The sequence below is a fragment of the Mycobacterium neumannii genome, from assembly GCF_002245615.1.
Classification (GTDB): Bacteria; Actinomycetota; Actinomycetes; order Mycobacteriales; family Mycobacteriaceae; genus Mycobacterium; species Mycobacterium neumannii_A.
The window spans coordinates 57,672-111,876 of sequence record NZ_NKCO01000005.1; the positions used below are offsets into that span (position 1 = coordinate 57,672).

A 54,205-nucleotide genomic window follows, 5' to 3' on the forward strand; every position below is an offset into this window, starting at 1 on the left:
CGTCCCCGCGGAGCGGGTGGTTCAGCGCCTGGCCGACAACGGCATCCTGGCGATATCGAATGCGAGTTCGCGCGTGCTGGACGTGATCGGCGTCAACGACATCGGCGGCGCGGTGACGGTGGGACTGGCGCACTACACCACCACCGCCGAGGTCGATCAGCTGGTGCGCGCGCTCGCTTCGCTGGGCTGACGGCAGCGCTAATCCGTTACGCGCAGAAGCACTTTCCCCGACACCTCGCCCGACTGCAGCAGCTCATGCGCCGCCCCGGCTTCCTGCACCGGGTACTCGGCACCGATGATCGGACCAACCTCACCGCGCTCGATCATCGGCCACACGTTGGCCACCACCTCGGCGACGACGTCGCTCTTGCTCCCCTTGCCGCTCACCGGGCGCGCGCGAAGAGCGGTGGCGATGACGCCCGCGCGCTTGCCGAGCAGCTTGCCGATGTTGAGTTCGGCCTTCACACCGCCCTGCATCCCGATGATCACCACTCGCCCGTCGTTGGCGAGCGCATCGATGTTGCGGTCGAGGTAGGCCGCGCCCATGATGTCGAGGATCACGTCGGCGCCGCCCTCGGCCCTGACGCGTTCGACGAAGTCCTCGTCGCGGTAGTTGATCGTCACCTCGGCCCCGAGTTCGGCGCACAGGTCCAGCTTGTGGGCCGACCCGGCGGTCACCGCCACGCGGCAGCCGAGCGCGCGGGCCACCTGGATCGCGTGGGTGCCGATGCCGCTGGCACCCCCGTGGATGAGGACGAGCTGGCCCGCCGTCAAGCCCACGGTCATCACCAGGTTCGACCACACGGTGCAGGCCACCTCGGGTAAACCGGCTGCTTCGTGCAGCGACACGGAGTCCGGAACCGCCATCACCTGCCCGGCCGGCACGGCCACATACTCGGCGTAGCCCCCGCCCGCCAGCAACGCGCAGACCTGTTGTCCGACCGCCCAATCGGAAGTCTTTTCGCCGACCGCCGCGACCGTTCCCGAGACTTCGAGGCCGAGGATTTCACTGGCGCCCGGCGGCGGCGGGTATTTGCCCACGGCCTGCAAAAGGTCGGCCCGATTGATGCCGGCAGAGGCGACCTTGATCAGAATTTCGCCCTCGTCCGGCGTGATGTCGGGAACCTCTTGCCAGGTCAATCGACCCTCCGGGCCGGCGACGATTGCATGCATCCGGATAACGCTACTAGCCTGCGTCGACAGTCTCACGAATTAGTCGCCAGCAATGTGATGGCCGTTTACTATGACCGCATGGAGGGGATTATTGCGGGTCGTACCGCGGGGGATATGCCGGGGCTGGACATCGCGGAGCAGCGGTCCTGGCAAAATTTTTTGGATGCCGCGCTCCGGCTGTATGCGACCTTGAATCGGTCGCTGGTGGATAAGCATCATCTGACGCTCAACGACGTCAGGTTGCTCGACATCCTGGATAAGTCACCGACGGGATCGGCCCGCATGGGCGATCTCGCCGAGGGCTTGATGTCGTTGCCGAGCCGGGTCACCCGGCAGATCCGTCGCCTGGAGATGCAGGGCCTGGTGCGCCGGGGGGCCAGCCCCGACGACGGCCGTGGTGTGCTCGCCAGCATCACCGACGACGGGCGGACTGCGGTACGCGACGCGATGGTCACCTACGGCGAGAGCGTGCGGGCGCACTTTCTCGACCGGCTGTCGCGGCCCCAGGTCGCGGCGATCGGTGAGAACTGCAGGCGGATCAGCGTCGGACTCAAGAACGGGTCGATGAACGCCAAGCTCGGCCGCGTCTGAGGGGATTCCCCGTCGCGACGGTGTGAGCCGCCCCGTACTCTTGTCGGCGGTGGCGTGGCAGAGCGGCCTAATGCACTCGCCTTGAAAGCGAGAGACGGCTAACACCGTCCGGGGGTTCAAATCCCTCCGCCACCGCTCATGACATGCGGTGCGCGATGCGCGCCAACACCCGCACGCCCGAATCGATCTGGGACTCAGTGAGGTTGGCGTAGCCGAGGAGCAGGCCCGGTGGCGCCGATGCCGGGTCGGCGTAGCACGGTGCGAGCGGTTCGACCCGCACGCGCCGTTCGGCGGCCAGCCGTACGAGGTCGTCGATCGGGAATCGGTCGGGGAAGCGCACCGTCAGGTGGACACCGGCCGCGGCGCCGAGGACGGTCGCTTGCGGTAGGTGTCGGCCCAGGGCCCCCAGCAGAGCATTGCGGCGGGTCAGGTATCGGCGACGCATCTGGCGCAGATGCCTGTCGTATCCGCCCGATCCCAGCAACTGCGCGAACGCCAACTGGTCCATCACCGAACTTCCGGTGTCCGCAAGACCTTTGGCCACTTTGACCGGGCCGACGAGATGTGCGGGCAGCACCATCCAGCCGATGCGAAGACCGGGCGCCAGGGTCTTGCTGGTCGAGCCGACGTAGACGACGCGGTCGGGTGCGATTCCCTGCAACGCGCCGACGGGTGCCCGGTCGTAGCGGTATTCGGCGTCGTAGTCGTCCTCGATCACCAGATGGCCGGCTCGGACCCAGTCCGTCAGCTCAGTGCGCCGCAGGGCCGAAAGGACGACCCCGGTCGGGGACTGGTGCGCGGGGGTGGCCAGCACTGCGTCGGCACCGCTGGCCGCCAGCGCGCCGACATCGAGCCCGTCTTCGTCGACCGGAACAGGAACCGGTTCGATACCGTTGTTACGCAGCACCATTCGGTGCAGCCAGAATCCGGGGTCCTCCATGGCCAGTGAGGATGTCGGCAATGACCGCGCGAGCAACGCGATGGCCTGTGTCGCTCCGGAGCACAGCACGATGTGTTGCGGTTCGGCGAGCACACCGCGGACGCGTCGCAGATAGTCGGCCACCGCAACCCGCGTGGTGAACAGCCCCTGAGGCGCCACGTAACCGAATGCATCCGCGCCGATCTCGGCCAGGCCCTGCTTCAGCGCCCGCAGCCAAGCGTCGCGAGGGAAGCTGTGCAGATCCGGCGACCCCGGCAGGAAGTCGATGTCGTAGCGAGCCGTCGGCCCGGCCTCACCGCGGGAAGGCCGGTCGACGGTGTCCACCGTGGCGACCACGGTGCCCGACCCGTGCCTGCTGTGCAGGAACCCTTCGGCGACGAGTTGACTGTAGGCATCGACCACGAGCCGACGGGACACTCCCAGGTCGGTGGCGAGCAGGCGACTGGACGGCAGGCGGGTGCCCGGCGTGAGGCGGCCCGTCCGGATGGCCGTCCGCAACCCGTCAGCCAGTTGGCGGTGCAGCGGACCGTTGGCGTCGCGGTCGAGTTCCAGCAGCAGCTCCGGACCCGAAGTGGTACCCGATCTCGCTGTCAAAGTGGTGCCTATCTTGAGGCCAGTGGCGAACTAGCGTGACCGTATGACATCGACACCGACGCGCACAAGGGCGGGGTTTGTCGAGGTGACGCTCATCGTCTTCGGGCTCTACGCCTTGTCCGTGGGGCTGTTCATGATGTTCGCCCCCGGCGCGTTCTTCGACACGCTCGGCAACTTCGGTACGCGCAACGACCACTTCATCTTCGACGTCGCCACGTTCGAAGTGCCGCAGGGGCTCATGCTGCTCGCCGCGGTACGGTGGACGCGGTGGCGCACTCCGGCCCTGGCATTCGCGACGCTGCACTGGGCGCTGCACTCGCTCAGCCACATCATCGACCCGCACCACGGTGCGGGTGACTGGATCGGGTGGCTGGAGGCCGGCGGTCTGGTGTTCACCACCGTGATCCTGGCGATCGCGTTGCGCGCCAGCGTCATCGCCGATAGGAGGCCGTGATGCGAGTACTTGTTGCCGGCGCGACGAGCGTGCCCGGTGTCCCGCTGCTGCGTGAACTCCGCGCCCGAGGCCACGAGGTCGTCGGGCTGACGCGGTCGCCGAACAGGACGGGCGCGATCACGGCTGCGGGGGCCAGGCCCGTGGTCGCCGACGTGTTCGACGGCGACGATATCGACAAAGCGGTCGCCGATATCGGTCCGGAGGTGGTGGTTTCGCTGTTGACCACGCTGCCGAAGCGGGGACCGATGCGGGTCAGCGACTTTGAGCCCGCAAGAAAACTGTGGGGGACCGGTGCGGCGAACCTGCTGGCCGCGGCGCAGCGGGCCGGCGTCCGACGCGTCGTCGCCGAATCCGTGATGTTTGCCTACGGCTATCCGACGACCGGTCCGGCGTTGCTGGACGAGAGCGATCCCTACCCCGGACCGGCCCCGCGTGGCGGAGAGGCGATGCTGGCCGCGCTGCGCGGGATGGAGCAGAAGGTCCTGGCTTCACGTAGACACAGTGACACCGAGGGAATCGTGTTGCGCTACGGCGCTTTCTACGGCCCGGGTGTGCCGCACGACGAGTTGTTCGCGCGGATGGCGCGATTCCGCCTGGCGCTGGACATGGGTGGTAACGGCATCGTGTCCTGGATCCACATCGACGACGTCGCGAGGGCCACTGCGGCCGCGCTCGACCACGGACGGGGCGGCGAGATCTACAACATCGTCGACGACCGGCCGCAGTCGTTCAACGGCTACATCCGGGAGCTGGGCGAGAAGCTCGGGCGGCCTCGACAGCTGCGAATCCCGCGTGCGGCGGTCAAACTCGCCGCGCCCTACGGCGTCACCGCGTTCGGGGATACCTGGCTTCCGCTGTCGAACGCCAAGGCCAGGACCGAACTCGGTTGGACCCCGGTTCCCCGCCGCTGACTCCTCGGCCCTGACTCACCCGTACCCGAGCGCGGCGTTCTCGGCCCGGATGCGGACGTTGAGCACCAGGGCGTTGGCGGCGGTGAAGACGACCGCGGTCAGCCACGCCGAGTGGACCAGCGGCAGGGCCGCGACCTCGACCACCACCGCGGTGTAGTTCGGGTGGTGCAGCCACCGATACGGGCCGCGGTGCACGAGCGGCGTTCCCGGGATCACGATGAGCCGGGGGTTCCACCGTCTGCCCAACACCGCGACGCACCACCACCGCAGCGCGGTGCTCGCGCATACGATGGCCACCATCGGCCATCCCAGCAGGGGGATGAACGGTCTGTGCAGGACCGCCACCTCGGTGACACACGACGCGAGCAGCAGCGTGTGCATGCCGACCATCACCGGATAGTGGCCCTGGCCGAATTCCTTGCCGCCGTTGGCAAGAGACCACCGCGTGTTGCGCCGTGACACCACCAACTCGACCAGTCGTTCCAGTCCGATCGCGAGGATGAACAGGTAGTACACCATGTCGGTTCCTCACCACTTCAGCAGGAGCAGCTCGAAGCTGAAGCCCGGACCCATCGCCAGCAACACACCGAACGATCCTGGGGCGGGTGGCGATGCGAGCGTGCGGTGCAGTACATCGAGCACCGACGCCGACGAGAAGTTCCCGTTCTCCCGCATCGAGTTTCGGCTGTGAATGTTGGCTTCCGGCGGCAGGCCGATCGCGTTGTCGATCGCATCCAGCACCTTCGGACCGCCGGGATGGCAGATCCACGCGGCGATGTCGCCCACCTCAAGGCCGTGGTCACCGAGGAACCCAGTGACCTCTTCCTCGAGGTAGTTCGCCGCCATGTGCGGGACTTCACGAGACATCACCAGCCCGAAGCCATTTGAGCTGACATTCCACCCCATGACGTCGACCGTGTCCGGAAACAGCCGGCTCCTGGTCGCAAGCAGCGCGGGCGCGTGCGCGATCGTCGGAGGAATGCGGTCTGCGCCCGAGACCACGACCGCCGCCGCGCCGTCGCCGAACAGGCAGGCACCTATCAGCGCGGGGATCGACGTGTCGTTGCGTTGCAACGTGAGCGAGCACAGTTCGACGGACAGCAGGACCGCGATGTCGGAGGGAAAGCCCCTCAGGTAGTCGTGCACGCGTGACATGCCGGCTGCGCCTGCGACACAACCCAATCCGAACAACGGAATCCGCTTGACGTCTGGTCGCAACCCGATCCGGGATGCCACCCGAGCGTCGACGGTGGGCACAGCGACGCCGGTGCTCGACACGAACACGATGGCGTCGACTTCATCCGGTGCGACGTGTGCCGCCTCGAGCGCGGACCGCACGGCCCGCTCCCCGAGGTCGACAGCCACCTCGATGTAGACGTTGTTCGCCTCGGTGAAGCCCGACAACTTCGGGTAGCGAGACAGCGAAAGCGAGAGACTGCGGCTCTGCACACCACTGCTCTGCGCGAACCGGAGGAACTCCGGGCCGCCGATGCCGGTGAGCATCGAAGCGACGTCACTTTGTTCGTAGCGATTCGAGGTGAACGCCACCGCGGTGCCCTCGATTCGGGGTGCACTGATTCGTTGGATCGCGCCGCGATCGAGCGACGCGAAATCTGTTGTATCTGTCATGTCGTGCAGAACGCCGCTGCAGCCAGAAATGGTGCCCATGGTGACGCATCGCACAGCAATGTCGCTGAAATCTATTGCGCTAGAAGGGATTCGGTACTACCGATTCCTGAAAGTGAGCCGGGAACGCGGTGGGAATGTGCTGGGAATCAACGCTATTCGCCGGTGAACTTCGGCGGGCGCTTCTCGAACATCGCGGTCACCGCCTCACCCAGATCCTTCGATGGCAGGAACGCCGAATTCCACGCGGCCACATAGCGCAAGCTCTCCGACACCCGGGCGATGCGCTGCTGATCGAGCACGTCCTTGATGCCGTGAACCGTCAGCGGCGGGTTGGCGGCGATCTCGGCGGCCGTGGCGTGCGCCGCTGCAAGCGAGGCATCGGCGTCGTCGTAGACGTCGTTGACCAAACCGATCTTTTCGGCGCGGGCGGCGTCGATGTCCTTGCCCGTCAGCGTCAGTTCGCGAAGGTGCCCGTCGGACAGGATCAGAGGCAGCCGCGCCAGCGAGCCCACGTCGGCGACGATCGCCAGCTTCACCTCGCGGACGGAGAACTTTGCGTCGGCGCTGGCGTAGCGGATGTCCACGGCGCTGATCAGGTCCACGCCGCCGCCGATGCACCAGCCGTGCACCGAGGCGATGGTGGGGGTGCGGCAGTCGGCGACCGCGTTGATCGCGCCCTGCATCTTCGTCAGCGTGGTGTGGAATCCAAGGCGGCCCTTGGCGCCGGCATCGCGGCCGGGCATGGTCGCTCCCATCGCGGCCAGGTCGAGCCCGTAGCTGAAGTTGCGGCCCGAGCCGGTCAGCACGATCGCGCGCACCTCCGGATCGGCGTCGAGCGTCCCGAACACCTCGGGCAACTCGGCCCAGAACGCCGGGCCCATGGCGTTGCCCTTGCCTGGCCCGATCAGCGTCACCCGCGCGACGTGATCGGAGATGTCAACGGTGACGGATTCGTAGGTCTCGCCCATGGGGCAACACGCTAGTTCGTCACGGCGCAGGTCACGGCGGCGGCTTGCCCAGGAGCACCTCGTTCACGGTGGCGCTGGGCAGGAACTGGCAGGCGGCGTCGACCAGCATCTGGCCTATGCCCTCCCCGTCGGGACCGAGCGGGTTGCCCTCCTGGTTGAGGATCTCGCGGATCACCGCGACCTGGGTCGCCTCGTCGAGCCCGTTGTACTCCGAGCACTGCATGGACAAGGCGTTCGGCGGCGCGGGGACGACCGGGACGTCGGTGTTGCGTGTGGGCAGGGGAATGTCGGGAAGCCCGATGTCGGGCAGCCCCGGAATCGACGGCGACGTCGGCCGCGCCGGGGAGGTCAACGGCGGCCCCGGCTCGGTGGTCATCGCGACGGAGCCCTCCGTGGTGCGCTGGCATCCCGTCGCGACCCCCACGAGAACCAGCGCCACTGCCGCCACTCGCACGTGCGTTTTCATCACGGCAACGATATGCCCATCGGCGACGTAGCGTGGCGTCATGCCCGACGACTTGCGTGCCGGACCCGAATCGCCGCCGACCGACGAACTGCGCAGCGCGGAGAAGTCGTTCGCCGTGTTGCAGCACGTGCTGCACGGCGTCGCCGACGGCGATCTGCACAAGCAGACGCCGTGCCGGGAGTTCGACGTCGCAGCGTTGACGGACCACCTGCTGAATTCCATCACCACGATCGGCGCCATGGCGGGTGCGGAGTTCACCGAACGCGACCGCGACGCGCCGATCGAGCAGCAGGTGGTGTTCGCGGCGCGCTCAGCGCTGGACGCCTGGCGACGGCGGGGGCTGGACGGCACCGTGGACTTCGGCGGGAACGACGTGCCGGCTCGGATGATGGTCGGCGTGCTGTCGATCGAGTTTCTGGTGCACGCGTGGGATTACGCGGCGGCGGTCGGGCGCGACGTCAACGCCCCCGAGTCGTTGTCAGATTACGTGCTGGGGCTGGCGCGCAGGATCATCACGCCGGAGGGCCGGGTCAACGCCGGTTTCGACGATCCGATCGACGTGCCCGCCGACGCCGGGGCGCTGACCCGGTTGCTTGCCTACACCGGTCGGCAGGCCTAGCCGTTTCGCGAGACGTACACCAGGGCTGTGGATCCGCTGCCCCTTACCCCCCTGCTGTTCATCTCGCGAGCGCTACAGCCGCTCGAGGTAGAAGTACAGGTGCCGGGGTGTACCGGAGCTGGTGTCGAGCGCGCCCTTGCCGTTCATGATGCCGACGACGGCGTTCTCGCCGACGACCTTGAAGTGATCGTGCACGGGCGCGCCGTCGTAGACCATCGAGGCCGTCACCTCGCCGCGGAACTCCTCCATCCACAGGCTGGCCTCACCCTTCATCGCATCGGTGTTGGAGAACTTGTTGCCGTCGGCGTCCAGGCACACCAGAGGTTTGGCGTCGGTGGCGGAGTGGAAGGTCTTGCCGAACCAGTTGAGCCGCTCCATGAACCCGTTGGCCTTGTGGCCGGTGTGGAATTCGCCGCCCTTCCACTCGCCGATCATGAAGTCGATGGTGGCGGGCGTAAGCGTCGCCCAGAACTCGTCGAGTTCGGCGTCGGAGATGGTGCCGGTGCGCTCCTTGAGCTCGGTGAAGATCTCGCGGGCGTCGCTCATGACTGTCCAATCCATTGTCGGGCGAAATCGAGGAACGCGTCGTTCTCGTGGGTCGCGGCGACGGTGACGCGTACTCCGTCGTCGCCGTAGGGCCGCACGATGATGCGGTTGTGCGCCGATGCCTCGGCGAACTGCTGGGCCTGCCCGGGCAAGGGGAGCCAGACGAAGTTGGCCTGCGAGTCGGGCACGGTGTAGCCGACTGCGCGCAGTTCCGCGGTGACCCGGGCGCGTTCGGCGACGACGGTGTCGGTGCGCTCGAGCAGTTCGTCGGCGGCGTCAAGGGATGCGATCGCGGCGGCCTGCGAGACGCTGGTCGCGGTGAACGGCACGTAGACCTTCCCGATCGCGGTGATCAGGTCCGGGTCGCCCACGGCGTAACCGACCCGCAGACCCGCCAGGCCGTAGGCCTTCGAAAACGTTCGTAACACAACGAGGTTGGGATGGGCACGAACCAGACCCAGGCTGTCGGGCACCATCGGCTCGCGGATGTACTCGACGTAGGCCTCGTCCAGCGCGATCGCGATGTGCGGCGGGACCGCGGCGACGAAGCGGGCGAGCGCGTCGGGCGCCACGACGGTGCCCGTCGGGTTGTTCGGATTGCACACGAAGATCAGCCGGGTGCGGTCGGTAATCGCGGCCAGCATGGCGTCGAGGTCGTGCGTGTGGTCGGTCAGCGGCACCGGCACGGGTGTGGCCCCCGCCGTTCGCACCTGCAGCGGGTAGATCTCGAAGCTGCGCCAACCGAACAGCACCTCGTCGCCGACGGTCGAGGTGATCTGGATCAACTGCTGACACAGGCTGACCGACCCGCAGCCCACCGAGATGTGCTCGGGGGCGAAGTTGACGTGTTTGGCGAGTCGCTCGCGGAGCTCGACGTAGCCGTTGTCCGGGTAGCGGTTGATGTTCCCGACGGCGTCCGAGATCGCGGCCCGCACGCTCGGAAGCGGCGGATACACGGTCTCGTTGCTGGCGATCTTGATTGCGCCGGGAACGGTCCTGCCGGGGGTGTAGGCGGGCAGATCAGCCAGTTCGGGACGCAGCCGGACGGTCACTGCACCAGTTTATGGGTCGGCCGAATGCGCTTTGCCTCGCGCGGTAGCCCATGTGTACGCTGTCGGATCGGCGGTAATCGTCGGGAGGCGTGCCAGAGCGGCCGAATGGGGCTCACTGCTAATGAGTTGTCGCCCTCAAAGGCGACCGGAGGTTCAAATCCTCTCGCCTCCGCCACGGCTGACCCGTCAGCCGCACAATTGAACACTGAAGAAAGACCATGCGCCCGTAGCTCAACGGATAGAGCATCTGACTACGGATCAGAAGGTTAGGGGTTCGAATCCCTTCGGGCGCGCTTTTTCTCTGCCGCCGACTCTGAAGCTGTGTTCGAGCTTCAGGCCGGATATCGCGCACAGCCTCAGTTCGGCGGCGTTGTCGGCGCCACTAGATTGGCAGCCATGCGGCTGTTGTTGATCGCCGATACTCACGTTCCCAAGCGCGCCAAGGACCTGCCCACGCGGGTGTGGGACGAAGTGACGAAGGCAGACGTCGTCGTACATGCAGGCGACTGGGTGGAGCCGTCGTTGCTCGATGCGCTCGAGGCTCGCGCCAAGCGGCTCGTCGCGTGCTGGGGCAACAACGACGGCGCCGAACTGCGCCGCCGACTGCCCGAACGAGCCGATGTCACACTCGGCGGCCTGCGCTTCACCGTCGTCCACGAGACCGGTGCGGCGACCGGCCGCGAGGCCCGCATGGCCAAGGCCTACCCGGACACCGACGTGCTGATATTCGGCCACAGTCACATCCCGTGGGATACGACGACGAAAACCGGTCTGCGACTGCTGAACCCGGGTTCGCCGACCGACCGGCGGCGCCAGCCCCATTGCACGTACATGACGGCCACCGTGCGCAACAGCTCGCTCACCAACGTCATCCTGCACGCCTTGGAACGCCGTGCGTGACCGGCCGGCGCGGGTCGCCGACGTCCATGCGATCGCTGCTTCGATGCCGCACGTCAAGCGCATCGAGGGCCCCAAGGGCAACCCGATCTACCAGGTTGGCGGCAAGTCGTTCGTGTTCTTCCGCACTCCTCAGCCTGACGCCGAGGATCCGGAGACCGGCGAACGCTACGCCGACGTGATCATGATCTGGGTGGAATCGGAGATGGACAAGCTGGCGCTCGTCCAAGATCCCGACTCGCCGTTCTTCACCACCGACCGCTTCGAGGGCCATCCCTCGGTTCTGGTGCGCGCCAGCAGGTTACGGGAGATCGGGAAGGTCGAACTGACCGAACTCGTCCAGGACGCGTGGCTCTCGCGCGCTTCGAAACGCCGGGCCGATCGGTGGTTGGCCGAGCACCAGGGCTGACGGGAAGCTACTTCGGCGGGACGTTCGCGTGCTCGGCGCCGCAGATGAACACGGCCATCCGGGCCGGTGTGTCGCCGGGGTTCTTCCAGCGGTGCCGCGTCCCGTTCTGCACGACGGTATCGCCCGCTTGCAGGGTCACTTCGGCACCGTCGTCGAGTTCGAGCACGACGGTGCCCTCGAGCACCACCTCGAAGTCGACGGTGTCCGTGGTGTGCATGCCCGGGTCCGTGTAGTCCATGTAGCCGAGCATTCCCGGCAGCTTGTCCTCCATCTCGGCCATCGCCTCGTCGATGTCGAGGGCCTCCGGAGCCTGGGCGCCGTGCGACGGCGGCAGCGTCAGCATCGCGAACCGAAAACCACCGACAGGCGGAAAGTAGTTGTGCCACTGGGGCATCGAACCGTCGTCGGGGAACCGGCACGTCTGGTCGCTACCCCACAGCAGATGGTTCTCGAAGCCCGGCATCAACTTCGTCTGAATCGGTGCGACGCTGTCGTCGCTGACGAAGACGGACTTTCCGGACGAATCGTGACCGGTCACCACTCGGCGTACTTGCATGGGGTCAGTGAACCAGCCCCGCGCCGACGTGGGGATGAATATCGTGTCGCCATGCAGCAGAAACCCCCCACCGGCGTCATCGAGTCCGCACACCGCGAGCACCTCACGGCCCTGCCGTTCGATGACACCGCGGACTTCGACAACGCCAACCGCGGGTTCATCGCGGCTTTGGATCCCTGTGTGATCAAGGCGGCCGACGGCCGGGTGGTCTGGGACAACGACACGTACTCGTTCCTTGATGCGGACGCGCCGCCGTCGGTGCATCCCAGCTTGTGGCGGCAGAGCCGGTTATGCGCCAAACAGGGCCTCTACGAAGTGGTCGAGGGCATCTACCAGGTGCGCGGATTCGACCTGTCCAACATCACCTTCGTCGAGGGCGACGCCGGTGTGATCGTCATCGACCCGTTGATCTCCACGGAGACCGCCGCGGCGGCGCTGGCGCTCTACCGCGAACACCGCGGGGATCGAGCCGTCCCAGCGGTTATCTATACCCACAGCCACGTCGACCATTTCGGCGGCGTCCTGGGCGTCACCTCACAGGCCGACGTGGACGCGGGCCGCGTCGCGATCATCGCGCCCGAGCACTTCACCGAGCACGCCGTGCAGGAGAACGTGTACGCGGGCACCGCGATGAGCCGTAGAGCCAGCTACATGTACGGCGCACTGCTGACGCGCGGACCGCAGGGGCAGGTGGGATGCGGGCTGGGACAGGTGACGTCGACGGGTGAAGTGGCGCTGATCGTTCCGACGGTCGACATCCGTCAGACCGGCGAGACCCACACCGTCGACGGCGTCGAGATCGAGTTCCAGATGGCGCCGGGCACCGAGGCGCCCGCCGAGATGCACTTCTACTTCCCGAAGTTCCGCGCGCTGTGCATGGCCGAGAACGCCACCCACAACCTGCACAACTTGCTGACACTGCGCGGCGCGCTGGTGCGTGACCCGCACGGATGGGCCGGCTACCTGACCGAGGCAATCGACACGTTCACCGACCGCACCGACGTCGTGTTCGCGTCACATCACTGGCCGACCTGGGGTCGGGACAACATCGTCGAATATCTGTCGCTGCAACGGGATCTGTACGCGTACTTGCACGACCAGACGCTGCGCCAACTCAACCAGGGGTTCACCGGCATCGAGATCGCCGAGGACTTCGCGCTGCCGCCTGCGTTGCAGAACGCGTGGCACGCACACGGCTACTACGGCTCGGTCAGCCACAACGTCAAGGCGGTCTATCAGCGCTACATGGGCTGGTTCGACGGCAACCCGGGACGGTTGTGGGCGCATCCGCCGGAAGCCGCAGGCCCTCGCTACGTCGAGGCGATGGGTGGCCTGGACAGCGTGGTCGACGTCGCGCGCAAGGCCTTCGAGCAGGGCGACTACCGTTGGGCAGCAACGCTCTTAGACCATGCAATGTTCGCCGACGAGCATCACGGCGCCGCTCGCGAACTCTACGCCGACACACTCGAACAGTTGGCCTACGGCGCGGAGAACGCGGTGTGGCGCAACTTCTTTCTCTCCGGAGCGACCGAACTTCGCGACGGCAACTTCGGCACCCCGACCCAGACGGCGTCGACGTCGTTGGTGATGCAACTGGCCCCCGAGCAGATTTTCGATGCGCTCGCGATCAGCGTGAACGGCCCGCGGGCATGGGATCTCGACATCGCCGTCGACGTCACCTTCCTCGACGCCGACGCCAATTACCGTTTGACGCTGCGCAACGGCGTGCTTGTGCACCGCAAGATGGCCGCCGACCAATCGGCTCAGGTGACTGTCAAAGTGGCCACCAAGCTGCGGCTGCTGGCGCTCGCGGCCGGTGACGACAGCTCACCGGGCTTGGACATCTCCGGCGACACCGGCGCCCTGCAGTCGCTGATCGGTGTGCTGGACCGGCCCGACCCGGCCTTCAACATCGTCACGCCCTAGCCGCATCCCCCGCCGAGTGTGGGGTCGATGCACGCTTGCCGGCGTCGGGGCGTGCGGGTAACCCACGTTCGGCGGAAGACGGTCAAGGCATGCCGCCATCGACGCGGATGATCGAACCCGATGTGTAGCTCGACGCGTCCGACATCAGATACAGTGCGGCACCGACGATCTCGGGTGGCTCACCCAGCCGCTGCAACGCGAAGTGCTGCGCGCCCTTCTGAGTAGCGGGGATATCCCAGGCCTTGCTGATGTCGGTGAGGAACGGGCCCGGCATCAGCGTGTTGACCCGCACCGTCGGGCCGTACGCCAGCGCCAGACCCTCGGTCAGCGCATTGAGCCCCGCCTTGGCCGCCGAGTAGGGGAGCTGCTCGGGGCGGGGCCGGCGCGAACCGCTCGAACTCACGTTGATGATCGAGCCGCCGCCATCGGCGACCATGCGCTCACCGACCAGCGTCGACAACCGGAACGGGCCCTTCAGGTTCAAATTGATCACCGAGTCGAACAGCTTCTCCGTAACCGAGGGAAGCGACTCGTAGAGCGGCGACATCCCCGCGTTGTTGACGAGCACATCGACCTTGCCGAACCGTGCGTAGGCCGCGTCGACCAATCCGTCGAGCTCATCCCAGCGCCCGACGTGCACCTGGTAGGGCAGCGCGGCGCGGCCGGTCGCCGAGGCGATCTCTTCGGCCGTCGCCACACACGAGTCGTACTTGCGGCTGGCGATCACCACGTCCGCGCCGCACCGCGCAGCGGCGAAAGCCATCTGCTTGCCAAGCCCCCGGCTTCCGCCGGTGACCAGCACGACGCGGTCGGAGAGGTCGAAGAGCTCGGTCGCGAAATCCTTGTCGGCACCCATGGCCATATGGTGGCACGGTGCAGTTGCTCATCATTCGACATGCGTTGCCGCTTCGCAGCGAGCCGGGGCAGGGCTCTGACCCCGACCTGTCCGAAGAAGGCATCGAACAGGCAAAACGCCTGCCCGACGCGTTGGCGCGCTTCCCCATCTCACGGTTGGTCAGCAGCCCGCAGAAGCGGGCGATCCAGACCGCCGAGCCGGTCGCCGAGGCGCTCGGCCTGTCGATCGACATCGACGACCGGCTCGCCGAGTACGACCGCGACCTCTCGCACTACACGCCGGTCGAGGAGATCTCCGAGGAGGACATGCGCCGCCTGGCCAACGGTGAGCTGCCCAGCGGCGTCGATCAGTCGGCGTTCATCGCCCGGGTCAAGGCCGGGGTCGACGACATCGTCAAGGCCGCCGACCGGGAGGACACTGTCGCGCTGTTCAGCCACGGCGGCGTCATCAACGCCCTGGTTCACGACGTCATGGGCACCGAGCGCCTGCTGTGCGTGCAGGTCGACTACGCCGGCATCACCCGGGTGTTGTGGTCGTCGTCGCGCGAGACGTTCTTCGTCGCGGGAATCAACTCCACTGAGCACGTATGGGACCTGCTGCCCAGAAATCAACAGTGGTAGACATTTTCCAATGACCGCTGAGCCGCACCCGTCCAAGCCCGCCCGACTCGAAGGGCTCGACCTCCACGCCCTCGACCGTCATCTGCGTTCGGAGGGCATCGCCCGCTCCGGTGACCTGCGCGCCGAGTTGATCTCCGGCGGCCGGTCCAACCTGACTTTCCTGGTGTTCGACGACCAGTCGAAGTGGGTGCTGCGCAGACCGCCGCTGCACGGTTTGACGCCGTCGGCACACGATATGGCCCGCGAGTACAAGGTGATCTCGGCGTTGCAGAACACCGCCGTGCCCGTCCCTCGCGCGGTGACCATGCGCAACGACGACTCGGTGCTCGGCGCACCGTTCCAGATGGTCGACTACGTTGAAGGGCGAGTCATCCGGCACACATCCGAACTCGAGACCCTCGGCGACAAGTCCGACATCGAGGCCTGTGTCGACGCGTTGATCAAGGTGCTCGCCGACCTGCACGCCCTGGACCCCGAGGAGGTCGGTCTCGGCGACTTCGGCAAGCCCACCGGATACCTCGAGCGCCAGGTGAAGCGCTGGGGTGGGCAGTGGGAGCTGGTGCGCCGAGAGGACGACGAACGCGACGACGACGTCAAGCGGCTGCACACCGCACTCGGAGAGACGATCCCGGCGCAGAGCCGCAGCGCGATCGTGCACGGCGACTACCGCATCGACAACACGATGCTCGACGCCACCGACGGCAGCAAGGTGCTCGCGGTGCTCGACTGGGAGATGTCGACCCTGGGCGATCCCATCAGCGATGCCGCCCTGATGTGCGTGTACCGCCACCCCATGTTCAACCTCGTGCACGCCGACGCCGCGTGGGCGTCACCGCTGATTCCGTCGGCAGACCAACTCGCGCAACGGTATTCGGTGGCATCTGGTCAGCCGCTGGACCATTGGGAGTTCTACATGGGCCTTGCGTACTTCAAGCTCGCGATCATCGCGGCCGGCATCGCCTACCGCGGCAGGGTGGGCGGCGCGCCGGCCGACTTCGTCACGATGGTCGACGACGCGGTCGCTCCGTTGATCGACGCCGGACTCGAGTCGTTGCGCTAACGGAGCGCGGCTTTGTAGTTCTTCTTGGCGGCGCGACGCAGTTGCACCATGCGTGCTGCCCCCGCCAACGCCGTGATCAGGCCGCCACACACCGCGGCGAACAGAATCGCCACACCCCTCGGCATGAACCAGTTCCAACCGAGGAAGGCGAACTCGGTCGATTCAGTGTTCTGCGCGATGAATATCAGCAGCAGGATGAGGATGAGGAAGCCTGCGATCACTGCCGACCAGAGCGCGGCCGCGCGGGTGAAATGGACCTTCTTGACCGACGGTGCGGTGCGATCGGCGATCTCGCCGTCCGTCGGCGGAACCGGCGGCCCGGGATTGGGTGGACCGTAGGGGTCCGGTTCGTTCTGCGCTGACGGACCGTACGGATCGGTGCTCATGGGTCCAAGTTTGCCCCTTCCCGGCCCCGACAAACGGCATTTGACGTCGACGGTCGAATCGTGGGCCGGACAAACCGCGCGTAGCTGCGGCGATGCCGATACTGTCGAGATCATGACCTCGATGCCGCGACGCCGGCGCCTGCCGTTCGCCGTGGCGGTGATGGTTCTCGCGCTCCTGATGAGCACGGCCTGTGGCAGCTCGAACCCGCTCGGCGGCGGCGAGATCTCCGGTGACCTCAAGACGATCGCGGTGGGGTCCGCGGACTTCACGGAGTCCAAGATCATCGCCGAGATCTACGCCCAGGCGCTGGAGGCCAACGGCTTCACCGTGCGACGGCAGTTCGGGATCGGCAGCCGCGAGACCTACATCCCCGCCGTGCAGGACCACTCGATCGACCTGATCGGTGAGTACACAGGCAACCTCCTGCAGTACTTCGACGAGGACACCACCGCCACCACCCCCGACGCCGTCCTGCTCGAACTGCTCAAGGTGCTGCCCGGTGACCTGTCGATCCTGTATCCGTCTCCGGCCGAGGACAAGGACACCCTGGCGGTGACCGAGGCGACCGCGCAGCGGTGGAACCTCAAGACCATCGGCGACCTCGCCGAGCACTCGCCGGAAGTGAAAGTCGGTGGGCCATCGGAGTTTCAGACGCGGGTCACCGGCCTGGTGGGACTCAAGGAACGGTATGGGCTCGACATCGCACCGGCGAACTTCGTCGCCATCAGCGACGGTGGCGGGCCGGCGACCGTGCAGGCGCTCATCAGCGGGGCGATCACCGCCGCCAACATCTTCAGCACGTCACCGGCGATCGAGAAGAACAATCTCGTCGTGCTCGAAGACCCCGAGAACGTGTTCCTCGCGGCCAATGTCGTGCCGCTGGTCGCGTCGCAGAAGATGTCCACCGACCTCAAGACGGTGCTCGACGCGGTCAGTGCGAAGCTGACCACCGAGGCTTTGATCGAGCTCAACACCTCGGTCGAGGGAAACCGCGGCATCGACCCCGACGAAGCGGCGCAGAAGTGGATCGCGGAGAACGGATTCGACAAACCGGTGCAGAAGTGATCGAGTTCTCCAACGTCACCAAGCGTTACCCGGACGGCACCGTCGCGGTCGACGACCTCACCCTCGAGGTGCCCGAGGGAACGTTGACGGTCTTCGTCGGCCCGTCGGGCTGCGGCAAGACCACGTCCATGCGGATGATCAACCGGATGATCGAGCCCACCTCGGGCACCCTGACCGTCGACGGACGCGACGTCACCAAGGCGGACCCGGTCAAGCTGAGGCTCGGTATCGGCTATGTGATTCAGAGCGCGGGCCTCATGCCCCACCTACGAGTGGTCGACAACGTCGCCACCGTCCCGGTGTTGCAGGGTGAATCACGGCGCAGCGCACGGCGATCCGCACTCGAGGTGATGGAACGGGTGGGTCTGGACGTCAAGCTCGCCGACCGCTATCCGGCGCAACTGTCCGGTGGTCAACAACAGCGTGTCGGGGTGGCGCGCGCGCTGGCCGGCGACCCGCCGATCATGCTGATGGACGAACCGTTCAGCGCCGTCGACCCCGTCGTGCGAGAGGAGCTGCAGGCCGAGATCGCCCGTCTGCAAAGCGAACTGCGCAAGACCATCGTCTTCGTCACCCACGACATCGACGAGGCGGTCAAGCTCGGCGATCGCGTCGCCGTGTTCGGCCGTGGCGGGGTGCTGCAGCAGTACGGTGAGCCGTCGTTCGTCCTGTCCAATCCGGCCAACGAGGAGGTGGCCGCGTTCGTCGGCGCCGACCGTGGATACCGCGGACTGCAGTTCTTCCACGCGTCGGGCCTGCCACTGCACGACATCGGCCACGTCGACGAAGGCGATGTCGAAGCGCTGGAGTTGAGGCCCGGTGATTGGCGGCTGGTCACCAAGGACGATCGGAAACCGTTCGCCTGGATCAACGCCGACGGTGTCGCCCTGCGCCGCACCGGAAAGTCGCTCTACGACAGCACGATCGCCGGTGGTTCACTGTTTCGGCCCGACGGGACGCTGCGCAACGCGCTCGACGCCGCGCTGTCCTCGCCGAGCGGGATGGGGGTCGCCGTCGACGACGACGGCCGGCTGATCGGCGGGGTGAAGGCCGACGACGTGCTGGCCGAACTCGACAAGCAACGCCGGGTCCCGGAGCTGGGCTAGCGGATGCGCTATCTGCTCACGCACCTCGACGACTTGTGGGCACTGACGGTGATCCATTTGCGCCTTTCGCTGATTCCGATCGTGCTCGGCCTGATCATCGCCGTACCGGTGGGTGCTGCGATCCAGCGCACCACCACGGCGCGGCGCCTGACCACGATCACCGCCAGCATCGTCTTCACCATCCCGTCGCTGGCGCTGTTCGTCGTCCTGCCCCTGATCATCCCCACACGCATCCTCGACGAGGCGAACGTGATCGTGGCGCTGACGCTCTACACCGTGGCCCTGCTGGTGCGGGCGGTGCCGGAGGCGCTGGACGCGGTGTCGCCGACGGTGCGCGACGCAGCGACGGCGGTCGGATACCGGCCCCTGACGCGGATGGTGAAAGTCGAACTGCCGCTGGCGGTTCCGGTCCTGATCGCCAGTTTGCGCGTGGTCGCGGTCACCAACATCTCGATGGTCGCGGTCGGATCGGTGATCGGCATCGGCGGGCTGGGCACCTGGTTCACCGAGGGCTACCAGGCGAATAAGAGCGATCAGATCATCGCCGGCATCATCGCGATCTTCGTGCTCGCGATCGTCATCGACACCCTGATCATGCTGGTCGGAAAGGCGCTCACACCGTGGACGCGCGCGACCCGCGGGGTGCCGGTGTGGCGCAGGCTCAAGGCGGCGTCGTGACGGGTCCGATGGGGTTTTTGCAGGAGGCGCTGTCCTACCTGTTCACCGCGGCCAACTGGAGTGGGCCCGCCGGGTTGCTCGCCCGCACCGTCGAGCACCTCGAGTACACGGTGCTCGCGCTGTTCTTCTCGGCGCTCATCGCCATTCCGGTCGGGATGCTGATCGGACACACCGGGCGGGGGACATTCATCGTCGTCACCGGTGTCAACGCACTGCGCGCGCTGCCGACGCTGGGTGTGCTGCTGCTCGGTGTGCTGCTGTGGGGACTCGGGCTGGTACCGCCGACCGTTGCGCTGATGCTGCTGGGCATTCCGCCGCTGCAGGCGGGCACGTATGCAGGCATCGCCAACGTGGACCCCACCGTCGTCGACGCCGCCCGCTCCATGGGCATGACCGAACGGCGCATCCTGCTGCGCGTGGAGACGCCGATCGCGATGCCGTTGATCCTGGGCGGGCTGCGGACCGCCACGCTGCAGATCGTGGCCACCGCGACCGTCGCCGCATACGCCAGTCTCGGCGGGCTGGGCCGCTACCTGATCGACGGCATCAAGGTGCGCGAGTTCCATCTGGCCTTGGTCGGCGCGCTGATGGTGACGGCGCTGGCGTTGTTGCTCGATGCCGCGCTCGCGTTCGCGGTGTGGGCGTCGGTGCCGGGAACCGGGCGCCTGCGAAGTGGGCGGCGCATGCCCCAGCCGTTTCTCGGCGACGAAGTCGTTCTCGAATCCCGTCCCCGCGCAACATCACAGCGCGGCCCAAAAAGCAAAGACCCAGCACGTTACGAACGAGGGACGGTTCGCATACGGTATAGGGGTGAGTGAAGCAGGCGGCTCCGAGAAGACATGGCCGGCGATCCTGACGTGGCGGGCGCACGACATCCCTCGAATGGAATCGGTCCGGGTGCATGTGTCGGGCAACCGCATCAAGGCCTACGGCAGGATCGTGGCCGCCGCTACACCCTTTCACCCGGCGTTCTCCGCTTCCTACGACTTGGTGACGGACGAGGCCGGCGGTACCAAACGGCTGTCCATGACCGTCACACTCGCCGAGCGCGAGCGGCAACTCTCGATCGCCCGCGACGAAGAGAACATGTGGCTGGTTCAGCAGCACACCGGGGAGACCCGTCGCGCCGCGTACGACGGCGCGCTGGACGTCGACGTCATCTTCAGCCCGTTCTTCAACGCCCTGCCGATCCGGCGTACCGGGCTGTATCAGCGGACCGATTCCATCAGCTGCCCGGTGGTGTACGTGCGACTGCCGGAACTGTCGGTGGAGACGGCGGTGATCAGCTACAGCAGCGCCGAAGACGGAATCAAGCTGCACTCGCCCGTCGCCGACACCACGATCAGCGTCGACTCGGACGGGTTCATCCTCGATTATCCAGGGTTGGCAGAGCGGATCTGATCACCCCGCCTGCGCGGCCCGCAGCGGCCAGTTCCTCGCGCCACTGCTCTTCGCCGACGACGATCGTGACGATCCCCGTCCTGTCGAAGTTGTCATAGCGAATCCGGGCGGCGTGCCCGGAGTCGACGAGTTCGGTCAGCGGTCTGCGCGCGGCGAGCGCGTCGCGGGCGTCGGTGAGCAGTTCCAGCGTGCGGTCCAACACCGGCAGCAGTTCGTCGGCGTTGGCCTCGCACATCGCCCGCACCATATCCGGCGCGGTGGCGGCGACGCGGGTGCCGTCGCGGAACGAACCGGCCGCCAGCGCGAACGCCAGCGGCACCTCACCGGCGGTGGCGGCGAGTGCCTCGGCCAGCAGGTGGGGCAGATGAGAGATCGTCGCGGCGGCCGCGTCGTGTTCATCGGAGCGGGCGGGGACGACGACCGCGCCGCAGTCCAGCGCCAGGTTCATCACCAGCGTCCAGATATGCGGGTCGACGTGATCGTCGACGCAGACGACCCACGGAGCGTCGACGAACAACCGGGCGTCGCCCGCCGCCCAACCCGAGTGCGCGGTGCCCGCCATCGGGTGCCCGCCGACGAATCGCTCGAGCAGGCCGTATGTCTGGACCTCTTGCAGCACAGCGGTTTTCACGCTTGTCACATCGGTCAGCGGACAGTCCGGGGCGGTGTCGCGAATGTGGCCCAGCATCTGGCCCAGGGCGGGCACCGGCACCGCCAACACGATCAGCGCGTTGTCGGCCGCCGCCCGCTTCAGCACGGCGTCAAGGTCCTCGCCTGCGTCGAACCCGTCGGCGGTCGCGGCCTGGACGCCTTCCAGAGACCGGTTGTAACCGAACACCTCGCGTCCGGCGGCCGCAGCTGCGCGCATGACCGAGCCACCGATCAGCCCGAGGCCGAGCACGCAAACCGGGGTGTTGGTCACCCGTCAAGGTTGGCATATCGAGCGCCGTCGACCACGTCGGGATCGGCGTCGATACTGGAAAAGGGGGGTGCGGACGCGTTAAGGACATGGAAAAGGGCATGGTCGACGACTACCGTAGGCCGACATGGGAGCACAGCGTGCACAGGCGCGGGAGCAGTCCACGGACACTCCCGACGGCTTCGGCGTTGCTGTCGTCCGTGAGGACGGCAAGTGGCGATGCGCGCCGATGCGCGAAGCGGCCCTGACTAGCCTCACCGACGCCGAGCGGGAACTACGCGAAATCCGCAGCGCGGGAGCGGTGTTCGGGCTGCTGGACATCGACGACGAGTTCTTCGTCATCGTGCGCCCCGCCCCCTCTGGCGCGCGGCTGTTCCTGTCGGATGCCACCGCCGCCCTGGACTACGACATCGCCGCCGAAGCCTTGGAGATGCTCGACGCCGACATCGAGCCCGAGGAGCTCGAGGAGGCCGAACCGTTCGAGGAGGGCGACCTGGGTCTGCTCTCGGACATCGGCCTGCCCGAGGCCGTGCTCGGCGTCATCCTCGACGAGTCCGACCTCTACGCCGACGAACAGCTGGGCCGGATCGCGCGCGAGATGGGCTTCGCCGACGAGTTGTCGGCAGTACTCGACCGTATGGGCCGGTGATCGCGCAGCCCGACGACGAGGCACTGATCCGCGCCGCCCTCGAAGCTGCACGTAGCGCCGGTCCGCGCGACGTGCCGATCGGGGCGGTCGTCGTCTCAGCCGACGGCACCGAGTTGGCGCGCGCCGCCAATGAGCGCGAAGCCCTCGGCGATCCCACCGCGCACGCCGAGATCCTCGCGATCCGGGCCGCCGCGGCGGTGCTCGGCGACAGCTGGCGGTTGGAGGGCACCACGCTGGCGGTCACCGTCGAACCCTGCACTATGTGCGCGGGCGCGCTGGTGATGGCGCGCGTGGCGCGGGTGGTGTTCGGCGCCTGGGAGCCCAAGACCGGGGCCGTCGGGTCGTTATGGGATGTGGTGCGCGACCGGCGGCTGACCCACCGACCGCAGGTGCGCGGCGGCGTGCTGGCCGACGAATGCGCGGCGCCGCTGGAGGCGTTCTTCTCCCGGCAGCGTTGACGCCTGTGTCTCGCGAGACGTACACCAGGGTCCCGGTCGGCCCGTGGTTCACGACCCTGGTGTAGCTCTCGCGAACAGAAACAACTGCCCGACAGCGATTGGAGTAGACCGGTGTGCGCCCGGTAAGCTGCCACACGGTGGCGTGTCCGAGCGGCCTAAGGAGCACGCCTCGAAAGCGTGTGACGGGTAACCCCCGTCCGAGGGTTCAAATCCCTCCGCCACCGCCACAACGATTCAGGCACTATTGTCAGAATCCGTCACTGAAGCAGAGGTCGAGGCGACCGCGGTGACCAACCCGAGAGAATTGGTATATGCGCGCGCTTCATGACCAGGACCCCTGGGCCTCGGCCGGGGGTGGTGCTGGGCTGCGCCCGTTCTCGGTGCTGCTCGTCGAGGACGACCGCGGCGACGCCATCCTGGTCGAGGAGTTGATCGCCGACGCCGACTCCAACATCAACGTCGTGTGGGCGCCGTCCATGGAGGATGCCGAACAGCATCTGGAGGTTTCCCGCCCGGACTGCGTGCTGCTGGATCTGAACCTTCCGGACGCCGACGGCATCAAGGCCCTCGACCGCGTCGCCAGGCGCGACATCACCATGCCGATCGTCGTGTTGACCGGTCTCAACGACGAGCACTTCGGCATCTCGGCCGTCGCTGCCGGCGCCCAGGACTACCTCGTCAAGGGTCGCGTCGAACCGGAGACGCTGCGCCGCGCCCTGCTCTACGCCGTGGAACGCAAACGCGCCGAGCTGACGTCGGTGGAACTGCACGCCAGCGAGCTGCGCGCGATGGAGAACGCCCGCCTCGAGCGTGGCCTGCTGCCGTCCCCGCTGCTCCTCGATCAACCCGGAATCGACATCGTCGCCGAGTACCGCCCCAGTCGTCAGCACGCACTGCTCGGCGGCGACTTCTACGACTTCGTGCAGACCCCCGACCGCACCCTGCACGTCATGGTCGGTGACGTGGCCGGCCACGGACCCGACGAGGCCGCGCTGGGCGTGGCGTTGAGGATCGGCTGGCGCGCACTGACGTTCGCCGGCTTGCGCGGCAACGAACGCATGCGCCAGTTGGAACGGATTTTGAGCACCGAACGCCCGGGGTCGAGCATCTTTGCGACGGTGCTCAGCGTTGCGATGTCCACCGACAACCTCAGCTTCAACGTCGTGTCCGCCGGTCATCCCGGCATGCTGCTGCACGGGGACAACACCGTGGAGTGGCTGGAACCGGAGGTCGGCCCGGCGCTCGGCCTGTACGGACTCGAGTGGCCGCTGAACCTTTTTGAACTGCCCCCAGGGTACGGCTTGGTGCTGTTGACCGATGGCTTGTTCGAGGGTCGCTCCGGTCGCGGAACCGAACGCCTCGGCGAGGCGGGCCTGCTCGAAGTCGCCAGGGGCTACGCGCACCTGCCCGGTCGCGAGTTCGTCACCGCGCTGATCGACGACGTGGAGCGCCGCGCGCAGTCGGTGGGCGGTATCAGCGACGACATCGCGGTGGTGCGGGTGGAGCGGACGATCACCGGATGAGGGGTCGCCTCACCGTCCAGGGGTGGCAGAACCTCGTGCTGTCCCTGATGGGCGTGGTGGTCATCGCCGGCGCGATCGTGGGTGCGCTGCTGTTGAACCGGACCGACGAGGTCTCGCGCGAGCTGAACCTCGGTATCCAACCCGCCCGGGTGGCGGCGTATCAGTTGCAGGCGGCCCTTCGCGACCAGGAGACCGCTGTGCGCGGTTACGCGATCGCCGCCGATCTCCAATTCCTCGACCCCTACTTCGAGGGTCAGCAGGTCGAAAATGAGGCGGCGCGGCAGATCCGCGACGGAATCGGCCACCGGGAGAAGCTCATCGGCGACCTGGAAGCGATCGAGAAGGCCGCGGCCGAGTGGCGCTCGACGTACGCGGACCCGCTGATTGCCTCGGTGACACCCGGGATGCCGAAGGTTCTGGACGCCGCCACCGCCGAGCGGGGCAAACAAGGGTTCGACGCCCTGCGCGTGCTCTTCAACACCCAGAACCGCGACCTGTCACAGGCCCGTCAGGATGCGGTCGACGAGCTCGCCGCCGTGCAGACCTGGCGAGACACCCTGTTGATCGCGATCCTCGTGGCGTTCTTCGTCGCCGGCATCGTGCTGGCGGTCCTGGTGCGCAAGGCCGTCACCCGCCCCCTCGAGCAGCTCGCCGCCTCGTGCCGCAGGATCACCGAGGGGAACTTCGACGAGAAGATCGCGGTGCGCGGCCCGCGTGACATTCAGGCGATCGCTGCGGATGTGGAGGACATGCGCCAACGCATCGTCGACGAGCTGGCCGCCTCGCGGTCGGCCAAAGAGCAACTCGGCGACCAAGCCCTGGAACTGCAACGGTCAAACGCCGAACTCGAACAGTTCGCCTATGTGGCTTCACACGACCTGCAGGAGCCGCTGCGCAAGGTGGCCTCGTTCTGCCAGCTGATCGAGAAGCGCTACGGCGACAAGCTCGACGAGCGCGGCGTCGAGTACATCCGCTTCGCCGTCGACGGCGCCAAACGCATGCAGGTGCTGATCAACGACCTGCTCACCTTCTCCCGCGTCGGCAGGCTCGGCTCGACCGAAGCCGACGTCGACCTCGATGCCGTGCTGGCCGACGCGATCGACAACGTGTCGGCCTCGATCGAGGAATCCGGTGCGGAGGTGGTGCGCACCGGAGAGCCGCTGCCTACCGTCAAGGGCGACCCGACGCTGTTGACGATGCTGTGGCAGAACCTGATCGGCAATGCGGTGAAGTTCCGCCGGCCCGACGCCGCGCCGCGGATCGTCATCGACTGCACCGTCGGCGAGGGCACCCGCGAGGGCGCGTGGCTTTTCACCGTCACCGACAACGGGATCGGCATTCCCGAGGAGTTCGCCGAGAAGGTCTTCGTGATCTTCCAGCGCCTGCACGGCCGTGAGGTCTACACCGGAACGGGTATCGGCCTGGCGCTGTGCAAGAAGATCGTCGAGCACCACGGCGGTAACATCTGGATCGACACCGGCCACACCGAGGGCACCAGGTTCCGCTTCACCATTCCCTGCGTCGTTGACGAGCCCGTCGCGGCCGAAATGGAAGGATCAACTGTATGACACTGGACGGCCGGGCGATCGACGTGCTGCTCGTCGAGGACGACCCGGGTGACGAGCTGATCACCCGAGAAGCATTCGAGCACAACAAGATCAAGAACACCTTGCACGTCGCGCACGACGGCGAGGAGGGACTCGACTTCCTCTACCGCCGAGGCAAGTACGCCGACGCGCCGCGGCCCGACCTGATCCTGCTCGACCTGAACCTGCCGAAATACGACGGCAGGCAGTTGCTCGAGCAGATCAAGTCCGACGCCGAGCTCAGCCATATCCCCGTGGTGGTGCTCACCACATCATCGGCGGAGGAAGACATCCTGCGCAGCTACAAACTGCACGCCAACGCGTATGTCACCAAGCCCGTCGATCTCGATCAGTTCATGAACGCCGTCCGCCAGATCGACGAGTTCTTCGTTCAGGTGGTTCGGCTGCCCAATTCCTGACCGCCGCGTTCGTCGTCGGTCACGTCGAAGTCGATGCGCACGGTCGTGCCCGACGTCGATTTCATGACCTCCACACCGTTGCCGACCGCGCGGATGATCGGAAGGCCGCGCCCGCGGGTCGTCGGCTCCGTGCTCGGGGTCCGCCACTGCCCGTGATCTGAAACACAGACCACGATCCGCGCGTCCTCGACAGTCGCCTCGACCACCATCTCTCCCTCGGGGGAGTCCTGGTAAGCATGCTCGACGCAGTTGGTGGCGGCCTCGTTGACCGCGAGCACGATGTCGGCGCTCACGTCGTCGGGCACGCCGATCGGTTCCATCCACCCGACCAAACTGCGGCGAATCTGTGCCAGTCGATCCGCGGTGGCCGGAACCTCGATCCTCAGAGGGTCTGCCGGCCGCAGACGCACATCGATCACCACGCCCGTGGTTGTACCCCGCTTGCCCCGATTCCTCACGTATGTCACGCATACGCTTGGGTCTCAAAACAATAGCGAGGCGCAGATCACACACGAGGACGACGAAAGGCGAGCGCGCCGCGCGTACCGGTGGTCGTCAGCCGTAGAAGATCACCTGATAGTCGGGTGTCCACGCACCCTGTTTGCAGCTCAGCGGGATGCCGTCGGGGGTCTGGGCCACTCCGGTCGCATCGCCGCACGGCAGACGGTTGGTGCGGACGCCGACCAGCGGCGGCGACGAGACCCAGGTGCTGCGCGAGTTGCACGCCAGCGTGTTGCCCGAGGCGTCGATCCCGAAGTTGTAGCGGGTGTTCTGCACGCAGTGCGTGCCCTCCACCGCGCTCCGGTCGACGTAGGGAACACAGTCGGCGCCGTCGCAGTAGCCGGGGGATGCCGGCGCATTCGCGGCGGTCATCAGCGGTGCGGCGACGAATCCGCACGCGAGCGCAGCTGCAGCCATGAGCCTCATAGGTGGCTAGCCTAAGTGCCCCGCATCGACGGTGGACACGGAATAGGCTCTTAAGCCATGAAGCCGGTGTTGGTTACCCTGGTCGCCGCGGCGGGCGCGGCTGCGTTGATCTCCGCTCCGACGGCCAACGCCGATGCGGTCGCGTATCTGGTCAACGTGCACGTGCGTCCGGGATACAACTTCCCCAACGCCGACGCCGCCATCGGCTACGGCAGGACGATCTGCGACCGGGTGGCGGGCAAGATGAGCTACGGCCAGCTGGTGGACCAGGTGACCGCCGACTTCCACACGACCGACAAGTATCAGGGCGCTTACCTGATCAACCAGGCGGTCAACGAGCTGTGCCCGGCGCAGATCTGGCAGTTGCGCCAATCGGCCGCCGGCTACACCGGATGAAAAGCGGCGGCGCCCCTTGTCGGGACGCCGCCTTCTCTCACGCTCGATGATTGCCCTACGGGCAGGTGACTTCGATCTCGAAGGGCTTGTTGACCGGCTGCAACGGGTTGGCCATGTCGACGCCCGTGGCGGTGCCGCTGATCTTGTACGTCTTGCCGTCCTTCTCGGCCTTGGCCTCGCCCTGGCCGGCTCCACTCTGGTAGCCCAGCGTCACGCCGTTGACGTTGCCCAGGCCGACCGACTGCACCGTCGGTTCGTCGCCGGAGCTGACGACGGCGCCGATGCCGGTGGTGGCGTCGCCGATCGCGATGTTGGTGTTCCCGCCCATGTCGCTGCACACGACGGTGCCCTGGACGGCCTGATCCTGACCGTCGATCGTGACGGTGGTCTTGCCCTCGGCCGAAGCGGCCGTCGATGTCTCACCCGAGGTTTCAGACTTCTTCTCACCCGAGGAACAGCCGGATAGACCTGCGATGACGATCGCCGCGCCGCCGACGGCGACCAGTAACCCACGCTTCACCCTGTTCTCCTTTGTGTGTGTGACCCGTCAAGATCGGATCATCCGAAAGCAGTATGGGTTCGCGGGAAACCGGCCCACAGCGTTTCTGGCAAAAATTGATCATCCGCTCCAGCGCCTGCTCAGCAGGACACCTGGACGCTGAAAGTGCCGTTGGCCCGGAAGCTGGGGTTGTCGGTGTCGAAGCCGTCGGCTTCACCGGAGATGTCGTAGGTCCGGCCCGTCATGGAAACCTCGGCCGGCTCGGACGTGGCGCCCACCCCGGCCGTGTAGCTGCCGGTGAATCCGCCGAGGTTGTTGATCCTGACCGACTCGACGGTCAGGGCTTCCTGGTTCGACACCATCGCGGTGAGTCCGGACGTCTCGTCGCCCGTGGTGATGGTGGTGAGGTATCCCGTCGTGTCGCACTGCACCGCGTCGGTCGTACCCTCGTCGTTGCCGTTGACCGAGACCTGCGCCGTGCCCGCGACCAGTTCGCCCTTCGGCGGTGTGTAATCGTCGGGACTGCTCGAACATGCGGTCGGCGTCAGCACGATCGCGGCGGCACAGCACGTCGGCACCCACCGATTTCTCACAGTGCAGAATCTACGGCGTGGCCGTGCCGAAATCTCCCGCTCCGAAAGAGTCGTCGGCCCCGTTTTTCAGCGTGACGGCGCAACTGCCCGGCCGGGCCGGCCGCACCGGCGTCATCCGCACCCCCCACGGTGAGATCCGCACCCCGGCGTTCATTCCCGTCGGCACACAGGCGACCGTCAAGGCGGTGCTGCCCGAAACCATGAAAGAACTTGGTGCGCAGGCTCTTCTGGCGAACGCCTATCACCTGTACCTGCAGCCCGGCCCGGACATCGTCGACGAGGCCGGGGGATTGTCGGCGTTCATGAACTGGCCGGGTCCGACGTTCACCGACAGCGGCGGCTTTCAGGTGTTGTCGCTGGGCGCGGGCTTTCGCAAAGTGCTGGCGATGGACGCCGAGCGCGTCCAGGCCGACGACATCATCGCCGAAGGCAAGGAGCGACTGGCCAACGTCGACGACGACGGGGTGACGTTTCGATCGCATCTGGACGGATCCACCCACCGGTTCACCCCCGAGGTGTCGATCCGGATCCAACATCAGCTAGGCGCGGACATCATCTTCGCTTTCGACGAGCTGACCACGCTGGTCAACACCCGCGGATACCAGGAGCGGTCGGTGCAGCGGACGCATGACTGGGCGGTGCGCTGTCTGACCGAGCACCGGCGGCAGCACGAGGCGCGTCCGGACAAGCCCGGGCAGGCGTTGTTCGGGGTCGTGCAGGGCGCCCAGTACGAGGACCTGCGCAGACAGGCCACCCGCGGTCTGGTCACGATCGGCGCACAGGCCGGGCCCGCCGAGGGCCTCGAATTCGACGGCTACGGCATCGGCGGCGCCCTGGAAAAACAGAACCTCGCCACGATTGTCGGATGGGTGGTCGACGAACTGCCCGCCGACAAGCCCCGCCACCTGCTGGGCATCAGCGAGCCCGACGATCTGTTCGACGCGATCGCCGCGGGCGCCGACACGTTCGACTGTGTGTCTCCGTCGCGGGTCGCCCGCAACGCCGCCGTGTACTCGACAACCGGCCGCTTCAACATCACCAACGCTCGGTTCCGCCGGGACTTCACCCCGATCGACGCCGACTGCGACTGCTATACCTGCGCCCACTACACCAAGGCCTACATCCACCACCTGTTCAAGGCCAAGGAGATCCTGTCGGCGACCCTGTGCACCATCCACAACGAGCGGTTCGTGGTGCGGCTGGTCGACCGCATCCGCGCGGCCATCGAAACGGGTGACTTCGACGAGCTGCGCGCCGACGTGCTGGGCCGGTACTACGCGACACGAACGCGCTGACACTTCTGGCGCGAACGTGGGTTACCCGCACGCTGTCGGGTGTCGGAGCGTGCATCAACGCCACACTCGGCGGGATAGCGTCTAGCGCATGCGCATTCTGCTGATCGGCGCCGGCGGTGTGGGCGCGGCGTTCTGCTCGATCGCGACGCGGCGCGACTTCTTCGACACGGTCGTGGTCGCCGACAACGACGAGGACCGGGCCCGGCGGGCCGCCGACGCGGCGGGCGATGCGAGGTTCGTCTCCGCGCGGGTCGACGCCACCTCCGCCGACGCCGTCGCCGACCTGGTCCGAACCCACCGGATCACCCATGTGATGAACGCGGTCGATCCGCGATTCGTGATGCCGATCTTCGACGGCGCGCTGGCCGGCGGCGCCGACTACCTCGACATGGCGATGAGCCTGTCGCGGCGCCACCCCGAACAGCCCTACGCGCTCACCGGGGTCGAGCTGGGCGACGAGCAGTTCGCCGCCGAGGAGCGCTGGCGCGACGCCGGTCGGCTGGCATTGGTGGGCATCGGTGTCGAGCCCGGGCTGTCGGACGTGTTCGCGCGCTACGCCGCTGATCACCTGTTCGCCGAGATCGACGAACTCGGTACCCGCGACGGCTCGAACCTGACCGTCGACGGTTACGACTTGGCCCCGTCGTTCTCGATCTGGACCACCATCGAGGAGTGCCTCAACCCGCCGGTGATCTGGGAGGCCGACCGGGGCTGGTTCACCACCGAACCCTTCAGCGAGCCAGAGGTTTTCGACTTTCCCGACGGTATCGGCCCGGTCGAGTGCGTGAACGTCGAGCACGAGGAGGTGTTGTTGATGCCGCGCTGGGTCAAATGCAAACGCGCGACGTTCAAGTACGGGCTCGGAAACGAATTCATCGACGTCCTCAAAACGCTGCACAAGCTCGGGCTCGACCGCACCGAGAAGGTGACGGTCGGCGGCGTCGAGGTGAGCCCCCGCGACGTGGTGGCCGCATGCCTGCCCAATCCCGCCACCCTCGGGCCGAAGATGCGCGGAAAGACCTGCGCCGGGCTGTGGGTGACGGGAACCGGCAAGGATGGCAACCCCCGCTCCACCTACCTGTACCACGTCGTCGACAACGAATGGTCGATGGCCGAATACGGGCATCAGTGCGTGGTCTGGCAGACGGCGATCAATCCGGTTGTCGCGCTTGAGCTTCTGGCCAACGGCACCTGGAGCGGCAGCGGTGTTCTCGGCCCCGAGGCCTTCGATGCGGTGCCGTTCCTGGATCTGTTGACGGCCTACGGCTCAGCGTGGGGCCAGCACGAGCTGTAGCGCGAACGTGGGTTACCCGCACGCGTCGAGGCCGGTAGGCGTGTGTCGATCCCACACTCGGCGCGGTAGGTTCTCGCCATGCCGATCGAGCTCACCGCCGAGCAGGCCGCCGCGCGACTTGCGACCGACGACACCCTGGGCATACCGCTCGGCCCGGGCCAACCGCCAGCGTTCCTGCGCGCGCTGGGTGCACGCGACGACTGGACGAACCTTCGTGTCTACGGGGCGCTGCTGGCGGTCGGCACCGAACTGTTCGCCCGTCCCGGCGTGCGCTATCTGTCGGGTTTCTACGGTCCGCTCGAACGCGCACTGCGGGACTCGGGCGCCGATGTCGAGTTCGCGCCGGCCGACTTTCGCCGCTTCGGCCCGCTGCTCGAACGCCAGTCTCCGCGTGTGATGACGACCGTCGCCACACCGCCGGACGCCGACGGCTGGTGCTCGCTGGCCCTGCACGCCGGTGGCACGGTCAACGAATTACACCGCGCCGGGGCCGATCCCGATCGCATACTGATCGTCGAGGCATCCGAGGCCTACCCGCGCACGTTCGGGCTCGGCGACGAGCAGCGCAATGCGCTGCACGTCGACGAGATCGACATCCTCGTGCACTCGGCCGACGCGCCGCTCACACTTCCGGGCGCGGCCCCCACCGAGGCCGATGTCGCGATCGCGCAGCACGCCGTCGCCTTCATCCGGCCCGGCGCGACGTTGCAGACCGGAATCGGTTCGATCCCCAGCCGGATCGCGGCGTTGCTGGCCGAGGGCGACGGCGGCGAATACGGTTTGCACAGCGAGATGTTCACCGACGGCTGTATGCAACTGCATCGTGCGGGAAAGGTCGCCAACACCGGCAAGGGCATCTACGACGGTGTGAGCGTGACGACGTTCGCGTTCGGCTCGGCGGAGCTGTACACCTGGCTCGACGGCAATCACGACGTCGCGTTCCTGCCGGTGGAGATCGTCAACGCACCCGAGGTGATCGCCGCCAACCACGAGATGGTGTCCATCAACGGCGCGCTCGCGATCGACATCGGCGGCCAGGTCGTCGCCGACACCATCGACGGTAACCAGTTCAGCGGCGTCGGCGGTGCAGAGGATTTCGTCGCAGGCACCGGTCTCGAGTTGTCCGACCGCTCGCTGATCTGTCTGCCCTCGACGTATGAGAAGAACGGGAAACTGCATTCGCGGATCGTGCCGTGGTTCGGGCCTGGCGCGGTGATCACCACGCCGCGACACCATGTCGACGTGATCGTCACCGAGTACGGCGCCGCGGAACTGGAGGGCGCGACCGTCCGCGAACGCGGTGAGGCGCTCGCCGCGATCGCGCATCCGCAGTTTCGCGACGACCTTCTCGCGGCGGCCGAACGGGCGTCCAAGGGGCGCTCGCCTGTCGTCTGACGCCCTTCCCCCCTCCCGCGAGCGACCGTGTCTGTCCCCGACACGCCGCACGGCGGCGTACCAAAAGCGGTCGCTCGCACAGGATCTAGTCGGGCCGATAGATCCACGGTGTGCGCGGAAGCGCGGCCGGATCGAACTCGGCGAGCATGCCCTCGACGTCGCGAGCCTGCCACCCGAGCGACTCGCTGATCTGGGCGAGCGCGCGCGGTACGCCGATCTCGGCCAGCGTCACCGCCCCGTCGCGTTTGGCCAACCGGGCGCCGTCCTCGTTGAGCACCAGTGCAACGTGGGCGTACACCGGCTCGGCGTAACCGAGCATCCGCGCCAGATACGCCTGCCGAGGCGACGAGGGCAGCAGGTCGTCCCCCCGCACCACCTGGTCGACACCCTGGGCCGCGTCGTCGACCACGACCGCGAGGTTGTAGGCCGGCACCCCGTCACCGCGGCGCACCACGAAGTCGTCGACGATGCCGGTGTAGGCGCCGTGCAGCACATCGTGGACGGTGTGCACGATCGCGTCGGTGCGCAACCGGAGCGCGGGCGGGCGCCCTGTCTCGGCGCGTCGCGTCGCGCGCTGGGCGTCGGTGAGGTCGCGGCATGTGCCCGGGTAGGCCCCCTGCGGCGCGTGCGGCGCGCGCGGAGCTTGCGCGATATCCTTTCGGCTGCAATAGCATTCGTAGAGCAGGCCACCGCCTTCCAATCCTGCGATCGCGTCGTCGTAACGCGAGCGGTGTTCGGACTGCCACTCCAGGACGTCCCACGTCAACCCGATCGCCGCCAAATCGGAAAGTTGGCGCCGCCCTACGTCGTCGAACGTGCGGTCGTCGAGGTCGTCGACGCGCATGACGAAGCGACGGCCGGTCGAGCGGGCGAACAACCACGCCAGGATCGCGGTGCGCAGGTTTCCGATGTGCAGGTCCGCCGAGGGGCTCGGGGCGAACCTGCCGGCGTTCATGATCGCAATCTAACCGGCGGGCGTCCGCCGCTGGGGTGTGTCACCCTCGGACTCCCTTCACACCGGTCATCTTTCGTGCAAAGCGGGTATCCCCCGCTGTGCGCTGGTAGTTTGCCTGTGCACCGAGAAACACGGCCCATCGCCGGCGCTCGCCGTGCAGGCGTCCCAGGGTCGTGCCCGACGGACGCTAGGAGGCCGCACGTGGACCCCGATGGTTCCACCAGCCCGCAGGACGAAACCGACAAGGACGCACCCTCCTCGGGTGAAGTGAAGAAAGCGATCGCGGCCTCGGCCGTCGGCAACTACACCGAATGGTTCGACTACGGGCTCTACGCCTATGGGGTCTCCTACATCTCGACGGCCATCTTCCCGGGTGACGGGGCGACCGCGACGCTGTTGGCACTGATGACGTTCGCCGTGTCCTTCCTGGTCCGCCCGCTCGGCGGTTTCGTCTGGGGACCACTGGGCGACCGCCTCGGGCGGCGTCGCATCCTGGCCATCACGATCCTGGTGATGGCCGGCGCGACGCTGTGCGTGGGTCTTGTGCCGACCTACGCCACGATCGGGATCTGGGCGCCGGTGCTGATGGTGATCCTGCGGATGATCCAGGGTTTCTCGACGGGCGGAGAGTACGGCGGCGCCGCCACGTTCATGGCCGAATACGCTCCGGCCCGCCGTCGCGGCGTGATGGGCAGCTTCCTCGAGTTCGGCACCCTGGCCGGCTTCTCGACGGGCGCGCTGCTGATGCTCGGGTTCTCGCTGATCCTGTCCGACGACCAGATGAATGTGTGGGGGTGGCGGCTGCCGTTCCTGATCGCCGCTCCCCTCGGTCTGATCGGGTTGTACCTGCGCACCCGGCTCGACGAGACGCCGGTGTTCAAGGAACTGGAGCAAACTGGCAGACAGGAACAAAACATCGGCGCCGAATTCAAGGACCTCCTCGCCCAGTACGGGGGACCGATCCTGCGCCTCGGCGGTCTGGTAGTGGCGCTCAATGTCGTCAACTACACGCTGCTCACCTACATGCCCACCTATCTCGAGCAGTCGATCGGCCTGTCCACCGACATGTCGTTGGTCGTGCCGATCATCGGGATGCTGTCGATGATGATCTTCCTGCCTTTCGCGGGCCTGGCGTCGGACCGGTTCGGGCGCAAGCCCGTCTGGTGGATCTCCTTGATCGGGTTGTTCATCGCGGGCATTCCGATGTTCATGCTGATGTCGACCGGGGTGATCGGCGCCGTCATTGGCTTTGCCGTGTTGGGGTTGCTCTACGTCCCGCAGTTGGCGACCATCTCGGCGACGTTCCCGGCGATGTTCCCGACACAGGTGCGCTACGCCGGTTTCGCGATCGCCTACAACGTCTCGACGGCGCTCTTCGGCGGCACGGCCCCGGCGGTCAACGACTGGTTGATCGGTGTGACGGGCGACAACCTCGTGCCTGCGTACTACATGATGGGTGCCTGCATTGTCGGCGCGATCGCCCTGGCAAAGCTCCCCGAGACGGCGCGATGCCCGATCAACGGCACCGAGATACCCGGCACGCCGGAAGCGCCGCCGCAACTGGATTACGAGCTCGAGCCCAGTCGCTGAGTCAGAGGACGGCGTTGACCGCGTCGGACCAGACGCCCGCCGCCTCGTCGATCTGCCCGGCGGTCACGACGAGCGCGGGGATGAACCTGACGACCTGTCCCCAGGCGCCGCAGGTCAACAGCAGCAGGCCGCGCCTAGCGGCCTCCTGCTGCACGGCCAGTGCCGTCGCACCGTCGGGTCTTCCTGCGGCGTCCCGGAATTCGGCACCGAGCATCAGCCCGAGACCGCGCACGTCGGTGATCGCGTCGAACTTGTCGCCAACCGTTTGCAAGGCCTCACGCAACTGCGCTCCGCGTTCGGCGGCGTTGTCGACCAGTCGCTCGTCGGCGATCACGTCGAGCGTGGCCACGGCCGCCGCGCACGCCACCGCGTTGGCGCCGTAGGTACCGCCTTGGGAACCCGGCCACGCCCGCTCCATCAACGCGGCCGGCGCCGCGATGCCCGACAGCGGGAAGCCCGACGCGAGGCCCTTCGCGGTGATCAGGATGTCCGCGCGCACTTGAGAATCGCCGAAGAAGTGCTGACTGCCCCAGAACCGGCCGGTGCGCCCGAAGCCGGTCTGCACCTCGTCGACGACCAGCAGGATGCCGTGAGCGTCGGCGCGCTCGCGCAACCCGGCGAAGAAGCGCTCATTGGCGGGCACGTAGCCGCCCTCGCCGAGCACGGGTTCGACGAAGAACGCGGCGGTATCGGCGGGTGCGCTGATCGTCTGCAGCAGGTAATCCAGTTGTGCCAGAGCGAAATCGGTGGCCTGCTCGACCGGCCAGCCGAAGTGGCCGGGGTCCGGAAACGGCGCGACATGAACTCCGGCCATCAACGGCGCGAAGCCGGAGCGGAACTTGGTGCCGGAGGTGGTCATCGAGGCCGCCGCGACGGTGCGACCGTGGAACCCGCCGTGGAAGACGATGACGTTCGGCCGGCCGGTGGCCTGACGGGACAGTCGCAGCGCGGCTTCCACCGCCTCGCTTCCGGAGTTGGCGAAGAACAACCGATCGAGCCCGGTCGGCAGCACCTCTCCCAGCCGTTCCACCAAGGTGAGCAGCGGGCGGTGCATGACCGTCGTGTACTGCCCGTGGATCAGCGTGGCGACCTGGCGCTGGGCGGCCTCCACCACCCGCGGATGACAATGTCCGGTGCTGGTCACCCCGATGCCGGCGGTGAAGTCGAGATAGGAGCGGTCGTGTTCGTCGTAGAGCAGCACCCCTTCGCCGCGGGCGGCGACGACGCCGGTCGCCTGTCGAAGGATTGAGGAGAGCTGCGGGGCTTCGGAGGCCGAGTTCATGCCATGATCGTCAGCGGTGCACTGTAGATTGTCAACAATCCGACGCAGGGAGGCGTGGTGGATCGCGAACGGCACGTGATCGAGACGGTGGACAAGCGACTGTTCGTCGACGGCAAGTGGATCGATGCGAGCGGAGGGCGCACCTTCGACGTCGTGGACCCGGCGACGGGGCACACGCTGTGCGCGGTCGCCGACGCCACGCCCGCCGATGCGCGTGCGGCACTTGATGCGGCGGTCGCGGCCCAGCGCGAGTTCGCGGCGACCCCGCCGCGGGCCCGCGCCGACATGTTGATGGCCGCCTTCGAGTTACTGCACGCCCGCGTCGACGACCTGGCGTTGTTGATGACGCTGGAGATGGGCAAACCCCTCGCCGAGGCTCGAGGTGAAATCGCCTACGCCGCCGAGTTTTTCCGCCACTTCGCCGAAGAGGCCACCCGGATCGACGGCGGCTATCAGACCGCGCCATCGGGTGGTGCGCGTTTCCTGATCGCCCGTCAGCCCGTCGGGCCCTGTCTGCTGATCACCCCGTGGAACTTCCCGATGGCGATGGGTACCCGCAAGCTGGGACCGGCGATCGCCGCCGGTTGCACCAGTGTGATCAAACCGGCACACCAGACCCCGCTCACGATGTTGGCGCTGATGGGCATCCTCGACGAAGCGGGTGTGCCTGCCGGCGCCGTCAACTGCATCACCGCGATGGACGCGAACGCGGTGACCGAACCGCTGATCCGCTCGGGGCTGGCGCGCAAGCTGTCGTTCACCGGGTCGACGAGGGTGGGCCGGATTCTGCTCGAGCAGTGCGCAGAGAAGGTGTTGCGGACTTCGATGGAACTCGGTGGCAACGCACCGTTCATCGTGTTCGCCGACGCCGATCTCGACGAGGCGGTCGACGGGGCGATGGCGGCCAAGATGCGCAACATGGGAGAAGCGTGCACGGCGGCGAACCGAATCTTCGTGCACGCGTCGGTGATCGACGAGTTCGGGCGTCGGTTGGCCGAGCGGATGGCGGCGCTGCGCGTGGGCCGGGGCACCGAGGAGGGGGTCAACGTCGGCCCGCTGGTCGACGACGCCGCACTGCACAAGGTGCAGGACCTGGTCGACGACGCGGTGGGCCGCGGTGCCCGTGTGTTGACCGGCGGCACAGCGGTTTCGGGTGACGGCTACTTCTACTCGCCGACCGTGCTGACCGGCGTCCCGCGCGACGCGAGGATGTCAGGCGAGGAGATCTTCGGCCCGGTCGCGCCGCTGACGCCGTTCGAAACCGAGGACGACGTCGTTGCCGCCGCCAACGACACCGAATACGGCTTGGTGGCTTACGTTTTCACCAATGATCTGCGCCGGGCGCTGCGGGTCGCCGAGGCGTTGGAGACCGGCATGGTCGGCCTGAATCAGGGCGTGGTGTCCAACCCCGCCGCTCCGTTCGGCGGCGTCAAGCAGTCCGGCCTGGGCCGCGAAGGCGGTTCGGTGGGCGTCGACGAGTTCCTGGAGACCAAGTACGTCGGCATCGCCCTGGCGTGAGGCTCAGGCGCCGCGCGAGACCCGCACGACCAGCCGGTCGACCGCATCCTCCATGTGCGCGATCAGCAGCTTGTCGGACAGCTGCACGTCGCCGGCCCGGATAGCGCTGGCCAGCGCATGGTGCTCGGCAATCCGATCGTTGGGGTTGTCGTAGGTGTCCGCCAGCGCGTGCACACACATTCGCGTCTCCACGAGATACGTCTGGTGCATCCGCGACAGCCGCTCGCTACCCGCGAGTTCGACAAGGCGCTCGTGGAACCGGATGTCGGCCTCGCTGCCCTCCTCGACGTCGGCGGCCGCGGCCATCTCCTCGACGATCGCCAGCAGCTCGTCGCCGGCAGACGCGTAGTCGCCCTGCAGGATTCGGCGGGTCGCGGCGCGTTCGATCGCCTCGCGCGCGAGGTACATGTCGGAGGCCACCTCGGGCGTCATGTCGATCACGAATACCCCGCGGTTGCGGATGGCGATCAGCAGACCCTCCTGCGTCAACCGCTGCATCCCCTCGCGCAGCGGTCCGCGGCTGACGCCGAGCTTGCGGGCCAGGTCGGCTTCGATCAGCTGGGTGCCCGGGGCGAGCTGACCGTGCGCGATGGCCTGCCGCAGCTTGTCGGCGACGATGCTCGGCGTCGATTCCTGCTCCACCGGCGCCAGGAACTCGGTCACAGCCGCTCCTCGAACAGCCGGCCCAGGCCCGCGATCGCAGGCACTGCACCGGCGAGTTGCAGGCCCTTCCACACCGTCACCTGATTGGCGGTCAGCACTGGTTTGCCGACCGCGGCCTCGAGGCGGTCGATGATCGCCAGCGTGTGCATCGCGGTGTCGGGAACCAACACCGCTTGCGCGTCCGGGTGATCGGCAGCGGTGACCATCTGCGCCACCCGCTGCGGCTCCAACGTGCCGACTTCGGCGGCGGTGATGATGCCGTGGCTGCCCATCGCCACCACCTCGATGCCGTCGGCGGCCAGGAACCGCACGAAGTGCTCGGCGACGTCGTGCGGGTACGACGCTGCGATCGCGACGCGCTCGATGCCGAGGTGGCGCAGCGCGTCGACGAACGCGATCGAGGTGGACGACGCCGGAACACCCGCAGCCGCAGCGACTTTCGCGGCTTGTTGGCGGGCCCCCTCGGGGCCGAACACGAAGCTGCCCGACGTGCACGCCCACATCACCGCCTGCGGGCGTGCGCCGGCGAGCTGGCGCACACCATCGGCCAGGCGCTCGTCGCCTCCGAGATCCAGCAACGCGTCGACGCGGTGGGCGTCCTCACCGACGGAGGTGATGGCCACGGGCAGGCGCAGCGCACCGTCGACCCTGCCCTCGAGCGCGGGGAAGTCGTCCTCGGCGCTGTGCCCCGGATAGAGCAGTCCTACGGTCGCCATGACGCCCTTTCGATCGGCAGATTGTCGACAATGTTAGCAACCGGCACCTCGGCAACTACGCCTCGAACAGGCGCTGACCCGCTCCCACGCCCTTGCGCCCGGCCACGCGCAGCGCCGCCCACATCGTCACCTGGTTGGCCGTGACCACCGGTTTCTGCAATTCGGCCTCGAGATCGGCGATCAGGTCGTAGGTCGGCAGGTTCGTGCAACTGATGACGATGGCCTCGGCGTCCGCGACGTCGGTGGCGCGGACCAAGTCGGCGGTCCGCGCATACGGCACCGACCAGATCTGCGAGGTCAGACCCAGTCCCGAGGTGGCCACGACCTCGATACCGGCCTCCATCAGATAGCTCGTCAACCCGATCGTCAGGTCCGAGGTGTACGGGGTGACGGTCGCGACACGCCCGACGCCGAGGTGTCGCAGCGCCTCGAGCATCGAGCCGCTGGTGGTCACCGCGGCTGGGGCGCCGGCTGCCCGCATCGCCGCGACCAGCGCGGCTTCTCCGGCCATCCCCTTGACAAAGCTGCCCGCGGTGCACGCGTACGCGGTGACGATCGGAGAGACCGCCAGCACGTTCGCCGCGCCCGCGATCACGTGTTCGGGGTCGGAGATGTGCACCGCCATGTCGACGGTCACCGGCAGGGGGGCGTATCTGAGCCGGGTCACGTACAGGCTGACGTCGTCGGGCACCCAACGCCAGAGTTCCCGGTCGAGCGCGAAGTCATATGGTGTTACGACGCCTATGCCTACCTGCTGCAATGGTGGGGGCGGCACCAATTCCCCGATCCTCATTTGCACAGTGTGAGGCCAGATGACCAAACCAGCAACAGATTGTTGACAATCCTACGGCGTGTCCCTAGCCTCGGGTCGTGTCAGGCCCCCGCGAGATCGTGCAAAATATGCCGTCGTCGCAGGTCAGAGGTGATTCCACCCGACCAGTCGTCGCCGTCCTGTGCAAGAAGCCCACTGACCGCCCACCGGGCCTCGACGAACTCGATGTCCACTTGCGCTACTGCACCGCCGACGACCTCGCCGACGCGGTTCGCGGCGCCCGCGCGCTGCTGCTCTGGGACTTCTTCTCGACCGCGGTGCGCGACGCGTGGCACGACGCCGGCGAGCTGGAGTGGATCCACGTCACCGCGGCGGGCGTCGACACGCTGCTGTTCGACGAACTGCGCGCCTCCGACGTGGTGGTGACCAACGCCCGCGGCGTGTTCGACCGCCCGATCGCCGAGTACGTCCTCGGCGCGGTGCTCGCCCACGCCAAGGACAGCCGCACCAGCTTCGCCCTGCAGCGCGAGCACCGATGGCAACACCGCGAGACCCGTGCCATCGCGCGGGCCCGCGCGCTCGTCGTCGGCACCGGAAGCATCGGGCGTGAGATCGCGCGGCTCCTGCGCGCGGTGGGCATGCAGGTGCGCGGGGCGGGGCGCGTCGCAACGACGGACGACCCCGACTTCGGTGTCGTGGTGGCCAGTGCGAGCTTGACCGACGAGGTCGGCTGGTGCGATCACCTGGTGCTCGCCGCGCCGCTGACGAACGCGACGCGCGGCATGGTGGACGCCTCGGTGTTGTCGGCGATGAAGCCCGACGCGCATCTGGTCAACATCGGCCGCGGTCCGTTGGTGGAGGAGTCGGCGTTGCTTTCGGCGTTGCGCGACAACCGGATTGGCGGTGCGACGCTGGACGTGTTCGACACCGAACCGCTGCCGCCCGACCATCCGCTGTGGGACGCTCCTAACGTGACGATCACCGCACACATGGCCGGGGACGTGGTGGGTTGGCGCGAAGCCCTGGCCGAGCAATTCGTGGACAACGCGCAGCACTGGCTGGCCGGCGAGTCATTGGTGAACGTGGTGAACAAAAAACTCGGCTACGTACCGGGCGGAGCAGCTAGCGCGGCGACGCGGGGCCCGCGATGATCCCGACCGCCGCCGAACTGGTCCAGGGCTACCGCGCCAAGACCGTCTCTCCGGTCGAGGCCACGCAGGAGGCGCTGGCCGCGATCGACGCGTACGACGGCGCGGTCAACGCCTTCGTGCTCGTCGACCCCGAGAGGGCGTTGGCCGCGGCACGGGCCTCGGAGGCACGCTGGCACGCCGGGCAGCCGCTCGGGCCCGGGGACGGCGTGCCGACGTCGATCAAGGACGCGCTGTGGACCAGGGGATGGCCGACGCTTCGGGGTAGCTGGCTCATCGACGAGCCGGGACCGTGGAACGAGGACGCGCCCTGCACGGCGCGACTTCGGGAGACCGGAGCCGTCCTGCTCGGCAAGACCACGACACCGGAGTACTCGTGGAAAGGCGTCACCGACTCGCCCCGATACGGTGTGACCGGCAACCCGTGGGATCCCACCAAGACGGCGGGCGGTTCGAGCGGCGGCAGCGCCGCGGCGGTCGGCCTCGGCATGGGGGTGTGGTCGGTCGGCACCGATGCGGGGGGATCGGTGCGGATTCCGGCGGCGTTCACCGGAACCGTCGCGCTCAAGCCGACCTACGGCCTGATACCCCACTATCCGCCGAGCCCGTTCGGCACGCTGGCGCACCCGGGCCCGATGACGCGGACGGTCGTCGACACCGCCGCGCTGATGGATGTGATCACCGGATTCGATGCCCGGGACTGGTCGGCGATGCCGACGCCACGTGAGTCGTTCCTGACCGGGCTCGACGACGGCGTCGCGGGCCTGCGGGTGGCGTTCTCGCCGCGGCTCGGCTACGTGCGCAACGATCCGGAGGTCGAAGCCGCCGTGCGGGCCGCGGCGGCGGTGCTGGCCGATGCGGGTGCCCGGGTCGAGGAGGTCGACCCCGGGTTCCGCGACCCGATCGAGGCCTTCCACGTGCTGTGGTTCGCCGGCGCGGCAAAGGTGTTGGAGGCGTACGGCGAAGCGGTCGACGACCGGGTGGATGCGGGGTTGCGCCGGATAGCTGCGGTGGGTGCGTCGTTCTCGGCGTCGGACTACCTCGACGCGACGGCCGTGCGCATGCAACTGGGACAGACGATGGGCCGGTTCCACGAAACCTACGACGTGCTGGTCACGCCGACGCTTCCGCTGCCTGCGTTCAGCGTCGGTCGCGACGTGCCCGATGGCTGGCGGTCTCACTACTGGGCGAGTTGGACGCCATACACCTACCCGTTCAACATGACTCAGCAACCGGCGTTGAGCGTGCCGTGCGGATTCACCGCGGCGGGCCTGCCGATCGGGTTGCAGATCGTCGGCCCCCGGCACGCGGATGCGTTGGTGCTGCGGGTTGGCCGCGCCCACGAGATGGCCACCGACTGGCACCGGCGCACGCCGGCGTTGACGACACAAGGAGTTCGATGAGCAGGCTGATCACCGTGTCCCTCGACAAGCGCGGCGTCAGCTGCGTTGCCCGCATGCTCGACGACGCGGCGCCACGCACCTGCGCGGCGGTGTGGGACGCCTTATCTGACGGGCGCGTGCTTTCGTCACAGGTGTTCCACGGCAAGTATGCCCGCAACGAGATCTACACGCTGCTACCGGGATTCGCGGCCAAGGACCCGGGCAGGGAGAACACCACAGTCACGCCGATCCCCGGTGACCTGTGCTGGTTCTCCTTCGACTCCGATCAACTGGGCAACCCCGCCTACGGCTACGAGAACACCACCGGCACCGGCACCACCGGCGCGATCGTCGACCTGGCGCTGTTCTACGGCCGCAACAACCTGCTGATCAACGGCGACCAGGGCTGGGTCCCGGGCAACGTGTTCGGGGCGGTCATCGAAGGGCTCGACGAGATGGCCGAGGCCTGCCAGGACCTGTGGATGGGTGGCGTGCGCGGCGAAACCCTCAGTTTCCAACGCGCGGCGCAGGATTGACGCGCCGACTGGCTAGATCGGTTGAAGGCTGATCGGTTGTTCGCTCTGACCGGGATTGGGGTCGTTGCACGTCCCGGATTTCCAGCTGTAGCGAAGGTTGCCCGCCAAGGTCGCCGGATCGAACTCATAGGTCACATCGGCCGGGCCGGTGCTGCCGTCGGCGCACGGACGTGCGTTGAAGACGTCGTGGCGTTCGACGGTCCACGGGCCGTCGCCCTGCCTGCTGATCTGCGCGATCAGCCCGGTCGAGCTCGAAATCGTTCCACCGCAGTAACCTTCGGAGTTGCACTGCGTGGTGATCGACCACGTATTCGAGGTCGCCCCGTTGACCAGCCGGTACTCACCTTCGAGCCGCCCGTCCGCCCATGCCGGTCCCGCCGATCCGATCGCGACACCGATGAGCATCGCCGCCGCCGCCGTCGCGCGTGTGATCGCCATCCAGGCAGCATCACACGTCAGGCGCACGGGCATCGCCGAGATGGCGAAAGTTTCCGGTCAGTGGAGGCCGGGGACGATGTCGCCCAGCTTGAAGGTGACCGGCTGCTCGAGTTGGTCGTACGTGCACGACCGTGGATCGCGGTCGGGGCGCCAGCGGTTGAACTGCGCGGTGTGGCGGAACCGTTCACCTTCCATGTGGTCGTAGCGCACCTCGACCACCCGCTCGGGCCGCAGCGGTACGAACGAGAGGTCCTTGCCGGCATTCCAGCGTGATCCCTCGTTGCGGCGTGGGGTCCGCTCACCGACCATGTGCGCCGCCCAATTCCACGGATGGTTGTCGAACGTGGTTACCAGCGGCTGCAATTCGGTGAAGAGTTCGCGACGGCGGGCCATCGGGAACGCGCCGATCACGCCGACGGACGCCAACATGCCGTCGTCCTTGTACAGCCCGAGAAGCAGCGACCCGATGGCATCGTCACCGGACTTGTGGAGGCGGTAGCCGGCGACGACGCAGTCCGCGGTCCGTTGATGCTTGATCTTGAACATCACGCGCTTGTCCGGTTGATAGGTCAGCGACAACGGCTTCGCGATGACGCCGTCGAGGCCGGCACCCTCGAACTCGTCGAACCAGCGTTGCGCCGTCGCGAGGTCCGTCGTCACCGGAGTGACGTGGAATTTCGGGCCGGCGTCGGCGAGAGCGTCCACGAGCGCGGCGCGGCGTTCGCCGAAAGGCCGCTGCGTGTAATCGATGTCGTCGAGTGCGAGCAGGTCGAAGGCGATGAAGGACGCAGGCGTCTTCTCGGCCAGCATCCGGACCCGTGAGTCGGCGGGGTGGATGCGCTGCTGCAGCGCTTCGAAGTCGAGCCCACCGTCGGAGGCGACGATGATCTCGCCGTCGATGACGCACCGTTCGGGTAGCTCAGCTGTGGCGGCCTTCACCAGTTCGGGAAAGTAGCGGGTCATCGGCCGCTCGTTGCGGCTGCCGAGTTCCACCTCGTCGCCGTCGCGGAAGCAGATCGACCGGAAGCCGTCCCATTTCGGTTCGTACGACGCGTCCGGCGGGATCGACACCACCGATTTCGCCAGCATCGGCGAGACCGGCGGTATCACGGGCAACTGCATGAGGCCATTGTCGCAGGCCATGACCTTGCGATGACATTGCCGAGTACGGGCGGTCTACATGGGTATGGACCCCGATATGGCGAAGCAGGAAGGCCCGGCTATCCCGGCACCATCGATGGAGCAGTCCGATATCGCGGTGCCCGACATCGTCTCGCACGACGAATGGCAGGCGGCCCGTCAAGGTCTGCTGGCCGAAGAGAAGGCGTTGATGAAGGAGCGGGACCGGCTCGCCGCACAGCGCCGGCGGATGCCCATGACTGAGGTGCGCGCGGACTACCGCTTCGCGGGAACCGACGGCGAAGTCGACCTCTTGGGCTTGTTCGCCGGACGGCGGCAGCTGATCGTATACCGCTTCTTCTACGCCCCCGATGTCGAGAACTGGCCCGATGGCGCATGCTCGGGCTGCTCGCTGTTCGCAGACACCGTGGTGCACCCGGCGCACCTCGCCGCACGTGACACCACCCTGGTGTTTGTCACGGCCGCTCCGCTGGAGCGCATCGCCGAGCTCAAAGCGCGGATGGGCTGGCAACGGCTCTCGTTCTTCACTCTCGTCGGAGACGAATTCTCTCGGGACTTCGGCGTCGAGGAGATGTTCGGCCTCAACGTCTTCATCCGCGACGGCGACCGTGCCTACCGCACGTACTTCGTCAACGGACGCGGCATCGAGGAGATAGGGCCGGTCTGGTCATTCCTGGACATCACGCCTCTTGGACGACTAGAACACTGGCAGGATGTCCCGCCCGGGCGACCGCAGGGTCCCCCGTACGACTGGTGGCGCCTCCACGATGCCTACGGTCGGATAGCAGCGCGGCGGCCCGCCAATTAATCCGCCAACACCCGTGGATCTCGCCGTGGACGCAATAATGGGCCAGGTGGACCTCCCCGTGCTGCCGCCGCTGGAGCCGATGCTTGCCAAGGCCCAGGCGAAGGTCCCGCCCGAAGCCGGGATGTGGTCGTACGAGCCGAAGTGGGACGGTTTCCGTGCCCTGGTCTTCCGCGACGGTGACAAGGTCCTATTGCTCTCCCGTAGCGGTAAGGACCTTGGCCGGTATTTCCCCGACGTCGTCGAGGCCGTCCGTGACGAGCTGGCACCGCGGTGTGTGCTGGACGGCGAGATCGTCGTCCCCCGCGAGTTCGGTGGCCGCACCCGCCTCGATTGGGAGTCGCTGAGCCAGCGCATCCACCCCGCCGCCAGCCGCATCAAAATGCTGTCGGAGCAGACGCCCGCCCACTTCATCGGCTTCGACGCGCTGGCCGCCGGTGATGAGTCGCAGATGAAGCAACCCTTCCGGGTTCGCCGCGAAGCACTGCGCGACGCGGTGAACGAGAAGCAGTGGTGTCACGTCACCCGCACCACCGAAGACCCCGAACTCGGCGCGCAGTGGCTCGAGGAGTTCGAGGGGGCCGGCCTCGATGGCGTGATCGCCAAACGGCTCGACGGGCCGTATCTACCGGGCAAGCGGGAGATGGTGAAGGTCAAACACGCCCGCGACGCCGATTGTGTGGCGATGGGTTATCGCATCCACAAAAGCGGCGAGGGTATCGGCTCCATCCTGCTCGGCCTGTACCGCGACGACGGAGAACTGCAGATGGTCGGTGGCGCAGCGGCTTTCACGGCCAAGGACCGGATCAAGCTGTTGGCCGAGCTGGAGCCACTTCGTGAGAGCGACGAGATGCGCGAAGGCGACCCAAGCCGCTGGAACTCGGCCGCCGACAAGCGCTGGGTCCCCATCCGGCCGGAGAAGGTCTGTGAGGTCGCCTACGACCAGATGGAAGGAAACGGCGGGGCCGCCCAACGCTTCCGGCACGCGGTGAAGTTCCGGCGCTGGCGGCCCGACCGCGACCCGAAGAGCTGCACCTTCGACCAGCTCGACGTTCCGCTCACCTTCGATCTCTACGACGTACTGGAGTCCTGAGATGCCCAAAGCCGCAGAGGAAGTCGACGTCGACGGCACGAAGGTGCGGCTGACCAACCGCGACAAGGTGTACTTCCCGAAGCTGGGCAAGGACGGCACCAAGGGCAAGCTCTTCGACTACTACCTGTCTGTCGCCGAACCGATGGTCGCGCTGCTGCGCGACCGGCCAGTGCACCTGCAACGCTTTCCCGACGGCATCGACGGCGAGGAGATCTACCAGAAGCGGGTACCGCAAAAGCATCCCGACTACCTCGAAACCTGCACCGTCACCTTTCCATCCGGGCGCACCGCCGACGCGTTGAAGGTCACCCACGCGTCGGCGATCGCATGGGCGGCCCAGATGGGCTCGATCACCCTGCACCCGTGGCAGGTGAGGTGCCCCGACACCGAGCATCCCGACGAACTGCGCATCGACTTGGACCCGCAGCCGGGAACGGGGTTCGCCGACGCCAGCTCCGTCGCGGTCGATGTGCTCAAACCGCTGCTCGACGAGTTGGGTTTGATCGGTTATCCGAAGACGTCGGGCGGGCGCGGTGTGCATGTCTTCCTCCGGATCAAGACCGATTGGGACTTCATCGACGTCCGTCGTGCGGGAATCGCGCTGGCCCGCGAGGTCGAACGCCGGGCGCCCGACGCGGTGACCACCTCGTGGTGGAAGGAAGAGCGAGGTAAGCGCATCTTCATCGACTACAACCAGAATGCGAGGGACCGAACGTTCGCTTCGCCGTACTCGGCGCGCAAGACCCCCATCGCCACCGTGTCCACTCCATTGACCTGGGACGAGCTTCGCGACGCCGACCCCGACGACTACACGATCTCATCCGTGCCCGATTTCGTTGCGGGACGGCCGGATCCGTGGGCCGATATCGATCGCAAGCCGCAGTCGATCAAGAAGCTGCTGGACATGGTCAAGGCCGACGAGGAGCGCGGGCTGGGCGATCTGCCGTACCCGCCGAGTTACCCGAAGATGCCGGGGGAACCGCCGCGCGTGCAGCCCAGCAAGATGGTCGCCGCCAACTGGGACGACGACGGAAATCCGGTCAATAGCTGAGTGCGCGGTTTGTGTGGCGCGTCACCCGGGTACGGGGTGTTCATGATCAAACAAGTCAGTGTTGCCTTGGGTGTCCTCGCGGTTGCGGTCGGCTGTGCCAATCAAGCGTCCGACGATTCAGCCACCACCACGACCACCACCACGACGACGGACTCGGCCGGCGCCCAGGGATTGACCACCCAGATCAACACGGTTGACGGCAGGCATGTCGCCGATGCCACCATCGACTTCTCCGGCGGGTACGCCACGGTGACCGTCGAAACCGTCGAGGATGGCATCCTGTCGCCGGGCTTCCACAGCATGCACATCCACCAGATCGGTGTCTGCGAGGCCGGCGACGGCTTCGCATCCGCGGGCGAGCACTTCCAGGCGCCCGGCCACACAGGAATGCCCGCCAGTGGCGATCTGCCGCCCCTGCTGGTGCGGTCCAACGGCGCGGGCAAGCTGGTCGCGACGAGTGACGCGTTCACCGAGGAGCAGCTCACGACCCCGCAAGGGTCCTCGATCGTGCTGCACGAGAGCGCAGTCATGGAGGACCCGGCCGCCGCCGAGCGGCGGATTGCGTGCGGTGTCCTCAGCCCGGGAACCGCGGGCACCACCTCCGTCGAGACGCAGACGACCGTCGTCACCACGACCGCGGTTGCGCCTCCACCACCGACCACCACGGTCACGGAAACACCGGCCACGACGACGCCGCCGGCCGAGTCTCCGGCCACCACGACCCTGCCGACCGAGACGGACACCGTCACCGTGACCGAGAGCCCTTCACCGACAACCACCACGGTGGCTCCACCGCCCGGGGGCTGACACGACTCGCTCGGCACGCCGAAATACCGCCGATCGGGAGGTGAACCGGGTCTGCTGTTCGCATGCGCGTTTCGACGACCGTTCGTAGATGGCTGGCGGGCCTGGCGCTGTTCGCCCTCGTGGGCAGTGGTGTCGGAGTGGCAGCCGTGATGGTCCTCGGGTCGGTCAAGGAGGCCAAGCAGACACAAGCTGCCTCAGCGCAGCGTGCGACACAGGCTCCACCGCCGAAGGTCCCGACGCCGTTTGAGTTCACGATCAACGTCGTCATCACCGACCAGCACTGTGCACCCGGCGCTCCCGGATGCTTCTACAAGTATTCGATCGAGCCGAAATACATTGGCATGCATCCGCTCCCGAAGACCCCGTTCACCGTCTTCTATGAGGTGGTCGGCGGCGACGCACCGCAGAAGGGTGAGTTCACCGTGGAGAACGGCCAGGCCCAGATTCTGCAGGACGTCGTCCTGGAAGGTCCGCCGTCGGCCCAGCTGAAGGCGAACGTCCTGCAGGTGGACGGCTGAGCCGTTACCGCCGTGGCCCGACGCCGCGCGCCTGCGGCAGCGGCAGGTCGTTGTAGGTGGCGATACCGGGAGGCGCCGCCACCACCGCGGGGATCGCATGGATCGGGGGCATGGCGGTCATGATGTGGCCGAGGACGAAGAAGTCCTCGATCGACTTGGCGTTCTCGATCATGTCCTGTGGGGGCAGGAAACCGACCTGCATGGTGACCGTCGGCCGGCCGTCGATCGTGATCTTCCAGCCCTCGGCGTCCATCTGCCAGTCCGGGTCGAGCGTGGTGCCCTTCTTCCACCGGACGTTGATGTCGACCACCGGCTTGCCGTCGACGATCCCCTGCCAACTGGCGTACACGCCCGCCACATGCCCGGCCGGGATGGTCCATGACGCCATCACGAGATCCTCTGTGGTCTGGGCATATTCGGGCACGCACTTGATCTCGTCGAGCTCCACACCGATCGAGTCGGCGACCAGGCGGACCGCCTCGGCGAACACCGCGGTGCCCTTCGAGGCCATCGGCTGCAGGTTCGGATCGTCGATCGCGGTGCCGAACCCGACGGGCCGTTCGGTGTCGGGGGAGTCGTAGAGCGTGGTGTCGGCGGACTCGGCGATGGTGATCTTGTCGACCCGGTCGCAGCCCGTTGCGGCCACGATGGCGAGCAGTTCCGCGAAGCCGGGGCTGATCCCGGACCCGAAGAGTGTCGAACCGCCGCGCTTGCATGCCTCTTCGAGCCTGTCGCGTTCGTCACCGAGGTTATGTCCGGTGATGAAGGATGCCGACGACACGACGTTGACGCCGGCTTCGAGGATGCGGACCAGTTCGTCGACGTCGATCCACATCGGGTTGTAGACCACGACGTCGGGCTTCAAGGCGAGCAGGGCGTCGACGTCGTTGGTGGCCTTCACGCCAAGGGGCGCGATGCCGGCGAGTTCTCCGGCATCCTGGCCGGCCTTGTCCTGCGACCACGCATAGAGGCCGACGAGTTCGTAGTTCGGGTTCGTGGCGATCGCCTGGACCGAGCTCTTGCCGACGTTGCCGGTGGTCCACTGCACGACGCGATAGGGAGTGTTTGGCACCCGCACAGCATAGGAAAGCCCGGCGCTTCGCGCGGGTGTTTTTACCGAGCGGCGAAAAATTGCCTCGTGAAGCCCTAGTCTGATCGTGATGAGCGGCCGGACGAGGGGTCGCCCACCCCGGATCAGCCGCGACCAGATCGTCGCGGCGGCCAGGGACGCGGCGAGTGCGGACTTGACGATGCAGGCGGTCGCTGATGCTCTCGGAGTCAGCCGCAAGGCCCTGCACTACTACGTCGGCGATCGGGAGGGCCTGCTGACGCTGGTGGTGACCGACCTGTTCGAACGCGAACTCACCAGCGTCGAGTTGCCGGACGGCGATGACTGGCGGGCGATTCTGCGCGCCTACACCGTCGCGTTTCGCAACGGGCTGACGCAGGTCGGCGCGGCCACGGACTTCACCCGGTTACGGGGTATCGGCGCCGTCGCGGCGTTGGCGCTCGCCGACCGAGTGCTCGACGCCCTGCTCACCGCCGGCTTCACGCCCGACACCGCCCGGTACGGGTTGACCGCGGCGTCGAACATCGCGCAGTCGGCGGCCCACAGCAGCGCGGCGCAGACGCCCTCGGGGATGCACCGGCACCGTGCCGAGACGTCGGCGGCCCTGGAGTGGGAACCGGAAGACACCTATCCGGCGCTGCGCGCCGTGCTCGCCTCGGCCGAATCCCAGCGCCACGACGCCGAGCACCAGTTCGACTTCGAACTCGAGGTGCTCATCGCCGGCCTGGAACGACTCCTCGATTAGAGGGGCGTCAGGGTGGCCTTGGCGGTCCGTTCCAGCCCGCCGCGATCGACCCAGGTCAGGTCGACCACGTCGCCGGGATAGTGGCTGTCCAGCACGTAGGTCAGTGTCGTCGCCGAATCCAACGGGACGCCGTCGAGCACGACGAGCACGTCGCCGGGGGCGAGACCCGCCCGGTCGGCGGGCCCACCGCGCAGCACGTCGGCGATCTGCACGCCCGGGCCACGTTGCGCCGAACGCACCCCGACCCCGAGCAGCACCGGCGGGCCGATGTGCACGTCGGCAGATGGTGCGCGGGACCGGATCTGGTTGGCGATCGGCAACGCGTCGTTGATCGGAATCGCGAAGCCCTCGCCGCCCGGGCCGAACCGGAAGTTCACCGAAGCCGCGGTGGTGATGCCCACGACCTGACCCGCGCCGTTGACCACCGGACCGCCCGAGTCGCCCGCGACGACCGGTGCGGCGAACTCGAAGAGACCCGCGAGTTCGTCCTTGCTGCCGGTCAGTGAGTCCTCGGCGTTCACGGTCCGGCCGAATGCGGTGATCGTGCCGACCTCGCGGGTCAGCGGTCCGTTCGTCCCGTTGGCGTTGCCGAGCGCGACGACGGGCTCACCGGCCGCCAGGAGCGCGGAATCACCGATCGGGGCGACCGGCAGGCCGATCCCGCCGATCAGCTGCAACACCGCGATGTCACGCTTGCGGTTGTAGCCGAGCAGCTCAGCCGGGTAGGACCGGCCTCCGACGCTCGCGGTGATCCGGTCCGCGCCCGACACGACGTGGAAGTTGGTCAGGACCAGGCCGTTGGGATCGATCACGAATCCGGCGCCGTTTCCGTATGCGCCCTGATAGTCGATCTCGGTGTCGATCCGGACCACGGACGGTTCGACCTGAGCGGCGGCCGCGACAGGGTCACCGGGGGCGGCCGCAGCCGGAAACACCGGCGCCACCACGGCTAACGCCATGGCCAATGCGATCAGCAGCGTCGTGAATGGACGCCGAAAGGGGATTTTGCCCATAGGCCCATATTGCCCGATGCCGAGACGACTAATCGTCTAGCGCGACGCCCCCGCGCAAGCGCCGACGGCGACGACGTGCGGGTTCGGGTCTGCGATTGCGCAGTTTGCCGTCGTCGGATTCGGCTTCTTCGGCGGTCTCGGCCCCGGATTCCTCGGCGTCCGCCTCGACCTCGGCGTCTTCGGCGGCCTCGACCTCCTCAGCGTCGTCCTTCTCGGGGGACTCGTCAGCCACCTCGGCCTTGTCTCCCGCGTCGTCGACTTCCTCGGGCCGGTCTTCGGCCTGGTCCTCTGGCTCGTCCTTCGCGCCCTTGCGGCGAGAGCGGCGCTGCTTCGGCTCCTTGACCTTCAGGGGTTTCGGCGGAGGCGGCGGCATCTCGGCGACTGAAGCGAGGTAGAAGGCGAACACGCCGAGCAGCCCTATTGCCGAGGCGGCGCCGTAGATGCCGAACAGCCACCTACCTGCGCTGTCGAGTGACAGCCAGATCTCGCTGACGGCCGCGCCGATGATCAACACGCCGGCCAGCACATGCAGCGCGATCGACACGGTCCGCAGCCTCAGCGCCATCTGGGGTGTGCCGAATTCCGGCCGCCGAGTCCGCAGCAGGGTGAACACCACCGGCAGCGCGGCGAGCCCGATCAACGCGCCGCACACGATGCGCATCACGGTGCCGAAAGTGTGCGGAATCTCACCGGAGAGCTCATACCAGCGCGGCAGGACGAAGAAGAAGTACAGAACACCGGCTACGACGCTGAACAACGCGTGCCAGGTCACCGCGAGAGTGCGGCTCATTCTCCTCCTAGACGATTGTTTGGCCCCGGGGTGCGACCGGGCCTGACCGTCGAAACCGCCGACACGCCGCACCCCGGGCCGAGTGCGGAGGATGCGGGATTTGAACCCGCGAGGGCTATTAACCCAACCCGCGTTCCAGGCGAGCGCCATAGGCCACTAGGCGAATCCTCCGCGGGCCATGGTAGCCGACCTCAGACCAGAGCCGATCCGGATGCGACCGGCTCGGGTATTAGACTCGCCGTGGACCCCGCGCGGCGTCCATCCTGTGAACTCCCCCAGGGCCGGAAGGCAGCAAGGGTCAATGGGCTCTGGCGGGTGCGCGGGGTCCCCTTCTTTTCCCGCACTTCAGTCGAAAGGCGTTCGGTGTCATTTCTGTCGCTCGGCCGGGACGAACTCGCCGCAGAACACGAGCAGCAGAAGCGCAACTACGCCGAACTGCAGGCCAAGGGGCTCAAACTCGACCTGACCCGGGGTAAGCCTTCCGCGGCACAGCTGGACCTGTCCAACAAACTGCTCGAGCTGCCTGGTTCCGACGACTTCCGCGACGGCGACGGCACCGACGTCCGCAACTACGGCGGTGTGCACGGGCTGCCCGAACTGCGCGCGATCTTCGGCGAACTGCTCGGCATCCCGGTGCAGAACCTGATCGCCGGCAACAACGCCAGCCTCGAGCTGATGCACGACGTCGTCGTGTTCTCGATGCTGCACGGCGGCCCGGACTCGGCGCGGCCGTGGTCCCAGGAGCCCGTCCTGAAGTTTCTGTGCCCGGCGCCCGGCTACGACCGGCACTTCGCGATCACGGAAAGCCTTGGCATCGAGATGATCACCGTGCCGATGCTCGAGGACGGACCCGACGTCGACCTCATCGAGGAACTCGTCGCAGCCGATCCCGCCATCAAGGGAATGTGGTGCGTGCCGGTGTACTCGAACCCCACCGGGGTGTCCTTCTCCTGGGAGACGGTGCGTCGGTTGGTCCAGATGCGAACGGCGGCAAACGATTTCCGCTTGATGTGGGACAACGCCTACGCGGTGCACACCTTGACCCACGACTTCGTCCGCAACGTCGACGTGCTCGGGTTGGCCGAGGCCGCGGGCAACGGGAATCGCCCGCTGGTGTTCGCGTCGACGTCGAAGATCACCTTCGCGGGCGCCGGGGTCAGCTTCCTGGGCGCCTCGCTGGGCAACATCACCTGGTACCTGCAGCACGCAGGCAAGAAGTCGATCGGGCCGGACAAGGTCAACCAGCTGCGCCATCTGCGATTCTTCCGCGACGCCGACGGAGTGCGCCTGCAGATGCAGCGCCACCGGGAGCTGCTG

The 54,205-nt window shown here is 67.2% G+C and carries 62 protein-coding genes, 5 tRNA genes and 1 other RNA gene (2 of these 68 only partly in view); 41 read left to right on the top strand and 27 right to left on the bottom strand.

Annotated elements, in window-relative coordinates:
- On the top strand, positions 1-190 hold the end of the coding sequence (locus CEX88_RS08380; protein ID WP_094293154.1) for a cysteine desulfurase-like protein. Its footprint begins 1,007 nt before the window's first position; 190 of the gene's 1,197 nt are visible here — the last part of the coding sequence; its start codon lies off the left edge, out of view; its stop codon occupies positions 188-190.
- A gap of 8 nt (positions 191-198) precedes the next feature.
- Here CEX88_RS08380 and CEX88_RS08385 read toward each other — a convergent pair whose 3' ends face one another.
- On the bottom strand, positions 199-1,173 hold the full coding sequence (locus tag CEX88_RS08385) for an NAD(P)H-quinone oxidoreductase (protein WP_066846747.1): 975 nt from the start codon (positions 1,171-1,173) through the stop codon (positions 199-201).
- A gap of 78 nt (positions 1,174-1,251) precedes the next feature.
- On the opposite strand from CEX88_RS08385, the gene CEX88_RS08390 reads away from it, so the two are divergent.
- The gene (locus CEX88_RS08390) at positions 1,252-1,764 is read left to right on the top strand and encodes a MarR family winged helix-turn-helix transcriptional regulator (protein WP_066847150.1); all 513 of its coding nucleotides are present in this window, start codon (positions 1,252-1,254) and stop codon (positions 1,762-1,764) included.
- A 48-nt stretch (positions 1,765-1,812) separates the two neighbouring features.
- A tRNA-Ser gene (locus CEX88_RS08395) sits at positions 1,813-1,899 on the top strand.
- 1 nt (position 1,900) lies between these two features.
- Here the strand turns inward: CEX88_RS08395 and pdxR are convergent.
- Positions 1,901-3,298 (bottom strand): MocR-like pyridoxine biosynthesis transcription factor PdxR, encoded by a 1,398-nt coding sequence (gene pdxR / locus CEX88_RS08400; protein WP_238381999.1) that lies wholly within the window; start codon positions 3,296-3,298, stop codon positions 1,901-1,903.
- 43 nt (positions 3,299-3,341) lie between these two features.
- Between pdxR and CEX88_RS08405 the strand changes: the two genes are divergently transcribed.
- A complete protein-coding gene (locus CEX88_RS08405) occupies positions 3,342-3,752 on the top strand; it encodes a hypothetical protein (protein WP_066846750.1) in 411 nt (136 codons plus the stop codon).
- Entirely contained in the window at positions 3,752-4,663 is a 912-nt protein-coding gene (locus CEX88_RS08410) for an NAD-dependent epimerase/dehydratase family protein (RefSeq protein WP_094293155.1), read from the top strand. Before CEX88_RS08405 ends, CEX88_RS08410 begins: the two co-directional genes overlap by 1 nt.
- 15 nt (positions 4,664-4,678) lie before the next feature.
- Here the strand turns inward: CEX88_RS08410 and CEX88_RS08415 are convergent, their stop codons facing one another.
- From CEX88_RS08415 to CEX88_RS08430, 4 genes are all read right to left on the bottom strand, one after another.
- Entirely contained in the window at positions 4,679-5,179 is a 501-nt protein-coding gene (locus tag CEX88_RS08415; protein WP_066847154.1) for an isoprenylcysteine carboxyl methyltransferase family protein, read from the bottom strand.
- Positions 5,180-5,191: 12 nt separating this feature from the next.
- The gene (locus tag CEX88_RS08420; protein ID WP_202931410.1) at positions 5,192-6,292 is read right to left on the bottom strand and encodes a type III polyketide synthase; all 1,101 of its coding nucleotides are present in this window, start codon (positions 6,290-6,292) and stop codon (positions 5,192-5,194) included.
- Positions 6,293-6,444: 152 nt separating this feature from the next.
- The gene (locus CEX88_RS08425; protein WP_064425871.1) at positions 6,445-7,260 is read right to left on the bottom strand and encodes a crotonase/enoyl-CoA hydratase family protein; all 816 of its coding nucleotides are present in this window, start codon (positions 7,258-7,260) and stop codon (positions 6,445-6,447) included.
- 31 nt (positions 7,261-7,291) lie between these two features.
- Positions 7,292-7,726: a hypothetical protein gene (locus CEX88_RS08430; RefSeq protein WP_064394903.1), complete on the bottom strand. Its 435-nt coding sequence runs from the start codon at positions 7,724-7,726 to the stop codon at positions 7,292-7,294.
- 40 nt (positions 7,727-7,766) lie between these two features.
- Between CEX88_RS08430 and CEX88_RS08435 the strand changes: the two genes are divergently transcribed.
- Positions 7,767-8,345, top strand: a complete 579-nt coding sequence (locus tag CEX88_RS08435) for a TIGR03086 family metal-binding protein (RefSeq protein WP_094293156.1) — start codon at positions 7,767-7,769, stop codon at positions 8,343-8,345.
- A gap of 72 nt (positions 8,346-8,417) precedes the next feature.
- Here CEX88_RS08435 and CEX88_RS08440 read toward each other — a convergent pair whose 3' ends face one another.
- Both CEX88_RS08440 and hisC read right to left on the bottom strand, forming a co-directional pair.
- Entirely contained in the window at positions 8,418-8,891 is a 474-nt protein-coding gene (locus CEX88_RS08440; protein WP_094293157.1) for a DUF4334 domain-containing protein, read from the bottom strand.
- Complete coding sequence (gene hisC / locus CEX88_RS08445) at positions 8,888-9,943, bottom strand: histidinol-phosphate transaminase (protein WP_094293158.1); 1,056 nt, start codon at positions 9,941-9,943, stop codon at positions 8,888-8,890. Before hisC ends, CEX88_RS08440 begins: the two co-directional genes overlap by 4 nt.
- Positions 9,944-10,026: 83 nt before the next feature.
- On the opposite strand from hisC, the gene CEX88_RS08450 reads away from it, so the two are divergent.
- The 4 genes from CEX88_RS08450 (at position 10,027) to CEX88_RS08465 (ending at position 11,249) form a co-directional block, all read left to right on the top strand.
- A tRNA-Ser gene (locus CEX88_RS08450) sits at positions 10,027-10,118 on the top strand.
- 45 nt (positions 10,119-10,163) lie between these two features.
- Positions 10,164-10,236, top strand: a tRNA-Arg gene (locus CEX88_RS08455).
- A gap of 103 nt (positions 10,237-10,339) precedes the next feature.
- The gene (locus CEX88_RS08460) at positions 10,340-10,843 is read left to right on the top strand and encodes a metallophosphoesterase family protein (RefSeq protein WP_094293159.1); all 504 of its coding nucleotides are present in this window, start codon (positions 10,340-10,342) and stop codon (positions 10,841-10,843) included.
- Positions 10,836-11,249 carry an MmcQ/YjbR family DNA-binding protein gene (locus CEX88_RS08465; RefSeq protein ID WP_066846769.1) on the top strand — a complete coding sequence of 138 codons (414 nt, stop codon included), beginning with the start codon at positions 10,836-10,838 and terminating at the stop codon, positions 11,247-11,249. The genes CEX88_RS08460 and CEX88_RS08465 overlap by 8 nt, the downstream gene beginning before the upstream one ends.
- Positions 11,250-11,256: 7 nt before the next feature.
- On the opposite strand, the gene CEX88_RS08470 is transcribed toward CEX88_RS08465, so the two are convergent.
- Positions 11,257-11,805, bottom strand: coding sequence for a cupin domain-containing protein (locus tag CEX88_RS08470; RefSeq protein ID WP_094293160.1), 549 nt, complete (start codon positions 11,803-11,805; stop codon positions 11,257-11,259).
- A gap of 51 nt (positions 11,806-11,856) precedes the next feature.
- Here CEX88_RS08470 and CEX88_RS08475 point away from each other — a divergent pair, with 51 nt between their 5' ends.
- Positions 11,857-13,731 carry an alkyl/aryl-sulfatase gene (locus CEX88_RS08475; protein WP_094293161.1) on the top strand — a complete coding sequence of 625 codons (1,875 nt, stop codon included), beginning with the start codon at positions 11,857-11,859 and terminating at the stop codon, positions 13,729-13,731.
- A gap of 82 nt (positions 13,732-13,813) precedes the next feature.
- On the opposite strand, the gene CEX88_RS08480 is transcribed toward CEX88_RS08475, so the two are convergent.
- A complete protein-coding gene (locus tag CEX88_RS08480) occupies positions 13,814-14,587 on the bottom strand; it encodes an SDR family NAD(P)-dependent oxidoreductase (RefSeq protein WP_094293248.1) in 774 nt (257 codons plus the stop codon).
- 17 nt (positions 14,588-14,604) lie between these two features.
- Here CEX88_RS08480 and CEX88_RS08485 point away from each other — a divergent pair, with 17 nt between their 5' ends.
- On the top strand, positions 14,605-15,207 hold the full coding sequence (locus CEX88_RS08485) for a histidine phosphatase family protein (RefSeq protein ID WP_094293162.1): 603 nt from the start codon (positions 14,605-14,607) through the stop codon (positions 15,205-15,207).
- A 10-nt stretch (positions 15,208-15,217) separates the two neighbouring features.
- Entirely contained in the window at positions 15,218-16,267 is a 1,050-nt protein-coding gene (locus tag CEX88_RS08490) for a phosphotransferase family protein (protein ID WP_094293163.1), read from the top strand.
- On the opposite strand, the gene CEX88_RS08495 is transcribed toward CEX88_RS08490, so the two are convergent.
- Positions 16,264-16,653, bottom strand: a complete 390-nt coding sequence (locus CEX88_RS08495; protein ID WP_094293164.1) for a LapA family protein — start codon at positions 16,651-16,653, stop codon at positions 16,264-16,266. The two genes, CEX88_RS08490 and CEX88_RS08495, sit on opposite strands and share 4 nt — an antisense overlap.
- A gap of 112 nt (positions 16,654-16,765) precedes the next feature.
- On the opposite strand from CEX88_RS08495, the gene CEX88_RS08500 reads away from it, so the two are divergent.
- The 5 genes from CEX88_RS08500 to CEX88_RS08520 are packed head-to-tail and all read left to right on the top strand — an operon-like array spanning position 16,766 to position 20,904.
- Complete coding sequence (locus tag CEX88_RS08500; protein ID WP_202931411.1) at positions 16,766-17,719, top strand: ABC transporter substrate-binding protein; 954 nt, start codon at positions 16,766-16,768, stop codon at positions 17,717-17,719.
- Positions 17,716-18,825, top strand: coding sequence for an ABC transporter ATP-binding protein (locus tag CEX88_RS08505; protein WP_094293165.1), 1,110 nt, complete (start codon positions 17,716-17,718; stop codon positions 18,823-18,825). The genes CEX88_RS08500 and CEX88_RS08505 overlap by 4 nt, the downstream gene beginning before the upstream one ends.
- Before the next feature lie 3 nt (positions 18,826-18,828).
- A complete protein-coding gene (locus tag CEX88_RS08510) occupies positions 18,829-19,503 on the top strand; it encodes an ABC transporter permease (protein WP_094293166.1) in 675 nt (224 codons plus the stop codon).
- Positions 19,504-19,511: 8 nt separating this feature from the next.
- Positions 19,512-20,321, top strand: a complete 810-nt coding sequence (locus tag CEX88_RS08515) for an ABC transporter permease (protein ID WP_094293250.1) — start codon at positions 19,512-19,514, stop codon at positions 20,319-20,321.
- The gene (locus CEX88_RS08520) at positions 20,314-20,904 is read left to right on the top strand and encodes a putative glycolipid-binding domain-containing protein (protein WP_094293167.1); all 591 of its coding nucleotides are present in this window, start codon (positions 20,314-20,316) and stop codon (positions 20,902-20,904) included. The genes CEX88_RS08515 and CEX88_RS08520 overlap by 8 nt, the downstream gene beginning before the upstream one ends.
- Here the strand turns inward: CEX88_RS08520 and CEX88_RS08525 are convergent.
- Complete coding sequence (locus CEX88_RS08525; RefSeq protein WP_202931412.1) at positions 20,867-21,826, bottom strand: prephenate dehydrogenase; 960 nt, start codon at positions 21,824-21,826, stop codon at positions 20,867-20,869. The genes CEX88_RS08520 and CEX88_RS08525 overlap by 38 nt on opposite strands.
- Positions 21,827-21,950: 124 nt before the next feature.
- On the opposite strand from CEX88_RS08525, the gene CEX88_RS08530 reads away from it, so the two are divergent.
- From CEX88_RS08530 to CEX88_RS08555, 6 genes are all read left to right on the top strand, one after another.
- The gene (locus CEX88_RS08530; protein WP_064418473.1) at positions 21,951-22,472 is read left to right on the top strand and encodes a tRNA adenosine deaminase-associated protein; all 522 of its coding nucleotides are present in this window, start codon (positions 21,951-21,953) and stop codon (positions 22,470-22,472) included.
- Positions 22,472-22,930, top strand: a complete 459-nt coding sequence (locus CEX88_RS08535; RefSeq protein ID WP_094293252.1) for a nucleoside deaminase — start codon at positions 22,472-22,474, stop codon at positions 22,928-22,930. Before CEX88_RS08530 ends, CEX88_RS08535 begins: the two co-directional genes overlap by 1 nt.
- Before the next feature lie 136 nt (positions 22,931-23,066).
- A tRNA-Ser gene (locus CEX88_RS08540) sits at positions 23,067-23,157 on the top strand.
- 84 nt (positions 23,158-23,241) lie between these two features.
- On the top strand, positions 23,242-24,453 hold the full coding sequence (locus CEX88_RS08545; protein ID WP_202931414.1) for a PP2C family protein-serine/threonine phosphatase: 1,212 nt from the start codon (positions 23,242-23,244) through the stop codon (positions 24,451-24,453).
- Entirely contained in the window at positions 24,450-26,021 is a 1,572-nt protein-coding gene (locus CEX88_RS08550; RefSeq protein ID WP_066846801.1) for a sensor histidine kinase, read from the top strand. Before CEX88_RS08545 ends, CEX88_RS08550 begins: the two co-directional genes overlap by 4 nt.
- A complete protein-coding gene (locus CEX88_RS08555) occupies positions 26,018-26,458 on the top strand; it encodes a response regulator (RefSeq protein WP_064394836.1) in 441 nt (146 codons plus the stop codon). Before CEX88_RS08550 ends, CEX88_RS08555 begins: the two co-directional genes overlap by 4 nt.
- Here CEX88_RS08555 and CEX88_RS08560 read toward each other — a convergent pair.
- Both CEX88_RS08560 and CEX88_RS08565 read right to left on the bottom strand, forming a co-directional pair.
- Complete coding sequence (locus tag CEX88_RS08560; RefSeq protein ID WP_066846810.1) at positions 26,431-26,880, bottom strand: ATP-binding protein; 450 nt, start codon at positions 26,878-26,880, stop codon at positions 26,431-26,433. The two genes, CEX88_RS08555 and CEX88_RS08560, sit on opposite strands and share 28 nt — an antisense overlap.
- Before the next feature lie 133 nt (positions 26,881-27,013).
- Complete coding sequence (locus CEX88_RS08565) at positions 27,014-27,385, bottom strand: hypothetical protein (RefSeq protein WP_064394834.1); 372 nt, start codon at positions 27,383-27,385, stop codon at positions 27,014-27,016.
- Between the two features lie 57 nt (positions 27,386-27,442).
- Here CEX88_RS08565 and CEX88_RS08570 point away from each other — a divergent pair, with 57 nt between their 5' ends.
- Entirely contained in the window at positions 27,443-27,781 is a 339-nt protein-coding gene (locus tag CEX88_RS08570) for a DUF732 domain-containing protein (RefSeq protein WP_094293168.1), read from the top strand.
- Positions 27,782-27,836: 55 nt separating this feature from the next.
- Here the strand turns inward: CEX88_RS08570 and CEX88_RS08575 are convergent, their stop codons facing one another.
- Positions 27,837-28,301: a lipoprotein LpqH gene (locus CEX88_RS08575; RefSeq protein WP_064394832.1), complete on the bottom strand. Its 465-nt coding sequence runs from the start codon at positions 28,299-28,301 to the stop codon at positions 27,837-27,839.
- Positions 28,302-28,420: 119 nt separating this feature from the next.
- Positions 28,421-28,873: a lipoprotein LpqH gene (locus CEX88_RS08580; protein ID WP_094293254.1), complete on the bottom strand. Its 453-nt coding sequence runs from the start codon at positions 28,871-28,873 to the stop codon at positions 28,421-28,423.
- 17 nt (positions 28,874-28,890) lie between these two features.
- On the opposite strand from CEX88_RS08580, the gene tgt reads away from it, so the two are divergent.
- The 3 genes from tgt (at position 28,891) to CEX88_RS08595 (ending at position 32,857) form a co-directional block, all read left to right on the top strand.
- Positions 28,891-30,168 carry a tRNA guanosine(34) transglycosylase Tgt gene (gene tgt, locus CEX88_RS08585; protein ID WP_238382000.1) on the top strand — a complete coding sequence of 426 codons (1,278 nt, stop codon included), beginning with the start codon at positions 28,891-28,893 and terminating at the stop codon, positions 30,166-30,168.
- A gap of 88 nt (positions 30,169-30,256) precedes the next feature.
- Entirely contained in the window at positions 30,257-31,462 is a 1,206-nt protein-coding gene (locus CEX88_RS08590) for a saccharopine dehydrogenase C-terminal domain-containing protein (RefSeq protein WP_094293170.1), read from the top strand.
- A gap of 78 nt (positions 31,463-31,540) precedes the next feature.
- Complete coding sequence (locus CEX88_RS08595; protein ID WP_094293171.1) at positions 31,541-32,857, top strand: acetyl-CoA hydrolase/transferase family protein; 1,317 nt, start codon at positions 31,541-31,543, stop codon at positions 32,855-32,857.
- A gap of 85 nt (positions 32,858-32,942) precedes the next feature.
- On the opposite strand, the gene gluQRS is transcribed toward CEX88_RS08595, so the two are convergent.
- Positions 32,943-33,812: a tRNA glutamyl-Q(34) synthetase GluQRS gene (gene gluQRS, locus CEX88_RS08600; RefSeq protein WP_202931415.1), complete on the bottom strand. Its 870-nt coding sequence runs from the start codon at positions 33,810-33,812 to the stop codon at positions 32,943-32,945.
- 267 nt (positions 33,813-34,079) lie between these two features.
- Here gluQRS and CEX88_RS08605 point away from each other — a divergent pair, with 267 nt between their 5' ends.
- Positions 34,080-35,402, top strand: coding sequence for an MFS transporter (locus tag CEX88_RS08605; protein ID WP_238382015.1), 1,323 nt, complete (start codon positions 34,080-34,082; stop codon positions 35,400-35,402).
- Position 35,403: 1 nt separating this feature from the next.
- On the opposite strand, the gene CEX88_RS08610 is transcribed toward CEX88_RS08605, so the two are convergent.
- Entirely contained in the window at positions 35,404-36,684 is a 1,281-nt protein-coding gene (locus CEX88_RS08610; RefSeq protein WP_066846837.1) for an aspartate aminotransferase family protein, read from the bottom strand.
- Between the two features lie 57 nt (positions 36,685-36,741).
- On the opposite strand from CEX88_RS08610, the gene CEX88_RS08615 reads away from it, so the two are divergent.
- Positions 36,742-38,202 (top strand): NAD-dependent succinate-semialdehyde dehydrogenase, encoded by a 1,461-nt coding sequence (locus tag CEX88_RS08615; RefSeq protein ID WP_238382001.1) that lies wholly within the window; start codon positions 36,742-36,744, stop codon positions 38,200-38,202.
- Between the two features lie 3 nt (positions 38,203-38,205).
- Here the strand turns inward: CEX88_RS08615 and CEX88_RS08620 are convergent, their stop codons facing one another.
- The 3 genes from CEX88_RS08620 to CEX88_RS08630 are packed head-to-tail and all read right to left on the bottom strand — an operon-like array spanning position 38,206 to position 40,374.
- The gene (locus CEX88_RS08620) at positions 38,206-38,865 is read right to left on the bottom strand and encodes a GntR family transcriptional regulator (protein WP_094293175.1); all 660 of its coding nucleotides are present in this window, start codon (positions 38,863-38,865) and stop codon (positions 38,206-38,208) included.
- A complete protein-coding gene (locus tag CEX88_RS08625; protein ID WP_202931416.1) occupies positions 38,862-39,581 on the bottom strand; it encodes a maleate cis-trans isomerase family protein in 720 nt (239 codons plus the stop codon). Before CEX88_RS08625 ends, CEX88_RS08620 begins: the two co-directional genes overlap by 4 nt.
- Positions 39,582-39,636: 55 nt before the next feature.
- Positions 39,637-40,374 (bottom strand): maleate cis-trans isomerase family protein, encoded by a 738-nt coding sequence (locus CEX88_RS08630; protein ID WP_197505992.1) that lies wholly within the window; start codon positions 40,372-40,374, stop codon positions 39,637-39,639.
- A 107-nt stretch (positions 40,375-40,481) separates the two neighbouring features.
- On the opposite strand from CEX88_RS08630, the gene CEX88_RS08635 reads away from it, so the two are divergent.
- From CEX88_RS08635 to CEX88_RS08645, 3 genes are read left to right on the top strand one after another with little or no spacing between them, the layout of a single operon-like run.
- Positions 40,482-41,504 (top strand): D-2-hydroxyacid dehydrogenase, encoded by a 1,023-nt coding sequence (locus CEX88_RS08635; RefSeq protein WP_094293256.1) that lies wholly within the window; start codon positions 40,482-40,484, stop codon positions 41,502-41,504.
- Positions 41,501-42,904: an amidase gene (locus tag CEX88_RS08640; protein WP_094293176.1), complete on the top strand. Its 1,404-nt coding sequence runs from the start codon at positions 41,501-41,503 to the stop codon at positions 42,902-42,904. The genes CEX88_RS08635 and CEX88_RS08640 overlap by 4 nt, the downstream gene beginning before the upstream one ends.
- The gene (locus CEX88_RS08645; RefSeq protein ID WP_066846851.1) at positions 42,901-43,419 is read left to right on the top strand and encodes a DUF3830 family protein; all 519 of its coding nucleotides are present in this window, start codon (positions 42,901-42,903) and stop codon (positions 43,417-43,419) included. The genes CEX88_RS08640 and CEX88_RS08645 overlap by 4 nt, the downstream gene beginning before the upstream one ends.
- Positions 43,420-43,431: 12 nt before the next feature.
- On the opposite strand, the gene CEX88_RS08650 is transcribed toward CEX88_RS08645, so the two are convergent.
- Positions 43,432-43,857 carry a hypothetical protein gene (locus CEX88_RS08650; protein ID WP_094293177.1) on the bottom strand — a complete coding sequence of 142 codons (426 nt, stop codon included), beginning with the start codon at positions 43,855-43,857 and terminating at the stop codon, positions 43,432-43,434.
- A gap of 57 nt (positions 43,858-43,914) precedes the next feature.
- Positions 43,915-44,979: an ATP-dependent DNA ligase gene (locus tag CEX88_RS08655; RefSeq protein WP_094293257.1), complete on the bottom strand. Its 1,065-nt coding sequence runs from the start codon at positions 44,977-44,979 to the stop codon at positions 43,915-43,917.
- A gap of 76 nt (positions 44,980-45,055) precedes the next feature.
- Between CEX88_RS08655 and CEX88_RS08660 the strand changes: the two genes are divergently transcribed.
- The 5 genes from CEX88_RS08660 (at position 45,056) to CEX88_RS08680 (ending at position 49,271) form a co-directional block, all read left to right on the top strand.
- Positions 45,056-45,805: a DUF899 domain-containing protein gene (locus CEX88_RS08660; RefSeq protein WP_238382002.1), complete on the top strand. Its 750-nt coding sequence runs from the start codon at positions 45,056-45,058 to the stop codon at positions 45,803-45,805.
- Between the two features lie 37 nt (positions 45,806-45,842).
- A complete protein-coding gene (locus CEX88_RS08665) occupies positions 45,843-46,895 on the top strand; it encodes an ATP-dependent DNA ligase (RefSeq protein WP_202931426.1) in 1,053 nt (350 codons plus the stop codon).
- Between the two features lies 1 nt (position 46,896).
- Positions 46,897-47,946 (top strand): non-homologous end-joining DNA ligase, encoded by a 1,050-nt coding sequence (ligD, locus tag CEX88_RS08670; protein WP_094293178.1) that lies wholly within the window; start codon positions 46,897-46,899, stop codon positions 47,944-47,946.
- A 42-nt stretch (positions 47,947-47,988) separates the two neighbouring features.
- A complete protein-coding gene (locus tag CEX88_RS08675) occupies positions 47,989-48,753 on the top strand; it encodes a superoxide dismutase family protein (protein ID WP_202931417.1) in 765 nt (254 codons plus the stop codon).
- A gap of 62 nt (positions 48,754-48,815) precedes the next feature.
- Positions 48,816-49,271: a hypothetical protein gene (locus CEX88_RS08680; RefSeq protein WP_094293179.1), complete on the top strand. Its 456-nt coding sequence runs from the start codon at positions 48,816-48,818 to the stop codon at positions 49,269-49,271.
- 4 nt (positions 49,272-49,275) lie between these two features.
- On the opposite strand, the gene CEX88_RS08685 is transcribed toward CEX88_RS08680, so the two are convergent.
- Positions 49,276-50,343 (bottom strand): NAD(P)H-dependent amine dehydrogenase family protein, encoded by a 1,068-nt coding sequence (locus CEX88_RS08685; RefSeq protein WP_094293261.1) that lies wholly within the window; start codon positions 50,341-50,343, stop codon positions 49,276-49,278.
- Positions 50,344-50,431: 88 nt separating this feature from the next.
- Between CEX88_RS08685 and CEX88_RS08690 the strand changes: the two genes are divergently transcribed.
- Positions 50,432-51,085, top strand: a complete 654-nt coding sequence (locus CEX88_RS08690; RefSeq protein WP_066846867.1) for a TetR/AcrR family transcriptional regulator C-terminal domain-containing protein — start codon at positions 50,432-50,434, stop codon at positions 51,083-51,085.
- Here CEX88_RS08690 and CEX88_RS08695 read toward each other — a convergent pair.
- From CEX88_RS08695 to CEX88_RS08705, 3 genes are all read right to left on the bottom strand, one after another.
- Positions 51,082-52,098, bottom strand: a complete 1,017-nt coding sequence (locus tag CEX88_RS08695; protein WP_094293180.1) for a S1C family serine protease — start codon at positions 52,096-52,098, stop codon at positions 51,082-51,084. The two genes, CEX88_RS08690 and CEX88_RS08695, sit on opposite strands and share 4 nt — an antisense overlap.
- Before the next feature lie 28 nt (positions 52,099-52,126).
- Positions 52,127-52,888, bottom strand: a complete 762-nt coding sequence (lucA, locus tag CEX88_RS08700) for a lipid uptake coordinator LucA (RefSeq protein WP_094293181.1) — start codon at positions 52,886-52,888, stop codon at positions 52,127-52,129.
- Between the two features lie 85 nt (positions 52,889-52,973).
- A tRNA-Ser gene (locus tag CEX88_RS08705) sits at positions 52,974-53,059 on the bottom strand.
- A 68-nt stretch (positions 53,060-53,127) separates the two neighbouring features.
- Here CEX88_RS08705 and ffs point away from each other — a divergent pair.
- Positions 53,128-53,222, top strand: an RNA gene (ffs, locus tag CEX88_RS08710) — signal recognition particle sRNA small type.
- 29 nt (positions 53,223-53,251) lie between these two features.
- Positions 53,252-54,205, top strand: partial view of an aspartate aminotransferase type Ic gene (locus CEX88_RS08715; RefSeq protein ID WP_094293182.1) — the 5' portion only. Its footprint extends 327 nt past the window's final position; only the first 954 of its 1,281 coding nucleotides appear in the window; its start codon is at positions 53,252-53,254; its stop codon lies off the right edge, out of view.

Excerpts from the sequence above, each read along its gene's own strand:
- CEX88_RS08385 (WP_066846747.1), bottom strand. The coding sequence starts at position 1,173 with ATGCATGCAATCGTCGCCGGCCCGGAGGGTCGATTGACCTGGCAAGAG.
- CEX88_RS08390 (WP_066847150.1), top strand. The coding sequence starts at position 1,252 with ATGGAGGGGATTATTGCGGGTCGTACCGCGGGGGATATGCCGGGGCTG.
- CEX88_RS08405 (WP_066846750.1), top strand. The coding sequence starts at position 3,342 with ATGACATCGACACCGACGCGCACAAGGGCGGGGTTTGTCGAGGTGACG.
- CEX88_RS08410 (WP_094293155.1), top strand. The coding sequence starts at position 3,752 with ATGCGAGTACTTGTTGCCGGCGCGACGAGCGTGCCCGGTGTCCCGCTG.
- CEX88_RS08420 (WP_202931410.1), bottom strand. The coding sequence starts at position 6,292 with ATGACAGATACAACAGATTTCGCGTCGCTCGATCGCGGCGCGATCCAA.
- CEX88_RS08425 (WP_064425871.1), bottom strand. The coding sequence starts at position 7,260 with ATGGGCGAGACCTACGAATCCGTCACCGTTGACATCTCCGATCACGTC.
- CEX88_RS08430 (WP_064394903.1), bottom strand. The coding sequence starts at position 7,726 with ATGAAAACGCACGTGCGAGTGGCGGCAGTGGCGCTGGTTCTCGTGGGG.
- CEX88_RS08435 (WP_094293156.1), top strand. The coding sequence starts at position 7,767 with ATGCCCGACGACTTGCGTGCCGGACCCGAATCGCCGCCGACCGACGAA.
- CEX88_RS08440 (WP_094293157.1), bottom strand. The coding sequence starts at position 8,891 with ATGAGCGACGCCCGCGAGATCTTCACCGAGCTCAAGGAGCGCACCGGC.
- CEX88_RS08460 (WP_094293159.1), top strand. The coding sequence starts at position 10,340 with ATGCGGCTGTTGTTGATCGCCGATACTCACGTTCCCAAGCGCGCCAAG.
- CEX88_RS08470 (WP_094293160.1), bottom strand. The coding sequence starts at position 11,805 with ATGCAAGTACGCCGAGTGGTGACCGGTCACGATTCGTCCGGAAAGTCC.
- CEX88_RS08475 (WP_094293161.1), top strand. The coding sequence starts at position 11,857 with ATGCAGCAGAAACCCCCCACCGGCGTCATCGAGTCCGCACACCGCGAG.
- CEX88_RS08480 (WP_094293248.1), bottom strand. The coding sequence starts at position 14,587 with ATGGGTGCCGACAAGGATTTCGCGACCGAGCTCTTCGACCTCTCCGAC.
- CEX88_RS08490 (WP_094293163.1), top strand. The coding sequence starts at position 15,218 with ATGACCGCTGAGCCGCACCCGTCCAAGCCCGCCCGACTCGAAGGGCTC.
- CEX88_RS08495 (WP_094293164.1), bottom strand. The coding sequence starts at position 16,653 with ATGAGCACCGATCCGTACGGTCCGTCAGCGCAGAACGAACCGGACCCC.
- CEX88_RS08500 (WP_202931411.1), top strand. The coding sequence starts at position 16,766 with ATGACCTCGATGCCGCGACGCCGGCGCCTGCCGTTCGCCGTGGCGGTG.
- CEX88_RS08510 (WP_094293166.1), top strand. The coding sequence starts at position 18,829 with ATGCGCTATCTGCTCACGCACCTCGACGACTTGTGGGCACTGACGGTG.
- CEX88_RS08515 (WP_094293250.1), top strand. The coding sequence starts at position 19,512 with ATGGGGTTTTTGCAGGAGGCGCTGTCCTACCTGTTCACCGCGGCCAAC.
- CEX88_RS08530 (WP_064418473.1), top strand. The coding sequence starts at position 21,951 with ATGGGAGCACAGCGTGCACAGGCGCGGGAGCAGTCCACGGACACTCCC.
- CEX88_RS08545 (WP_202931414.1), top strand. The coding sequence starts at position 23,242 with ATGCGCGCGCTTCATGACCAGGACCCCTGGGCCTCGGCCGGGGGTGGT.
- CEX88_RS08550 (WP_066846801.1), top strand. The coding sequence starts at position 24,450 with ATGAGGGGTCGCCTCACCGTCCAGGGGTGGCAGAACCTCGTGCTGTCC.
- CEX88_RS08555 (WP_064394836.1), top strand. The coding sequence starts at position 26,018 with ATGACACTGGACGGCCGGGCGATCGACGTGCTGCTCGTCGAGGACGAC.
- CEX88_RS08565 (WP_064394834.1), bottom strand. The coding sequence starts at position 27,385 with ATGAGGCTCATGGCTGCAGCTGCGCTCGCGTGCGGATTCGTCGCCGCA.
- CEX88_RS08570 (WP_094293168.1), top strand. The coding sequence starts at position 27,443 with ATGAAGCCGGTGTTGGTTACCCTGGTCGCCGCGGCGGGCGCGGCTGCG.
- CEX88_RS08590 (WP_094293170.1), top strand. The coding sequence starts at position 30,257 with ATGCGCATTCTGCTGATCGGCGCCGGCGGTGTGGGCGCGGCGTTCTGC.
- CEX88_RS08595 (WP_094293171.1), top strand. The coding sequence starts at position 31,541 with ATGCCGATCGAGCTCACCGCCGAGCAGGCCGCCGCGCGACTTGCGACC.
- gluQRS (WP_202931415.1), bottom strand. The coding sequence starts at position 33,812 with ATGAACGCCGGCAGGTTCGCCCCGAGCCCCTCGGCGGACCTGCACATC.
- CEX88_RS08610 (WP_066846837.1), bottom strand. The coding sequence starts at position 36,684 with ATGAACTCGGCCTCCGAAGCCCCGCAGCTCTCCTCAATCCTTCGACAG.
- CEX88_RS08625 (WP_202931416.1), bottom strand. The coding sequence starts at position 39,581 with ATGGCGACCGTAGGACTGCTCTATCCGGGGCACAGCGCCGAGGACGAC.
- CEX88_RS08630 (WP_197505992.1), bottom strand. The coding sequence starts at position 40,374 with ATGAGGATCGGGGAATTGGTGCCGCCCCCACCATTGCAGCAGGTAGGC.
- CEX88_RS08635 (WP_094293256.1), top strand. The coding sequence starts at position 40,482 with ATGCCGTCGTCGCAGGTCAGAGGTGATTCCACCCGACCAGTCGTCGCC.
- CEX88_RS08640 (WP_094293176.1), top strand. The coding sequence starts at position 41,501 with ATGATCCCGACCGCCGCCGAACTGGTCCAGGGCTACCGCGCCAAGACC.
- CEX88_RS08645 (WP_066846851.1), top strand. The coding sequence starts at position 42,901 with ATGAGCAGGCTGATCACCGTGTCCCTCGACAAGCGCGGCGTCAGCTGC.
- CEX88_RS08650 (WP_094293177.1), bottom strand. The coding sequence starts at position 43,857 with ATGGCGATCACACGCGCGACGGCGGCGGCGGCGATGCTCATCGGTGTC.
- CEX88_RS08655 (WP_094293257.1), bottom strand. The coding sequence starts at position 44,979 with ATGCAGTTGCCCGTGATACCGCCGGTCTCGCCGATGCTGGCGAAATCG.
- CEX88_RS08660 (WP_238382002.1), top strand. The coding sequence starts at position 45,056 with ATGGCGAAGCAGGAAGGCCCGGCTATCCCGGCACCATCGATGGAGCAG.
- CEX88_RS08665 (WP_202931426.1), top strand. The coding sequence starts at position 45,843 with ATGGGCCAGGTGGACCTCCCCGTGCTGCCGCCGCTGGAGCCGATGCTT.
- ligD (WP_094293178.1), top strand. The coding sequence starts at position 46,897 with ATGCCCAAAGCCGCAGAGGAAGTCGACGTCGACGGCACGAAGGTGCGG.
- CEX88_RS08675 (WP_202931417.1), top strand. The coding sequence starts at position 47,989 with ATGATCAAACAAGTCAGTGTTGCCTTGGGTGTCCTCGCGGTTGCGGTC.
- CEX88_RS08680 (WP_094293179.1), top strand. The coding sequence starts at position 48,816 with ATGCGCGTTTCGACGACCGTTCGTAGATGGCTGGCGGGCCTGGCGCTG.
- CEX88_RS08690 (WP_066846867.1), top strand. The coding sequence starts at position 50,432 with ATGAGCGGCCGGACGAGGGGTCGCCCACCCCGGATCAGCCGCGACCAG.
- CEX88_RS08695 (WP_094293180.1), bottom strand. The coding sequence starts at position 52,098 with ATGGGCAAAATCCCCTTTCGGCGTCCATTCACGACGCTGCTGATCGCA.
- lucA (WP_094293181.1), bottom strand. The coding sequence starts at position 52,888 with ATGAGCCGCACTCTCGCGGTGACCTGGCACGCGTTGTTCAGCGTCGTA.